The sequence below is a fragment of the Iodobacter sp. CM08 genome (genome assembly GCF_033446605.1).
Classification (GTDB): Bacteria; Pseudomonadota; Gammaproteobacteria; order Burkholderiales; family Chitinibacteraceae; genus Iodobacter.
This window is the reverse complement of the sequence record NZ_JAWQUO010000011.1, coordinates 1-57,671: the sequence shown is the minus strand read 5'-3', so window position 1 is coordinate 57,671 and position 57,671 is coordinate 1. Positions and strand designations below refer to the sequence as shown.

Sequence of the window (57,671 nt, the reverse complement as noted above, 5' to 3'; positions counted from 1 at the left end):
TAGCTGAATATCAAGTTTAATATAATCAGCAAACTCTAAGAATGGTGCTGTTTGTGGGGTAAGCACAAAATCATCTAGTGCAATTGAGAAGCCTTGATCTTTTAGACTTTGCAAGCGCGCCAATAATTGTGGAGTAGCTTCGGTGGTTTCTACCACTTCTAAAATCACACGTTCTGGATGAAGTAATTCCAAGAAATTACTTTCTAACATCGATTCAGCAACGTTAATAAAGGCTAATTTATTACCCACTAGCCAATCTGTACCCATATTACTGAGTGTGTTTACTAGTACATTGGTGCCAGCTTGCATATCACTGGAGAAGTTTGCGGTAACTGCTTCTTTGTTGAGTCGAAATAACAGCTCATAGCCAATAATTTCTTGTTGGCGATTAAGGATAGGCTGGCGGCCGATAAATGCGTGGTCTTGCGTCATATTTTGGAAACACCCTGTACGCGACATCGAGGCGATATTCGCACCGGAAAATTGTAGCAGTTCTGTATGCAGCTAGGGTTATGAATTGTTCCTAGCTGCAAATGCATAAGTTACTCAGTTTTTTCAAGGAAGCGTGAGGTACGGATTGCAGAGTTGTCTGCATCTGCCGCACCCAGCAGGTCTTCCATATCTAAAACAAGCACGACGGAGCCATCACCCGATAGCGTTGCACCTGCAACACCTTTAGGGCGAATATTTTGTAGTGGTTTAATTACCACATCATCACGGCCAATAAAGCTATCTACGGCCAAGATAAAGGAATGCTCAGCAGATTGCATCAATACACCAAACTGCGGAAGTTGTACTTCTTCCCAGCCGAGTAGGCTGGCCAATGAGCGTACCGAGAGTATTTCGTCGCGAACCACAATCGTGGCGCGGCCAGATACTTCTTGGATTTGCTCATGCCGAATTGGGATGATTTCACGCACCATAGCCAGTGGCACTGCAAATGGCTGATCACAAACGCGCACAACCAGTACCGGTAGAATGGCCAAGGTGAGTGGCAGAGAAATGGTGAAGCGTGAGCCTTCGCCAACGACTGATTGAATATCAATACGGCCATTAAGGCGCTGGATATTGGTTTTAACCACATCCATACCCACACCACGGCCAGATACACTGGAAACTTGGTCTTTGGTTGAAAAACCAGGCATAAAGATGAGTTGCAAACTTTGTTTGTCGTCTAGGCTATTGGCCGTTTCGACATCAATCAAACCTTTTTCAACCGCTTTTTTACGGATCACATCGGGGCGCATCCCTCGGCCATCATCCGTAATCGCGATCAGAATATGGTCGCCAACTTGCGTGGCGGATAGCTCAACAATCGCTTTGGCTGGCTTGCCGCTGGTTTTACGGTCTTCCATGGTTTCGATACCATGATCAACCGCATTACGCACCAAGTGAACGAGTGGATCGTTCAAGTCTTCAAGCATGGTTTTATCTAGTTCGGTTTCTTCACCAGAAATGACTAGCTCAACGTCTTTACCAAGTTGGCGTGCTAAATCGCGTGCTAAACGGGGGTATTTTTGAAATAAGCGGCCAATAGGCTGCATACGTGTTTTCATAACCGCATTTTGCAAATCACCCACCAAGAGATCAAGTTGGCTAATAGCCTCATCCATCGCTTTTAAGGTGTTGCTATCCATCTTGCCCGCCATAATATCGGTGCGTAGCGTAGTTAGACGGTTTTTGGTTAGGCCAATTTCACCGGATAAGTTAAGCACTTGATCCAGCCGTACGGTATCAATACGGATCGTGGCTTCTTGCGGAGCCGCCGCAACCTGTTGCTGTTGTTGCTGCTGAGGAGCGGCAACCGCAGCTTTTACCGGTGCTGGCTTTAAGCTATTCATTGGATCAGTAACAACGTGTTCCATGGCTGCAGGTCCATGCTGTGTTTCATTATTAATAGGTGTAGCAACTGCGGCCATGACGGAACTAGGAGCGCTTTGTATGCCAAGTAAGGCATTATATAACGTATCCCAATCAGGGCCGTGAGTCGGTATGGCGGCTGCTGGAGTAGGGCTTGGCGCTGGTGCGGCAATATGGGCAACAACCGTTTCTAAGGGCCGCCCTTCGAGCACGGCATCCAGTGCTGCGATTAACTCTTCTGGCGCATTAGCAGGCAAAGCGCCTTTTGCTAGTGCACCAAACATGTCACGCACAATGCCAGTTGCGGCCATTATGGTATCCATGATCTCTGGAGTAAGAACTAGCTCTAAAGTACGCAGTTTATCAAATAGATTTTCTGTGCGATGACATAGGCGAACCATGGCATCAACATTAAGAAAGCCTGCCCCACCTTTAATGGTGTGAAAACCCCTGAAAATATCGTTCAGTAGATTTTTGTCGTTGGGCCTTTTTTCAAGTTCAACGAGTTTATTGTCTACTTCAGACAGGAGCTCAGACGCTTCTGTTAAAAAATCTTGCAGCAGGTCTTCCATGCCGCCAAAGTCAGTGCTCATCTTCGCTCCCCCAAAGGTTGCGTTCTTTCAATTAAATAGTGGCTTAGAAACCCAAGCTCTCAAGCAAATCGTCAACTTGCCCTTGATTGGTAACCACATCCGTGCGGCCTTCTGGATTGATAACGGGGCCATTGAGTAAGGAGGCATCGTCATCTACTTTTACACCATCGTGCCGAACGACGGTGCCTTGCGGAGAGAACATCAGCAAGAAGTCCATGAGATGAGCTTCCATTTGCTTGGACATATCCAGTACTTTTTTGATCACTTGCCCAGTGAGATCTTGGAAATCTTGAGCCATCATGATTTCTAACATCTTACTGCTCACTTGATCTGAGCCTGTTACGGTATCGCTCAAGTGTGTTCTGGTCTTTTCAACCAAGGCTTTAAATTCATCAACAGATAGCTGGTTAGCTAAAAGCTTATCCCATTGCGTACCGAGTGCTTTTGCATCATCACTGATTTTATCTTGGATGGGTTTAGCAGCATCAAGGGCATTGAGGGTTCGATCTGCCGCTTGCTCGGTTAAGGTCGCAATATAAGATAGCCGGTCACGCGCATCGGGGATGTCGGTTGCAGCTTTTTCTAGTGATTTATCTAAGCCAAGTTCTTTAAGGGTGTCGTGCAATTTTCGTGTTAGCTGCCCAATGTGTGAAAACATAGCGCGAGCAGGATCGTTCATTTCTTCAGCAGTAAGTGCGACCGGATGACTACTTGCTGCCAGTGGGCTAACTTCAGCCGGGGCTGGTGCAGGTGCTGCCGGTTCACTATCCTGAGAGGAATGAACGATACTATCGAATAGCGCTTCTAGGTCTGCGGAATCTCCGCTATTTAGGGCATGATCGTTCACAGTCGCCTCCTGTGCGTCTGTCAGGTTCTTGTTCTACTTGCTCATATTGGCGAAAACTTTTTTCAGTTTTTCATCCAATGTGGCAGCTGTGAATGGTTTTACGATGTAGCCATTTGCGCCAGCGGTAGCCGCTTCAATAATGTTTTCTTTTTTTGCCTCGGCTGTCACCATCATGACGGGCAAGTGCTTGAGCTGAGCATCGGCGCGGATTGCACGTAGCAGCTCAATGCCAGTCATATTAGGCATATTCCAATCGGTAACCACAAATTCGAAAGAGCCATTTTTTAGCTTATGCAAAGCAACTTGGCCATCTTCTGCCTCGTCAACGTTGGAGAAGCCAAGTTCTTTCAAAAGGTTACGAACAATACGGCGCATTGTGGAAAAATCATCCACCACTAAAATACGCAGGTTGCTATCTGCCATATGCTACTCCATGTCGTTTACACTCTTTGTAAACGGCTTGTTTTTATAAAACCGATCTCAACCAACCAGCAGAGGGGTGATTGTGTCGGCTAGAATGACGGGGTCGAATTTTGCCACATAAGCGTCGACACCAACGCTGCTTCCCATCGCCCTGTTCGCATTTGAAGATAAAGATGAATGCATCACAATAGGAATACCTTGGAAGCGAGAGTCAGACTTAATATGCTTAGTTAATACATAGCCGTCCATCTCTGGCATTTCAGCATCTACTAAAATCATTTTGAGTTTGTCGCGCAGTCGTTCACCGTCATGTGTGGCACGATTCGCCAAGTTTTGCAGCTTATCCCATGCTTCACGGCCATTATTAGCTTGGTGATACTTCACGCCAATTTTATCAAGCACGCTAATAATTTCTTTACGGGCAACCATTGAATCATCCACAAAAAACATAAATGTTTCAGGGTTAATCGCCGCTTTTTGTAAATCTGGAATAATAGGTTCGCCAATCACACTGGCTAGGATTTGTTCTACATCTAATATCGATACAAGTTTGCCATCAGGCAATTCGGTCAGGGCCGTAATGAGCTGTTGATTGCCCGCGAGCATGGTTTCTGGCGCACGAACCTTATCCCAATCAACGCGAATAATACGATCCACTTCATGAACAAGGAAGGCTTGGGTATGCTTTGAAAACTCAGTCACAATCATCGTGCTGGTGGCTTCTGCCGAAGGCGTTTCTTGTGTAGCTACAAATTTGGCTAGTGCAATAACGGGGATGATATTACCACGCAAAGAAAGTACGCCTTCAACACCTAAGGGCATATTTGGGGTCTTGGTAATTTTTGGTGTTTGAGATACTTCGCGAACTTTAAAAACATTGATACCAAATATTTCACGCGTTCCTAGGGTAAACAGCAGGATTTCCATTTTATTGGAACCAGCCAGCTTGGTTCGCGCATCAATGCTTTCAAGTAAATTGGTCGAATTACTGGACATAAATCACCTCTGCTGTTGTTCTTGACGCTTTATTCTTTAAGTAGAAAATTGGCAATTGCTTCAGATAGTCGATGTGCCTCAAATTTGGCAACATAACCATCTACACCAACGGATTGTCCCAGTTTTTGATTGGAGGCTCCTGATAATGACGAATGCATTAGCACTGGAATACCCGCAAAGCGTGGGTCACTCTTAATTAATTTGGTGAGCATATAGCCATCCATTTCTGGCATTTCTACGTCGGTGAGCACCAAATGAACCATGTCTCTTACTAATTTGCCTTGCAAATCTGCAGATTGCGCAATGCGCTGCAATTCATCCCAAGCACGTTTGCCATTAATGGTAGAAATATGTTTGATATGCATCGCGTCTAAAGTCATTTCGATTTGACGGCGAGCAACCACTGAATCATCTGCAATAAAAACTGTTTTAGTGGTGAGGCTAATGTCTTGAATTAAGGTTTCTGGATCGATTTTGTCTGAGCCAGGTACCGATTCAGCCAGCACCTTTTCTACATCCATCATCATCACAAGTTTATTATTTTCAAGCTCTGTTACCGCAACAACTAAGCCCCCCATTTGTGACATGAGCATATCGGGTGGAACACGCATTTGAGACCAATCGAGTCGCAAAATAGTATCAACCGCTTCAACTAAAAAGCCTTGCGTGTGGCCATTGTATTCAGAAACAATCATGATCTCTGGGCGCGTTGTGGTTGCAATGCCAGCGTAACGCGCTAAATCAATGACCGGAACCAATGTGCCGCGCAAACTCACCATGCCTTCGATGGATGGGGGCATATCTGGCGCTTTAGTGATTTCCGGCGTTCGCATGACTTCACGCACTTTGAATACGTTGATTGCAAAGTTCTCTCGTCGGCCAGAGCGCTCATCTTGCCCGAGAGTAAATAAAAGAATCTCTAGCTTGTTAGTACCAGCCAGTTTTGTTCGAGCGTCAATATTTTTTAATAAGTCAGACACAGAAATAGCTCCAGGCTGCGTTTAAGTATTCTTAACCGACGGTGTTGGGATGGAACATTTAGGAAGCAGCTGTACAAACACTAAAAGATGCAATTATAGCCGTAAGACCCGAACTATTTTAACTTTCACTAATATTTAAATTATCTTGGCTTCCAAAATAATGTGGATCATTGTTTTGGGCTGCTGTCTAGTCACTTTATAATGTAAAAAAGAAAAAGCAACAAGGAAGGTGTTATATGGACAATCTTGGTATTGACCCCCGTGAGTTGGAAAGTGCTTTTTCGCTTTTTACAGAAGCTTCAAATCAGCTTAGCTTGGCTTACGCAGATTTACAGCAGCAAGTGGTTTCTTTAGCCGATCAATTGGAAATTGCGAATGGAAATTTGCGTCGCGAGTTAGATGAAAAGGCTGCGTTGTCACGGCGGCTCTCTTTACTGTTGGAGCGTTTGCCTGGCGGAGTGGTGGAATTAAATGAGCAAGGGGTAGTGGTTGAGTTTAATCCTGCCGCAGGTTTAATGATGAAAGCGCTAAGGCTAGGTGCCGTTTGGCAGCAGTATATTACTGAGCATTTACAAGCCAGTAATGGCCCTGATCTTTGGCTGTCGCAGGCAGAAAATGGGGAGCGGCGCATCAGCATTATGGTGAACGATATGCCAAATGAGCATGGCAAAATCATGTTGATCCATGATGTGAGTGATATGTGGGAATTGCAGCGTGCATTAACCCAACACAAACGCTTAGCGGTAATGGGGGAGATGGCAGCAGGGCTAGCTCATCAACTACGCACCCCGCTTGCTACCGCATTACTTTATTCGGCGCACTTAGCTAAGCCAGAATTAAACGAGAGTGATCGGCAAAAATTTGGGCAAAAAAACTTAGCTCGCTTAAGGCATTTAGAAGTTTTAATTCAAAATATGTTGAGTTTTGTGCGTGGACAAGACGTGCCAATGGAAGCGGTAGAGCTGTTGGATCTACTCAATGAAGCACAGCAAATGATGCTGCCTCAGCTCAATAGTCATCAAATGAGCTGCATACTCAAGGTGTTACCTGGTGCTGACGCGCTGGTCGTCAGCGCGAACCGCAAGGAACTCTTGGGTTGTGTCACTAATCTGATGGACAACGCCATGCTCGCATCCAAACAGGGAGATATCATTCAATTATCGCTTACAATAAGCGAAGGAATGGCGGAAGTTTGCGTTGAAGATCAAGGTTGCGGAATGTCTTTAGAGGTGCAAGAACGCTTGTTTGAGCCTTTTTTTACCACCAAAAAAGACGGTACAGGCCTTGGTTTGGCGATTGTGAGTAACCTTCTGACTCGCTTAGGAGGGGAGATTGGCGTAAATTCTAACCTTGGAACCGGTAGTTCGTTTACGATACGGTTGCCAGTTCTGTATTGCCCTACTAAGGTATGAAAGCAAGAGGTGGTTTTTTTCTTTCGCCCATCTTGTGTTCTTCATAGTGATTTTAAACTTATAATCTTTCATGAAATTGAGGTTTGTATGACACCAACTGTGCAGATCGAAGGGGACGTGGGTCGAGTGGTTCTCTCCGGGCAGTTCGATTTCAGCGCTCACCGAGAGTTTCGCCAGGTATGTGAAACGCTTATCAGCAATCCAAGCATCAAAGAAGTGCTGGTTGATTTTCAAAATGTAAATTATTTAGACAGCTCCGCATTAGGCATGTTGCTATTGCTGAAAGAAAAAATCGGTGCCGCTAGTAAAAATTTAGCTTTGGTTAATTGCAGAGACTCGGTCAGGCAAGTGTTAGAAATAGCCTGTTTTGGTAAGATTTTCACCATACGCTAAAAGCTTACTATGAAAATTCTAGTCGTTGACGATACTGAATCAGTACTTTTACTTATTTCACGCTTTGTGGAGGCCTTAGGCCATAAGGCTATTCAGGCACACAACGGCTTAGAGGCCTTAGAAACGTGGCGTTTAGAACGACCTGATCTGGTGCTGATGGATATGATGATGCCGGTCATGTCAGGGCTAGATGCTGCGATTGCCATTAAACATGAGGCTAATGAAACGTGGGTGCCCATTGTTTTTGTAACCGGTGTGGGCGAAGAAAACAAATTAGCCGAGGCAATTGAGCAAGGGGCTGATGATTATATTAATAAACCGGTAAATTTCCGTGTTTTAGAAGCCAAATTAAAAGCATTTAGCCGCACTTTGGAATTAAATCGTAAAGTCCGTGAGCAATCGCTTAAATTAGCGGATTACTACGATAGAGCAGAAGAAGAGAAGCGTGTAGTTAGCCATTTAATGGAGCAAATGGTTAATGCAGAATTACTGTATGACCCTCAGTTTGAATATTACCTCTCTCCAGCCGAAAGTCTTTCTGGTGATTTGATTGCCGCTGCGCGTACCCCAGGGCAGGCACTTTATTTAATGCTTGCTGATGGTATTGGTCATGGTTTAACTGCTGCACTCAATGTATTGCCATTAACTCAGCCATTTTACACGATGACTGAAAAGGGCTATACGATCTCAGATATTCTTATCGAGATGAATAATAAGGTAAGGCAGGTTTTACCTATAGGCCGTTTTGTCGCCTTGGTCTTGATTTCAATTGATGAATCGGCGGGTTGTATTGAAGTTTGGAATGGAGGCATGCCATCTGTGCATGTACTCGATCCAAGTGGTGCAGTTAAACATACATGGAAATCATCTCATTTACCGTTGGGTATTGTTCCTACCCATGCCATGGATTTAATGACTGACCGTTATTACTTTGATGAGCCTGCTTGCTTGGCCGCTTACTCGGATGGATTAATTGAAGCGCGGCATTCAGTAAAAGGGGACTATGGCTTAGAGCGTTTATTAAGCGTACTCGCTGAAGTTCCTGCCACAGAAAGACTGGCTCATGCCCAAAAAGATTTAGCCCTCTTCTTAGAGGGCGAGGCACATCATGATGATATCTCCTTGGTATTGGCTTATTTTGGCGACAAGGAAAGAGCTGGTTCTAATTCTGCAGAGCGTATTTTTCATAGCAATGAAGTAGTTAATATATCTACCTTGGCAGCTTTAGGTGAAAGTGCTTGGCGCTACAGCGTTGCCTTGGGTGTGGATGAAATTAGGCATATTAATACCGTGCCTTTTATGATGAATTTTATTGGTGGGGTACGCTCACTTGTATTTAGCCAATCTGATGTTTTTTTGATTTTAACTGAGCTATTTGTTAATGCTTTAGATCATGGTGTACTTGGTTTAAATTCTTCAATGAAACGCGGTATTGATGGCATGGAGCAATATTTGTGCGAGCGCGCCAATCGCCTAGAGCAACTTACCGAAGGTAGAATTGAAATTGATTTAACGGGATTACATTACGAAGGCAAAGACGTTTTAAGAATTCGAGTTAAAGACAGTGGCCATGGTTTTGATTGGGCACAATTAAATGTTAAAACGGATGCACTTGCTCATCAGTTTGCCTTTGGTCGGGGGATTGCATTGGTTAGATCCCTTTGTGCGTCTGCGCAATACCATGGTACGGGCAATGAAGTAGTTGCTTATTATATTCCTCGTACAGAGGCTGCTTAAGCCTCTGCGATTGCCTATTCATTGATATCTGCATCTCCATTTATTTATAGTCATTCTTGATCTAGGATATGTATAGCTTTTTTAAATTAAAAAAAAGCTATACATAACTTATCTGCATTATTTTATCCCTCATCTATTATTCCTGTTTCAATTTTAGCTATATAAGCTATCTTTATGAGTGTGAAGCGGCGAGGAGATTTCTCGTTGATGCTGCGTACTGATTTTGAGGTTTTCTTATGCTAAAAAAGAACCTGTCTATTTTATTTTGTTTTGCATTTTTCGTAAGTTTTCTATTGTTTTTTATCATGTGGCTGAATGCTTCAGCATGGCTCTTACTTATCTGTGGGCTTCTGGCTGCTTGGTGTCCTATTCTTGTTTTACTATTTTTAAATAAAGAGGAGGGTGTTGATCTAGGTGCCTCTCAATTTACTGATTTATTACATATGGGCGGCTCTTTGCAGGCTCAATCGGATATGTCTTTATTTTCAGTAGCACAATTGCAACTGGCGGATGATGAAGTAAAACGCGCCGTTGAAATATTTGCTGATGCGGTCCCTGCCTTACTAAATGGTTTTGTTGAAATTGCTGATCAGTCCCGTTTACAAAAAGAAATGGCGGAATCTTTGTTTTTACATGCAAATAAGGATCAAGGGGGGGGCTTTGAAAATTTTGTTACTGAAACATCGAGTATTTTAAGCACATTTGTAGAAAGTATTGTTTCTAATTCTTACACTGCGATGGGATTGGTTGATCAAATGGAGCAGGTAGGAAAAGTAGTAGAAGAAGTATTAGGCGTATTAAATGAAATTGAATCAATTGCTAAGCAAACTAACTTACTGGCTTTAAATGCGGCTATTGAGGCAGCAAGAGCTGGGGAAGCAGGACGTGGGTTTGCCGTTGTTGCTGATGAAGTAAGAGCACTTTCAATGCGTACCAATCATTTTAGCCGGCAAATTCGGGTAAATATTAAGCAAATTCATGAATCTGTTTCTATTGCAGATGAGGCGATTATGCGCTTGGCTTCGCAAGATATGAGTAAATCAATGCAATCAAAGGTGCAAGTTGAAGCAACCATGTCTAAGATTGGTGAGATGAATAAAAATATTGAATCGGTGGTGAGTGAATTAGCTGTAATAGCCGCACAAGTGGAGCTTGGTGTGGCTAATGCCGTGCGAGGCTTACAATTTCAGGATTTGGTTAATCAACTTTTATTACACGCAAAAGGCCGTGTGGTGGCTCAGGTGGAAATACAAGAAGCATTGGCATTAATTTATGGCTATATTGCAAATCATAAAAACCCAATGCTGGCATGGAAAGAAAAAGTAGTTGAATTTCAAGCTTTGGGTGAGCGCTCAGTGCACGTGGCAGATTCAATGCATAAAAATCCTGTGGCGCAAGGCAGTATGAGTAGTGGCGATATAGATTTATTTTAACTACTTTAGTTTACATACCATCTGACATTTTTTATTACTATCCTTTGAGCATATGCAAAACGTGATTTGGAGCAAATATTAAATGTTTAAAACTTTATATGCTTGGGGGCAATATGGCTAAAAAGATTCTGACCGTCGATGATTCTGCATCCATTCGGCAGATGGTGGTGTTTACGCTTAAAAGCGCGGGCTATGACGTTGTTGAAGCCAGTGATGGTAATTTGGGCGTACAGCAGGCTAAAAAAATACAAGTTGATTTGATTCTTACTGATCAAAACATGCCAGGGATGGATGGGCTCACCTTAATTAAAACCCTTAGAGCCACGCCACAATATAAATCGACTCCGATGCTGATGCTTACTACAGAGTCAAGCGATGCAATGAAAATGCAAGGGAAAACGGCAGGAGCAACAGGTTGGCTCGTTAAACCCTTTGACCCTCAAAAATTACTTGAAGTGGTACGCAAAGTGATTGGCTAGCCATTAGCCAGGCTTTTGGCAGAAGGAGGGGGTATGGCGATTGATATGAGCCAGTTTATTGCAGTGTTCTTTGATGAAGCTGCAGAACATCTGGCAACAATGGAATCCATTTTACTTAAGCTCAGCTTGGATGATCCTGATAGCGAAGATTTAAATGCTATTTTTCGGGCGGCACATTCAATTAAGGGGGGGGCTGCTACCTTTGGGTTTACTGATTTAGCGGCGGTAACCCATATCCTAGAAAACTTGCTAGATCGGATTCGTAAAAACGAACTTGATCTTCGCGCAGATATGATTGACGTGTTTTTGCGAAGTGGCGATGTACTGCAGAATATATTGTCCTCGCATCGTGATGGGGGCAGTGCAGATTTAGAAGCGGCTAAAGAAATCACCACGCTACTAGAGAAATTTGCCAATGAGTCATCGGCCGAGCCTTGTATACAAATTATTATTGCCGCAGGTGCAAGCTTTGATGAAGAGGCCGTTAAAAGGGCCTTAATGGGCTATGGCACACTCTCTGGCTGTGTTCAGGGAGGGGAGCATAGTAATTGGATTTATGAATTGCTTACCGCGGATTCTGCTCAAGAAGTTTTAGATACGCTGGCCTTTGCTGTTGAGCCTACTCGGATCACGATGGGTGGCGGCGCAGCTGAGGTGGTATCGGATAAGTTGAGTGATGGTGATGGCTACGGCTTTTTTACCGAGGATGAGCCTGCAGCCTCTGCGATGGAAGGAGGTGATGGTTATGGTTTCTTCACCGCTGATGCCCCAGCGGTTACGGCTCAAGATGGTGAGGGGTATGGGTTTTTTACAGAAATCACCCCCCAACCTGCAGCCCCGCCCGCCGAGGCCGCTACCGTTACAGATGGTGCTGGTTATGGTTTTTTTGAGCCTAGACCTAAAGTATTAAGTGCTGCTGATGGCACTAAAGTGGCTAAAGCAGAAGTGCCAGAGCTTAGTAAGGTTAAAGCGGCTGCCACTTCTTCAAAGCCAACGGCTGTAGCGGCAGATACGTCTATTCGTGTGAGTGTAGAGAAGGTCGATCAATTATTGAATCTGGTCGGTGAATTAGTCATTACTCAATCGATGTTGGTTCAAACCGCACTTAATCTTGATCCCGTTATTCATGAAAATATGCTTTCTGGTGTTGGGCAGTTAGAGCGCAATACACGGGAATTACAAGAATCGGTGATGTCGATTCGCATGATGCCTATTTCTTTTGTTTTTAGTCGTTTCCCTCGATTGGTTCGTGATTTAGCTGGAAAACTAAATAAAAAAATTGAATTAAAGCTTATTGGTGAAAGTACTGAATTAGATAAAGGGTTTATTGAGAAGCTATCCGATCCTTTAACGCACTTAGTTAGAAACAGTCTTGATCATGGCATTGAATTACCGGATGAGCGGGTGGCCAAAGGAAAATCCCCAACGGGGACTCTCACACTGCGTGCATTTCATCAAGGCGGCAATATTGTGATTGAGGTGGCTGATGATGGTGCGGGGCTTAATCGCGAGCGTATTTTAGCTAAAGCGCGTGAGCGTGATATTGCTGTGCATGATGGGATGACGGATGGAGAAGTCTGGTTACTTATTTTTGAAGCAGGCTTTTCAACTGCAGCGCAAGTGACTGATGTTTCGGGGCGTGGTGTGGGTATGGATGTAGTGCGCCGGAATATTCAATCGATGGGGGGCCGGATTGAAATTAGCTCAATGTATGGTATTGGCTCAACCATGAGTATTCGACTGCCATTAACGTTGGCAATTTTGGATGGAATGTCTATATCGGTAGGGGATGAAATTTACCTTATCCCATTGGCGTTTATTATTGAATCATTACAGCCTAGGCACGATGAAGTAAAAACAATGGCGGGTAAAGGGCGGGTGATAAATGTACGTGGCGAATATCTACCGCTTATTGCTTTGCATGAAATATTTAATGTTCCCCCTAAAGTCACTGAATTTCATGAAGGCTTGGTGATTATATTAGAAGCAGAAGGGGAAAAAGTGGCGATGTTTGTTGATGATTTATTGGGCCAGCATCAAGTCGTCGTAAAAAATCTAGAAACCAATTATCGCAAAGTTCCAGGGGTGGCAGGTGCGACAATTATGGGGGATGGTCATGTTGCATTTATTTTAGATGTGGCGCAGCTGGTCCATATTAGTCAGGGTGTTTCTCGGGCAATTGCTTGAGTCTTGCTATTTTTATTTATTTAAAAAGGACTGGAGATGGATATTGGTCAAGATCAAGATGCCGCTCGTGAGATTCTCGTTTTTGCACTGGGCAGCGAGGAATACGGTATCGATATTTTAAAAGTGCAGGAAATTCGTGGCTACGATGCGGTGACCAGTATCGCTAATGTGCCTGCTTTTATTAAAGGGGTAATTAATCTGCGCGGCAATATTGTTCCTATTGTCGATCTTAGGATTAAATTTGGTCTAGGCAATGTGATGTATGACCATTTTACGGTAGTGATTATTTTGAATGTAGCTAATCGCACTGTGGGCATTGTGGTTGATGGTGTTTCAGATGTTTTAACTTTGGCGGCTAATCACGTTAAGCCAGCCCCTGAATTTGGCGCGGTGCTGGATACCGCCTACATTCAAGGACTGGGTACTTTAGAAGAGCGAATGATTATCCTTGTTGATATTGAAAAGTTAATGACAAGTAATGATATGTCATTAGTTGATCATGTTGCCATTCCCGCTTAATCAATGATTCGAGGATAATATGATGTTCAATCTATTTTCAGATCCTGCTAAAGAAGAAGCTACTAAAAGGCAGATTATTAGCTTACAAGATGAAGTTCAAGAGTTTAAGGCAAGGGCAATGAAGGCCGAATTAGCTTTTGATCCCGCTAAAGAAGAAGCCAATAAAAAGCTGATTTTAAGCCTGCAAGAAGAAATGCAGGAGCTAAAAGGCAAAAATAATGCAATTGATAAATCACAAGCGGTGATTGAGTTTGATCTAACCGGCAGAATACTGACGGCAAATGATAATTTCCTCACCTGTTTGGGTTATCGCCTTAATGAAATTAAAGATCAGCACCATAGTATGTTTGTTGATCCTGTTCAGCGGCAGTCAGGCGAATATATCGCCTTCTGGGATAAGCTTAGACGTGGTGAGTTTGATAGCGGAACTTATAAACGTGTTGGCCAGGGGGGGAAAGAAATCTGGATACAAGCCAGTTATAATCCCATCTTTGATAGCAATGGCAAACCGTATAAAGTGGTTAAATTTGCCACCGATGTAACAGAGGAAATTAATCAGGCCAATGAATTAAAAGCCAAAGATTCTGCAGTAGGCAAAGCGCAAGCCGTTATTGAATTTGATTTAAATGGCAAGATTTTGACTGCCAATGATAATTTCTTGAGTGCGCTAGGTTATCGGCTTAATGAAATTAAAGATCAGCACCATAGTATGTTTGTTGATCCGGTTTATCGCCAGTCGCAAGAGTATTCTGCTTTCTGGGATAAATTAAGAAGGGGAGAGTTTGATGCAGCTATTTATCCACGTATTACTAAAAGTGGTAAAAAAATATGGATACAGGCCAGCTATAACCCTTTATTTGATGTGAATGGTAAACCTTATAAAGTTGTGAAATATGCTTCAGATATGACTGAGGCAGTAGAAAGCGCAAATTTGCAGTCTGCATTGGATGTGGCTTCCACCAATGTGATGATGGCAGATGAAAACTTTAATATTATTTACACCAATGAATCGATGGAAAAAATGCTGATTAATGCAGAATCAGCGATTCGTAAAGATGTGCCGCAGTTTACTGCCTCAAAAGTATTGGGTAGTAATATTGATATCTTTCATAAAAACCCCTCTTTTCAGCGCAATATGCTGGCGGGTTTGCAGGCCCCGCATGAGGCTCAGCTGGTGCTGGGCGGGCGTACTTTCCGGCTGCTGGTGACGCCCGTGTTCTCTAAAACCAAATTAAGGTTGGGTACCGTGGTTGAGTGGCAAGACCGCACAGATGAGCTGGCTGCAAGCAATAAGGCTGGGCAGCTGGCTGCTGAAAATGCCCGCATTAAGGCCGCACTAGATGGGTGCACGACCAATGTCATGATTGCAAATAATGAACGTGAAATTATTTACATGAATAAATCGGTCACTAGCATGCTCAATATTGCACAAAACGAGCTGCGCAAAGCATTGCCACAGTTTGATGTAAATAAGCTTATTGGTCAGAATGTCGATATTTTTCATAAAAACCCAGCGCATCAGCGTGATATGTTGGCTAATTTACGTAGCACTTATTCAACTGAAATTTTAGTGGGTGGGCGTACGTTTAAATTAGTGGCTAATCCGGTTTACGATGATACTGGTATTCGCCAGGGCACGGTGGTTGAGTGGCTTGATCGCACTACTGAAGTGGCTGTAGAAGTTGAAATAGCCGATATTGTAGAAGCGGCAGCCGTGAATGGGGATTTCTCTAAACGGGCTAAATTAGAAGGTAAAGAAGGCTTTACCTTGGGATTATGCCAAGGTATTAATCAATTAATGATTTCAAATGAAAAAGGCCTCGCCGATGTGGTTCGGGTATTGGGTGCTTTGGCGCGGGGCGATTTATCTGAAACAATTAATGATGATTATCGTGGCACGCTTGGGCAGCTTAAGGATGATTGCAATTTAACCGGCGAGCGCTTGTCTGAAATTGTGATGCAGATTAAAGATTCGGTAGGGTTAATTAATACGGCTTCGCAAGAAATTGCTGCTGGTAATAACAATCTATCTAGCCGAACAGAGCAACAAGCGGCCAGCTTAGAAGAAACGGCCTCTAGTATGGAAGAGCTAACCGGCACCGTAAAACAAAATGCTGAAAACGCCAAACAAGCAAATCAATTGGCGATTGGCGCTTCGGATATTGCCGTGAAGGGGGGCGGGGTCGTTGAGCAAGTGGTTTCTACCATGAGCGAGATTAACAATAGTGCTAAGAAAATTGTCGATATTATCTCGGTCATTGACGGCATTGCCTTCCAAACCAATATTTTGGCATTGAATGCTGCCGTAGAAGCGGCAAGGGCGGGTGAGCAGGGTCGAGGCTTTGCTGTGGTGGCAAGCGAGGTGCGTAATTTAGCGCAGCGTTCTGCAGCAGCAGCAAAAGAAATCAAAACCTTGATTGGCGATTCGGTCTTGAAAGTTGAGCTAGGTTCTCGCTTGGTGGATGATGCGGGCCGCACCATGCAAGAAGTGGTTTCTGCGGTGAAACGCGTCACCGATATTATGAGCGAGATTTCTGCCGCCAGCGCAGAGCAAAGCTCAGGTATCGAGCAAGTCAATCAGGCTGTGGTGCAAATGGATGAAAACACCCAGCAAAATGCAGCCTTGGTGGAAGAGGCCGCCGCCGCCGCCGAAAGCTTAGAAGAGCAAGCGGGTAGCCTTGCGGATGCGATTGCGGTCTTCAAACTAGGTGCTTCGTATCAACACGCAGAGGTAGCTGCCAAGCGCTTGCCTGCACCACGCAGTGTGCCAGCAGCAGCTCGGCCTGCAATTGCTGCTCCGCGAGCACCCGCAGCTGCCGCTTCAAAATCGTTAAGCACTGGTAAAAAACTCCCAAGCCCTACCGCTGATGATGGTGATTGGGAAGAGTTTTAAGTAAAAAAACAAGATAAAGGAGTCGCTTTCATATAATAAATGCGGCTCCTTTTTTTGTTTAGCTTATGCGATATTTATAAATAGTCATTCCCTGCATCAATCACTTCATTGGGCGAGCCTATTCGGCAACTAGCCGTAGGGTGGTTTTATATACAGTTGGCTTTTAAGCGCCAATGCAAGTTGGATTTGATGCTGTGGATATCCTTCCCGCGATGATGATAAGTTGGCCAATATGACAAATGCGCGTGAGCAAGATTTTGTTTTTACTGATGCTGATTTTCGCCGTGTTGTCGATCTTATCTATGCACGAGCGGGTATTCGTTTAAATGATAGCAAGCAGTCGATGGTATATAGCCGCTTGGCTCGGCGCCTAAGAGCTTTAGATTTAGAGCGATTTAGTGATTATTTGAATTTTTTAGAAAAAGATCCTAAAAATGAAGAGTGGCAGCACTTTACCAATTCCTTAACCACTAATTTGACTTTCTTTTTTAGAGAAAAACACCACTTTGAAATGCTGACGGAACAATTGCAGCATTTGCATGGCCCCGTCCGTATTTGGTGCTCCGCATCCAGTACTGGCGAGGAGCCCTATTCTTTGGCCATGACCGCTATTGAAGCTTATGGAAGCTTGAAGCCTGATGTAGAAATCATTGCTTCTGATTTAGATACTCAGGTATTAACTAAGGCAAAAAATGGTATTTATTCAATGGATAAGTTGGATAAAGTATCCAGTGAGAGGTGTAAAATATTTTTTTTAAAAGGTCGAGGCGAAAATACAGGGCAGGCCAGAATAAGGCGTGAATTGCGGGAGATGATTGAATTTAAACAAATTAATTTATTGGCTAATTCATGGCCATTAACGCCATATTTTGATGCTATTTTTTGCCGTAATGTAATGATTTATTTTGATCAACCTACTCAACGCGTCATGCTAGAGAAAATGGGCCGATTATTAAAGCCCAATGGATTACTTTATGTTGGCCACTCAGAAAACCTACATCATATGTCCGAATGGTTTCATTCCTGCGGAAAAACAGTGTATCGCTTAACGGATAAGGCCATTCAAGAGTGGGGGGCTCATCGATGAGTAAATCATATGAGGAGGTGCTCGCCCCAACACTTTATTTTGATAAAAGTTTTGATATTGATGCCGCAAAACTACTACCTGGTGAGTACTATGTTACTGGGCAAAATATGCTGTTAGTGACGGTATTGGGCTCCTGTGTGGCTGCCTGTATTCGGGATAGAAAAACTGGTGTGGGGGGCATGAATCACTTTATGCTGCCTGAGGCCGCCGATGAGGCCACCGCCATGGCGGGTTTATCGACTCGTTATGGCACTTATGCAATGGAAATGCTGATTAATCAAATTATGAAAATGGGCGGCTCTCGTGCCTCTTTAGAGGCGAAAGTATTTGGTGGTGGGAATGTATTAAAAGGTTTTACTGTTGTTAATGTTGGGCAAAAAAATGTGGATTTTGTGAGGTCGTTTTTAAATTTAGAAAGAATCCCTATTGTGGGAGAAGATTTACTGGATATTTATCCAAGAAAAGTTTATTTTTTTCCCCAAACAGGGCGTGTTTTAATTAAAAAGCTCAAAGCTGTACATAATAATACCATTATTGATAGGGAAAAGGATTACCGCACTAGGATCAAAGATGTTAAACAAGGCGGTGATATTGAATTGTTCTAGATATAAAAATGAGATCATTTTAATATTCAGCTAAATATATTTTAGTTCAGCCTGTTTAGAGCGGGAAATGAATGATGAAAAAAAATATTAGAGTGATCGTCATTGATGATTCTGCATTAATGAGAAATTTGTTAAAAGAAATTATTGATGAAGCACCTGATTTAGAATGCATCGCTACCGCGCCTGATCCCTTGATTGCTCGGGAAAAAATCCGTGAGCTTAATCCAGATGTGATTACCCTTGATATTGAAATGCCCAAGATGGATGGGCTAGAGTTTCTTGAGCGGCTCATGCGGCTGAAGCCCACGCCAGTGATTATGATATCCTCGTTAACTGAACAAGGTTCAGAAGCGGCCCTCCGTGCCTTAGAGTTGGGTGCGGTGGATATTATTGCCAAGCCAAAGTTGGATATTGTGCGTGGAATTCAAGGATATGCCGATGATATTCGGGAAAAAATCCGCAGTGCTGCGGGGGCAAATGTGAAGCCAATGTTTAGTAGCGTTACTCCCAACCATTCTGCAGACGTAGTGCTTTCTAAAATTTCTAAGCCTATTTTAAAAACAGAAAAATTAATTATTGTAGGGGCCTCAACAGGTGGCACAGAGGCGTTAAAAGAGTTTTTAATGCCCATGCCTCCTGACTCGCCTGCGATTTTAATTGCCCAGCATATGCCAGAAATGTTTACTAAATCTTTTGCTAATCGGCTAGATTCTTTATGCCGTATTACAGTTAAAGAGGCAGAGCAGGGCGAGCGTATTTTACCTGGCCATGCCTATATTGCTCCAGGTCATTCGCATTTAATGCTTGGGGTATCTGGCGCAAATTATGTTTGCCAATTGTCTCAAGGCGAGCCGGTGAATCGCCATCGCCCATCGGTGGATGTGTTGTTTAGATCCGTTGCTAATTTAGCTGGTAAAAATGCGATTGGCGTGATTTTAACGGGCATGGGCAAAGACGGCGCTATTGGCATGCTAGAAATGAAGCAAGCGGGCTCTTATAACTTTGCCCAAGATGAGGCTAGCTGCGTGGTGTTTGGCATGCCTAAAGAGGCGATTGCTTTGGGTGGGGTGCATGAAATTTTGCCATTAAAAGATATTTCTACCCGTGTGCTTGGGTTTTTAACCTTGCATGGTGGGCGTAATGTACGAATTTGAAAGTGAAGCAGGCAATGAGTTTACCGATTTTAATTGTTGAAGATGATGATGATTTAAGAGAAGCACTGGCCGATACGCTTGAGCTGGGCGGCTATACGGTTTTGCTGGCAGAAGAAGGGCTGGATGCCCTCAGCATTTTAGAAAAAAACCGTGTGGGCTTGGTGCTCTCTGATGTGCAAATGCAGCCCATGGATGGCGAGGCGCTGTTGCAAGAAATTAAATTGCTTTACCCCTACCTTCCCGTCATTTTAATGACGGCCTATGGTGTGATTGAAAAAGCCGTAGCTGCCTTACATGCGGGGGCTTGTCATTACCTGCCCAAACCCTTTGAGCCCGATCGCCTACTGCAAGAAGTAGCTAAATATATGCTGGGCGGCGGTGATGAACATGATGTCATTGCCGAAGACCCTGCCATGCTTAGCCTATTAGATATGTCGCGGCGGGTGGCCTTGTCAGATGCATCGGTGATGATTACTGGGGAGTCTGGCACGGGTAAGGAAGTGCTTGCTCAGTTTTTGCACCGCAATAGTGATCGAGCCGCCCGGCCCTTTGTGGCGATTAACTGTGCTGCGATTCCTGAAGCTTTATTAGAATCCACCTTGTTTGGGCATGAAAAAGGCTCATTTACAGGTGCAGCAACGCAGCATCTGGGCAAGTTTGAGCAGGCCAATGGTGGTACTTTATTGCTGGATGAAATCTCTGAAATGCCTTTGGCTCTGCAGGCTAAATTACTGCGGGTGCTGCAAGAGCGAGAGGTAGAGCGGGTAGGCGGCAGCCGGCCGATACAAATTGATATCCGCGTTTTAGCCACCTCAAACCGTGATATGAAACAAGAAGTGGCGGCTGGGCGGTTTAGAGAAGACTTGTTTTATCGTTTAAATGTATTTCCATTGCATTTGCCCGCATTGCGTGAGCGTAGCAACGATATTTTGCCCTTGGCTAAAGCCATGGTGGCTAGACATGCGGCAAGGCAAAAACGCCGTGCACCGGTTTTATCGCAAGGGGCGGTATTGGCGCTGCTGGCTAATGCTTGGGAAGGGAATATTCGAGAGTTAGATAATGTGATGCAGCGTGCTTTGATTTTAGCGCCGGGGGATGAAATCTTAGTAGATCACCTGTATTTGCCGCTGCAAGCCTCAGCGGCAAATGTTGCCGCTTTATCGCCATTGAGCGGCGATAAAGCGTCTGTAGATGCGCCGGTTGTCGTAAGTGATATTAAAGAGTTGGAAAAAAAGCATATATTGGAAACACTTAAATCCTTAGGTGGTGCGCGTAAATCCACTGCAGAAAAGCTTGGGATGAGTGAAAGAACGCTGAGGTATAAATTACAGCAATATCGTGAGCAAAACCCTGATTTACTAATCTGAGTGCGGTGTTACACGGCATTTTTGCAGGCAGGATTGGGGGAATGAATGACGTGGCATAAAGGGCGTTTTTCCTTGTTTGTTAATAGCTTGTTGTAGGTGGCGCGGGAATTGCTTGCGGTAGTTCAGTCTAAACACCTACAATTTAAAGGCGAGTTCTTGTTGGGTGTTTCTGTCAGCCTTGCAACAGTGTGCAAGCTGAGGCCAGTGTTGGTGGCGGGAAACATTGATTAAGGGCTTAAAAGGGGATATAAGTCATGAGTGTGCAAGGAATCGATCAGGTTCTTAGCGAGCTAAAAGCGATGTCCGCGCAAGCGGGTGGACAGGCTACCTCGCAAGTTAAGCCTACTACCGGTTCACCTGATTTTGCAACAATGTTAAAGTCTTCCTTAGATCAAGTGAATCAGGTGCAACAAGACGCGCAAGCTCAACAGCTCGCGTTTCAGTCAGGAGCGCCAGAAGCCAATTTGCAAGATGTAATGGTATCCTTGCAAAAAGCTAGCCTTTCTTTCCAAACCATGGTGCAGGTGCGCAATAAGCTAGTCAGTGCTTATCAGGAAGTCATGAATATGCAGGTCTAAAGCCTAGGCTAGCCTGAGTATTTCATGAAAGCACTGATGAAATATTTAGACTAGAATTTAGACAGGCTGTTTAAAGCCTGCATAGGATTTCGACGTATGGCAGAGGTAAGTGCAGCGGCAGATAATAATCTGATTACAGCAAGAGGATTCGGGGTTGCGCGTGAGCGCTTCGCTGCGCTTTCCTCTGGGCGTAAGATTGGATTAATGGTTGCCGTAGCCGCAGTGATTGCGCTCATCGTGGGTAATTTTCTTTGGTCTAAAGAGCCTGCCTACCGCGTTTTATTTACCAATATCCCTGATAAAGATGGCGGTGCCATCGTTCAATCACTGCAGCAAATGAATGTGCCCTATAAGCTTGATCCTGGTGGCACTATTTCTGTAACTGCCGATAAAATATATGACGTTAGATTAAAGCTTGCGGCGCAAGGATTACCTAAATCAGGTAATGCGGGATTTGAGCTGTTAGATAATCAAAAATTTGGCGTATCCCAATTTGCCGAGCAAGTAAATTACCAGCGCGCAATTGAGGGTGAATTAGCGCGCTCAATAGAAACGGTTGCCTCGGTGAGTAAAGCTCGCGTGCATTTGGCCATGCCTAAGCAAACCGTATTTTTGCGCGATCAGCAAAAGCCCACTGCTTCCGTGATGCTGACTTTACATCCTGGGCGCATATTAGATGGCGGCCAGGTAGCAGGCATTATCCATTTAGTCTCCTCTAGTATTCCTGAATTACCCATTAAAAACGTGACTATTGTGGATCAAGATGGCAATTTATTATCTAAATTGCCGGAAATGAGCCAAAACAATTTAGACCCGCGCCAATTACTTTATGTGCAACACGTAGAGAAAGGTTTTGTTGAGCGGGTAGAAACCATTTTGGCTCCACTGGTAGGTAAAGAAAACGTAAAAGCCGAAGTGACGGCGCAAATTGATTTTGCTGAGGTTGAGCAAACATCAGAATCGTTTAAACCGAATTCGCCACCCAATAGCTCGGCCATGCGCAGCCAGCAAACTTTAGATTTACAAGGTAAGTCTACTAATGAGTCTGCCGGTGGCGTGCCGGGTGCATTATCTAATCAACCGCCAGGCGCAGCTGCTGCACCTATTACGGCTCCTGTGGCATCGGGCGCATCTGAAGCAGCGAGCGGCGGCAGTGCCAATAGCCGTAAGGAAGCCACGATTAATTATGAAGTGGATAAAACCATTCAGCATGTAAAACAGCAGGTAGGTGGTGTGAAGCGCTTATCTGCTGCGGTGGTGCTTAACTATAAGCCGGGTAAAGATAAAGACGGCAAAATGACTTATCTGCCGTTTAGCCCACAAGAAATGACTCAGATTAATAATCTGGTGCGAGAAGCGATAGGGTATAACAAAGAGCGTGGCGATTCGGTGAATGTGGTGAATGCTGCGTTTGCGGATTCTTTGCCTCTTGAAGAGAAGAAAATTCAAGAGAAGGCTTTGGCTTATATTCAAACCAACGCTATGGATGTGGGCAAGTTAGCGTTAATTGCTGTAGTTGTACTGTATTTGTTGCTGTTCGTTTTGCGCCCACTCATGAAGGATATGGCCAAAACTCGCGAAGAAGCGCGTATTCAAGAGTTGGATTTTGGCGAAACCCTTGGGCCAGATGGTGAGAAGCTGACTGACGCTGAGCAGAGCCCAGAAGAGGATGAAAATAGAAACCGACAGGCTGCCTTTGCTGAGCTATTACAAAGGGCTAAAGAGCTGGCAAGAGATGACCCACGGATGGTGGCTATTATCCTGCGTGAATGGATGCTAAATAGCGGTGACAATAAAGGCGGCGAGCCGAATAAAAAGGGATAGGTAACTCTATTTAATAGTAAAGTGGCCACTTTTTAAGCTGCCGTGCATAAGCAAGCTCAACACCATAGTAAGAGCGTTGGGCTCCATATATTTAGAATCAAGCTGTAAATTCACAGACCTCAGCATTGAGATGCGGCAGGAAATTATAAAAAGATGCTGCAATGAGATGTTTAAAGCCTTGAGGAGTAAACCATGGCTGCTGATTTAAAGGACGAGGGGGTGCGCAATAGCGCCCTTTTACTAATGACTTTGGGCGAAGATGTGGCCGTTGAGGTGTTTAAGTTCTTGGGCCCCAAAGAAGTACAAAAGCTAGGCTTTGCGATCGCAGGGATGGATGGGGTAAAGCGCGAAGAGGTGGATCTCGTGGTTGCCGAGTTTGTTGCCTCAACACAGAATCGAGCTAATTTGGGTGCGGCGGATGAATACATTCGCTCGGTATTAACCAAAGCTTTAGGCACGGACAAAGCTGCTAATTTGCTCGATCGTATCTTGCAGGGTAATGATAATAACGGTATTGAATCTTTAAAATGGATGGATTCATCTGCGGTTGCAGAGCTGATTAAAAATGAGCACCCGCAAATTATTGCCACCATCTTGGTGCATTTAGAATCCGATCAGTCTTCTGAAATCTTGAGCTGTTTTGTAGAGCGGCAGCGTAATGATGTATTGCTGCGGATTGCTACCTTAGAAGGCGTGCAGCCGGTGGCCTTAAAAGAGCTGAATGATGTTCTGACGCAATTGATGTCCGGCTCCGATAAAGTGAAAAAGAGCGCTATGGGTGGTGTACAAATGACCGCCGATATCCTCAACTTTATGGGCGGTGTGGTCGAGGCATCGGCAATTGCCAGTGTGCGTGATTACGATCCTGAGCTGGCGCAAAAAATTCAAGACAAGATGTTTACCTTCGATAATATTCTCGATATTGATGATCGAGGTATTCAGTTATTGATGCGAGAAATTCAATCCGATTCCTTGGTTATCTCGCTTAAAGGCACCAGCCAAGCGCTTAAAGAAAAAATCTTTAAAAATATGTCTTCCCGCGCTGCAGAAATGCTGCGTGATGATCTAGAAGCGCGTGGCCCCGTTAAATTGTCTGAAGTGGAAGCGGAACAAAAAGAAATCCTTAAAATTGTTCGACGTTTGGCCGATGAAGGTCAGATTGTCTTGGGTGGTAAGGGTGATGAAGGGCTGGTTGAGTAATGAATGTTTTGAAAAATCCATTTTTTGTCGTTTACCTGAGATTATCGACATTAAGGGATATAAGCCTTAGGGGCGCTGCTTGCAGCGCCCCTACAGCATATTGGCCTACATGCAATATGTGGCTTTGTTTGAGCAAAAGCCATCATCAGGTAAATAGATGCAGCGTCGTGTTTTTTCAATCGTGCCTTTTCTTATTTAGAAATACAGGCTTTTCGAGACACTCTAATGAGTAATCCACGCGTGATTCCACGCGAGCAATTAAGTGCTTGGGAAAAATGGGAATTAGCCTCGCTTAATGAAGCAGAGGCAGAAGTGGCTGCAGAGTTAGCCGAAGTAGTCTTGGAAGATGCTATTTCCCTTGAGGAAGCTGAAGCCAACCTTGAGGCGGAAGCAGAGCAAGCATTAGAGTCGCCCGCTGAGGCGGAGGAGCCTGCCGCCTCTGATATGCCTTATCCAACTGCAGAAGAAATTGAGGCTATTTCACAGCAAGCGCAAAGCGAAGGTTTTGAAGCTGGCTTAGAGGCGGGGCGCTTAGTGGCAGAAGACGAAGCGAATCGACTACGTGCCGTGCTAGCTAGCGTTGAATCCACCTTGCAAAAAGCAGAAGCGGTACTTGCCAATGAAGTGCTGGATTTGGCTGTTGTGATTGCACGGCAAATGGTGCGGGAAGAGTTAAATGATTCACCAGAACGGCTTTTGCCCATTGTGCGTGAAGCCTTAGCCAGTATGCCTGCAGCACGATCCCCATCGCGGGTGTTTTTAAATCCTGAAGACTTAACCGCCATCTCTGCCATGTTGGGCGGTGAAATGCCGAGTGATACTTGGCGATTCCTCGCTGATGTGCATATGCAATCGGGTGGCTGCCGAATTGAAACTCCAGATTCTGCGGTTGATTTATCTTTGCCAGTACGCTGGCAAAATATATTGCGGGTTTTAGGCCGAGACGGACGTCCTGATCTGGTTTGGAATGCGCCTGAAGCCTCTACTGAGATCGCTCCATTGGATAAAGTAGCAGAGCCTACGCCGCTTAATCTGCCAGATGTTGAACCAGAGCTTGATGAAAAAGTAGCGCCGTCGCCGCTTGAATCGCCAGATGTCGAGCCAGAGCTGGATAAAAAGGTGGAGCCGTCGCCGCTTGAATCGCCAGATGTCGAGCCAGAGCTGGATAAAAAGGTGGAGCCGTCGTCGCTTGAGTCGCCTGATATTGAGCTAGAGCTTGATAAAAAGGTGGAGCCTACGTTGCTTGAGTCGCCAGATATTGAGCCAGAGCTTGATAAAAAGCTAGCGCCGTCGCCGCTTGAATCGCCTGATGTTGAGCTAGAGCTTGATAAAAAGGTGGAGCCTACATCGCTTGAATCGCCAGATGTCGAACCAGAGCTTGATGAAGGGGTAACTCCGCCGCTTAATATTGCACAGGCTGAGCCAGCGCTATCTACTGACGCTGAGATCGAGCCTACTCCTGTTCAAGACTTTGAACCCACTGTTGAAGCAGATAAGCATGACTGAGGCATTGCAAGGTTGTAGCCAATATCTGGCTGATTGCAAAGACGCGGTACGCTGGATGCGGCCATGGCTGCCGCGTGGCCGCTTAGTGCGGGTATCGGGTTTGGTTTTAGAAGCCGTGGGTTTACGCCTTGCCATTGGTGCATCTTGCGATGTCATGACACCAAGCGGTGCATCGGTAGAGGCGGTGGTGGTGGGTTTTCATGAAGAGAGGCTGTTTTTGATGCCTATCGCTGAGATTTATGGCATAGAGCCGGGTGCGCAAGTTGTGCCGCATGAAGACATTGAAGCATGGGTGCCAGATTATGGTCACCCAAGGCCACCACAGCGGCGTTTAGAAGATCACGGTCGGCAAATGCCCGTAGGCTGGGGCTTGCTTGGGCGAGTTTTAGACGGCCTAGGCAGGCCGCTGGATGGTAAGGGGCGCATTGAGCACGATGACTATATGCCACTCTTTGCTCGTCCCTATAACCCAATGACACGAGAGCCGGTGCGGCATGTGATGGATGTGGGTGTGCGGGCGATTAATGCCATGCTCACAGTTGGGCGTGGCCAGCGTTTGGGCTTATTTGCTGGCTCGGGTGTGGGTAAATCGGTGCTGCTTGGCATGATGGCGCGCTATACCACCGCCGACGTGGTGGTAGTGGGCTTGATTGGCGAGCGTGGCCGCGAGGTAAAAGATTTTATTGAGAATATTTTGGGGGACGAGGGCTTAAAGCGCTCGGTGGTGGTGGCTGCTCCCGCCGATACGCCGCCCTTGCTGCGTTTATATGGTGCAGCTTACGCCACATCAATTGCCGAATATTTTAGAAACCAAGGCAAACACGTCTTGCTGATTATGGATTCGCTCACGCGTTACGCCATGGCGCAGCGTGAGATTGCCCTAGCGGTGGGCGAGCCACCGGCCACCAAAGGCTATCCGGCTTCGGTATTTGCGCGCTTGCCTCAATTGGTAGAACGGGCAGGCAATGCTGAAGAAGGCGGCGGCTCGATTACCGCCTTCTATACCGTGTTGTCCGAAGGGGATGATCAGCAGGACCCAATCGCCGATAATGCGCGGGCAATTTTAGATGGTCACTTTGTGCTCAGCCGCCAGTTGGCCGAAGCAGGGCATTACCCTGCTATTGATATTGAAGCATCGATTAGCCGCGTGATGAACGACATTATTTCCCCAGAAGAATTTGCCGTAGTGCGGCGCTTTAAGTATCTCTATTCCCGCTATCAGCGCAGCCGTGATTTGATTAGCGTAGGGGCTTATGTGCCAGGCACTGATTCTGTTTTGGATGAAGCTATTCGGCGTAATCCTAGTTTTGAGGCATTTCTACAGCAGGGAATTAGCGAGTGCGAGCGCTATGATGGGGCTAGAATGAAGCTTTCACAGTTATTAATGTGAATTAAGCAGGAGTTGTAAACGTGGCCCAGTTTCGGTTTGCTTTTTTATTAGAGCTGGCAATGGATGCCCGTGAAGATGCGGCACGGCGGATGCAAGCTTCGCAGGCGCTTTGGTTGAGTGCTCAAGGTAAGCTGGATCAAATCGATCAATATCGGGTTGAATACCGAGCAAAATTGTTAAATAACGGCCAAGGCGGTATGGGCATTTCGCAGTGGCGTGATTTTCAATTGTTTTTAGCCAAGCTCGATGATGTGGCATTATCACAGCAGCAAGATATTAATCGTCTATTGGCGATCTATGAAAGCCAGCGGGATGCATGGCTTGAATGTGAAAAAAAAGTAAAAGCCTTTGAGGCTTTAAAAAAGCGCCATTTAAGCGTCGAAATGCAAAAAGAATTACGTAATGAACAGCGCATAAACGATGAGTTTAATACGCGGCCAAGGCCACGTTAATTTAGTCTGTGGTATTTATTTGGCATGCCGCTTATCCACCCATAAGCTGAACCAAACTAAGGATAAGATGTGGATAAGTCAATTAGATGGCTGATTTATATAGATAAAAATAGTCCGCTTAATTTTTAATCAATTCTATTGTTATTTTTATATAATAAAGAAGAGCTCGGCTTATTTTAACGCATTTAAGCCAAGCTCTTTTTTAGTGCTTTGGGCTTCCCGCTGCAATTCTATCCATCACAGCAAACAACACGCCTGATACAACAAAAGTCAGATGTATACCAATCAGCCATGCCAGCTCGGTATGGTCTGTAGATTTGATATTCATAAAGGCCTTGAGCAAATCAATGGCAGAAATCGCCACAATTGAGCCAATTAACTTTAGTTTTAAATCTGCATAACTCACCTTGCCCATCCAAGAGGGTTTGTCGACAGATTGGTGAGCGATATCGAGCTTAGAAATAAAATTTTCATAGCCACTAAAAATCACAATCAACAAAAGATTGGCGACTAAAGTCACATCCACCATACCTAAAATGGCAATAATTAAATTGCCGTCCCCCGTGATTAGCGTGTTGAACATGCCAAAGAGCTCTTTGAGCATTTTGGCAAACAGCGCAACCAGCCCCAAGATCAGTGCCAAATAAAAAGGCACAAGTAGCCACCTGCTCTGAAAAATCACCTTTTCTAATAACTCTTCGATACGGCTTTGCATTTTGTATACCCCCAAATAAGGCGTAATCATGGGGGCTTGCTGCGCCCAAATCAAGAATATCTCTGCTGCTGTCAAGTATGAAACCCGCGCGGCATACCTCGGCCAAGTTAGGTTTGCATTGCTTCAAATCAAAGAATTTATTATAATTTCAGTAATTACTGAAAATTGGAACAATCCATGAATCTCTCACCAATCAACGAGCGTTTTGTGCTGCATTTTGGCGAAATGGGTAGCCGCTGGGGGGTTAATCGCACCGTGGGGCAAATGTACGCGTTGCTGTTTATTTCGCCTAAGGCTTTAAATTCTGATGAAATTGCTGAGCAACTCGGGTTTTCCCGCTCGAATGTCAGTATGGGGATGAAGGAGTTGCTGTCGTGGAAGCTCTGCAAACTAGTGCATAAACCAGGCGATCGGCGTGATTACTTTGAAACGCCAAAAGACGTGTGGGAGATCTTTAGGTCTTTAGTCGAAGAAAAACGTAAACGCGAGATAGAGCCAACACTGACCTTGCTACGTGATGCCCTGATGGATGAGGCTACTTCGGATGAAGATAAGCACGCACAAAAGCGTATGCGTGAAATGCATGAGTTGATTGAGTTGGCCACAGGCTGGTTTGATGAAGTGCAGCATTTATCCCCAGAAACGCTAGAAAATCTAATGCGCTTAGGTTCAAAAGTGCAAAAAGTATTGAGCTTCGCAGGGCATTTTCGCCCTGGCAACCGAGAGGAATAAAAGATGCGAATCAACAAGCGTTTACCTTTGTGGCAGGAGATCACCGTGGTGCTGCTGATAAAGATGGCCTTGTTATTTGCCATCTGGAAATGCTTCTTCTCTGAGCCTGTCGCCAAACATATGTTGGTGCCACAGCCCATGATGAGCGAGCGCTTTTTGGGTACGGCATCCAGCCCATTGCCTAAGTGACGCTGAGCCCTGCTTAGAATTAACCCTTAAAAGGATGTCTTTATGATTCCCGCTGCTGAAGTGGTGGAATTATCGCGTATGCAATTTGGTTTAACCGCGATGTTTCATTTTTTATTTGTTCCGCTCACCATGGGGCTTTCATGGATTTTAGTGATCTGTGAAGCCGCCTATGTCATGACGGGCAAAGTCATTTACAAAGACATGACGCGTTTTTGGGGAAAGTTATTTGGCATTAACTTCGCCATGGGTGTGACCACAGGTTTAACGCTGGAATTTCAATTTGGCACCAATTGGGCCTATTACTCGCATTATGTGGGCGATATCTTTGGTGTGCCGCTTGCTATTGAAGGCATGATGGCCTTCTTTTTAGAATCTACCTTTGTGGGTTTATTCTTTTTTGGTTGGGATCGGCTTTCCAAGGTACAGCACTTAGGCATTACTTTCTTAGTGGCATTGGGCTCTAATTTATCAGCTATGTGGATTCTGATTGCTAATGGCTGGATGCAAAACCCAGTCGGTGCAGAATTTAATTACATTACTATGCGTATGGAATTAGTCAGCCTTGCCGAGGTGTTCTTTAACCCAGTCGCCCAAGTTAAGTTTGTACACACGGTGGCGGCGGGTTATGTAGCGGCATCCATGTTTGTACTGGGGGTTTCGAGCTGGTATTTATTAAAAGCCAGAGATACTGGATTTGCCTTGCGCTCATTCGCTATTGCATCGGCTTTTGGCCTTGCTTCCATTTTATCCGTCATTGTTTTAGGCGATGAATCTGGCTACACCACGGGCGAAGTGCAAAAAGTAAAATTGGCCGCTATGGAAGGGCAATGGGATACCCATCCAGCACCTGCACCGCTGACGCTATTTGGTATTCCTAATCAAAAAGAAGAGCGTACAGATTATGAGGTGAGTATTCCTTATGCGCTGGGCTTAATTGCCACCCGCTCAACCACTGAAAAAGTCACAGGCATTAAAGACTTAAAAATAGAATACGAGCAAAGAATTATCAGTGGTATCCAAGCCTATGGTGCATTAACGCGTTTAAAAGCGGGGGATAAATCGGCGCATGATTTGTTTGAAGCGCATAAGGCAGATTTAGGTTTTGGTTTATTGCTAAAGAAATACACCAGCAATGTGGTTGATGCAACGCCTGCCCAAATTAAAGCAGCGGCTGCGGATACCATTCCTAATGTAGCGCCTATCTTTTGGTCTTTCCGCATTATGGTGGGGCTAGGGATGCTGTTTCTGTTTATTTTTAGTATGTCGTTTTATTTCTTGGCACGCCGTAATTTGGCGCCGCAACGATGGCTATTGCGCCTTGCCGTGCTGTCGATTCCACTGCCTTGGGTTGCGATTGAGGCAGGGTGGCTTGTGGCCGAATATGGCCGTCAGCCTTGGACGATTTCAGGGATTCTGCCTACCTTTATGTCGGCATCGGCGCTGAGTGCAGGGCAATTACATTTCAGCATGATTGGTTTGGGCTTGATGTATTGCAGCTTGTTTGTGATTGAAATGTATTTGATGCTGAAATATATCCGGCTTGGGCCTGCTAGCTTGCATACGGGCCGTTATTTTGGTGAACAAACTGCTGTGCACGCTTAAGGAAAAATCATGCTTGACTATGAAGTTTTAAAGTTGATTTGGTGGGGGCTGATGATTTTTCTTCTGATTGGCTTCACCCTCACCGGTGGCTTTGATCTGGGTGTGGCGATTCTATTGCCCTTTGTGGGCAAGACTGACGATGAACGCCGCTTAGTGATTAATTCAGTAGGGCCCACTTGGGAAGGCAATCAGGTGTGGCTGGTTACGGTGGGGGCGGCTTTATTTGCAGCCTGGCCACTCTTGTATGCGGCGGCGTTTTCCGTGATGTATGTGGCCTTGATGTTTGTGCTGTTTGCTTTGTTTTTACGCCCAGTGGGTTTTGATTACCGCAGCAAATTAGCTGATCCCCGTTGGCGTAATGGCTGGGATTGGGCCTTGTTTGTAGGCAGTATTGTGCCCAGCTTGGTGTTTGGAGTGGCAATAGGCAATTTATTTATTGGTTTGCCTTTCCAATTTGATGACACTTTACGGGTGAGTTATGCAGGGCATTTCTATGATTTGCTCAATCCATTTTCGCTGTATGCGGGTGTGGTCGCGATTGCTATGTTGGTATTGCATGGTGCTACCTTTCTGGCGGTTAAAACCAGAGATCAACTACAGGGACGTGCCATCCGTGCGGCAATCATGGCGGGGTTGATTTTGGCTTTGTTATTTGCGCTTGGCGGTGTGTGGGTGGGGCAACTAGATGCTTGGCATATCGATCACATGGGAGAAGTGGGGGGGATTTTAAATCCATTAGATAAAACGGTAAGCATCGTGAATGGCGCTTGGTTAAGCAATTTTAATCAATATCCGCTTGCTTGGAGCATGCCTATTACTGGGGTGGTTGCTGCATTATTATCGGCATTAGCCAGTTGGCGGCGTTTGCAGCGGATCGCCTTTTTGCTGAGTGGCTTGGCGAGTATTGGTGTGTTATGCACCACCGCGATTGCCTTATTCCCCTTTATTTTGCCTTCTACTTTAGATGCGCGCTCTAGCTTAACCGTTTGGGATGCAGTATCTAGCCAAAAAACTTTGGGTGTGATGCTGGGCGTGGTGGTGATCTTTGTGCCCATTATTACGTTGTACACCGCTTGGGTGTATCGCGTGATGCGCGGGCCAGTCACGGTGGAAAGACTGCAAAATGATACACATAGCTATTAATTTACCAGCCGCTGCATAAATAATTTGCGCAAGAAGGAGTAGGACGATGTGGTACTTTACTTGGATACTTGGCGTAGGCTTGGCTTTGGCATTTGGCCTGATTAATGTGCTGTGGTTTGAAAGTACCCACGCATTTGGTGGAGAAAAAGAAACAGAGGCCCAAGCGCGTTTCGAGCAACATAAAAAAAAGTAGCCGGTTTAATGCATATGGAATGCCATGTTCTGGCTGAAATATAAAATTACATTCACCGTTGCTATTGAGTAAAGACAGCCCATTTATGGGCTGTCTTTTCATATGTAGCAAAGCCTTGGCTTATTTTTTTGATTGTAATAATTTATTGCATGCCAATGAAATAGTCATCTAATGCTGCAGTGTGGTATGTAGTTGGGGTTTTTTTAACTACATTTGTGCATTATTCCTTTTGAGCTAGCTCAATATCTGCTCGCTGAGAAGCCTGTAAATTACCTAGCCAATATGGCTAAAGTTAAAAAATTAATTATTTACAAGCTGTTTTAATTAAAGCATCGGCTATTTGCTAGGTGCTGGTATTGTAATGTTTATTTTTCTTGTTATTTAATTGCAGTGCATTGATCTTTTGATTGCCAATTATCACGGTGCAGTGAATAATCCAACGTGTTTGGTGTTGTAAGGTGTATGGACTAGTTTCATGTACGAGTATTCTTATACTTGTACTTCAAAACTTTGGTTCAACGAGAGTCGTACTTACACTCGTTGTTTAAGCAAGTAAAAAGGGGATGTTATGAATATTCTGGGTTATTTACAGAAAATCGGCCGTGCGCTGATGGTGCCGGTGGCAACCTTGCCAGCTGCCGCCATTTTAATGGGTATTGGTTATTGGATTGATCCTACTGGCTGGGGTAGCAATAGTGCATTAGCCGCTTTTCTGATTAAATCGGGCGCGGCCATTATCGACAATATGTCGATTTTGTTTGCCGTAGGTATTGCTTATGGGATGTCTAAAGATAAAGACGGCGCGGCGGCTTTGTCGGGTCTGGTTGGCTTTTACGTATTGACTACCTTATTGTCACCCGGCGCTGTTTCTCAGATTCAAGGTATTCCACTGGATCAAGTGCCTAAGGCCTTTGCTAAAATCAGCAACCCGTTTGTTGGTATTTTAGTCGGTGTGATTACCTCTGAACTCTATAACCGCTTTAGTGGTGTTGAGCTGCATAAAGCACTGGCTTTCTTTAGTGGTCGCCGCTTAGTGCCTATCGTGACTTCGGTGGCGATGCTCGTATTAGCGTTCCCATTAATGTATATCTGGCCTGTTGTATTTGGTGGTTTGGTGCATTTTGGCGAAAGCATTATGGGTATGGGCCCGCTGGGTGCAGGGATTTATGCCTTCTTTAACCGTCTTTTGATCCCTGTTGGCTTGCATCACGCTCTAAATAGCGTGTTCTGGTTTGACGTAGCGGGTATTAACGATATTCCTAACTTCCTAGGTGGCGCTAAGTCCCTTGCTGAAGGTAAGGCGGTCTTGGGTGTTACCGGTATGTATCAAGCGGGTTTCTTCCCGATCATGATGTTCGGTTTACCTGGCGCTGCTTTAGCGATGTATCACACGGCTAAGCCAGAAAATAAAGTGCGCGTTGCTTCCTTGATGATTGCTGCTGCATTTTCAGCATTCTTCACCGGTGTAACCGAGCCGCTTGAATTTGCCTTTATGTTTGTTGCGCCTGCTCTCTATGTATTGCACGCCGTATTAACCGGTATTTCGGTTTATATCGCAGCAAGCATGCAGTGGATTGCTGGTTTTGGTTTCAGCGCCGGTCTGGTTGACTTGGTGTTGTCGACTAAAAACCCGTTGGCTAAAAATATGGTGATGCTGATTGTGCAAGGCTTTGCCTTCTTTGCGATCTACTACTTTAGCTTCCGCTTTGCGATTAAAGCATTCAACTTCAAGACACCAGGTCGTGAAGATGATGACGAAGAAGGCGTGGAGCAAGATGCCACACCAGTAAGCAGCGATACCGATTCATTGGCGCACGCTTATGTTGATCTGATTGGTGGTGCTGCAAACGTAGTGGGTATTGATTCTTGCATTACGCGTCTGCGTTTAACGCTGAATGATACGGCTGTCGTGAATGAAGCCGCGGCTAAGCGCCTAGGTGCTTCAGGTGTGATCAAGCTGAATAAAAATAATGTGCAAATTATTGTTGGTGCAAAAGCTGAACTGATTGCAACCCGTATGAGTCAGTTATTAGCTGGCAAAGTGATTGAAGTGCCAGTAGCGGTAGCTGCAGTGGCTGCAGTAGCAGCTCCGGCAGCAGCAGTTAAACCCGTGACGGGCGATTTGGTTTTAGTGGCTCCAATCACGGGTGAAGTGGTTTCATTGTTGCAAGTGCCAGATGCTGCGTTTTCGAGCAAGGCCGTGGGTGAAGGCTTGGCGATTCGCCCAACGGGTAAGCTAGTATTAGCCCCTGCAGATGGCGTGATTGCTAAAATCTTTAACACCAATCACGCATTTGCACTGATTGCAGATAACGGCGCTGAGCTGATTGTGCATATTGGTTTAGATACTGTGAAGTTGGGTGGTAAAGGCTTTACTCGCTTGTTAGAGCAAGGCTCACGTGTGAAAGCGGGTGATGCCGTGTTGGAACTCGATTTGGAATATCTTGCTGCAAATGCCGTATCAATTATCAGCCCAGTAGTGGTGAGTAATGTTGAGCAGTTTGATGGCGTGGTTGACTTTGCTGTAGGGCAAGTAGAAGCAGGTAAAACTGCGTTGTATACGATTAAAGCTAAGTAATTAGCTTGTAAGTAGATAGGCAAAAGTTTTCTTGCATCGTTGTCTTGCCTTGTCGTACTAATTGTACTGCCTGCGGCTTCGACGCCTTGCCATAAAACTTTTGCACAAGTACTTAGCTAGCCGCTTGTCGGATTCATTCTGACAGGGGGTTAGATGTAAAAAAGGCGAACCTTTTGGGTTCGCCTTTTTTATTATTTAAGGGTACGTTGCCGTAGCCCTAAACCATTAATTACCGATTAAATGCTTCACCGCATCACGTTCTTCAGACAGCTCTTTTGCGCTAGCGTCCATGCGGGCACGGCTAAAATCGCTGACTTCCAAGCCCTCAACGATGGTGTATTTACCATCTTTGCAAGTCACTGGGTAGCCAAAAATCAAATCGCTATAGCCGTATTCGCCATTAGCTGGAACACCCATGGTGACCCAATTACCATCTTCTGTGCCCAGTACCCAATTACGAATATGGTCAATGGCGGCATTTGCTGCAGAAGCAGCGGACGACAAACCACGCGCCTTAATAATGGCCGCGCCACGTTGCTGAACGGTAGGGATGAATTCTGTTTCTAACCATTTTTGGTCATTGATCAGAGCAGAAGCGCTCTGGCCCTTCACTGTAGCGTGGAATAGATCTGGATACTGGGTGGCAGAGTGATTGCCCCAGATGATCATCTTGTTAACGTCAGTGACCACGCTGCCTGTTTTTTGGGCGATTTGTGTAAGAGCACGGTTGTGATCTAGACGCATCATGGCGGTGAAGTTTGCTGGGTTCAGATCCGGCGCATTCTTCATGGCAATGTAGGCATTGGTGTTAGCTGGGTTACCCACAACCAGTACTTTTACATCGCGTGAAGCAACTTCATTCAGTGCTTTACCTTGGGTTGTAAAGATAGCACCGTTGGCTTCGAGCAAATCTTTGCGCTCCATGCCTGGGCCGCGTGGACGTGCGCCAACCAAAAGAGCGATGTCTACATCTTTAAAGGCTACCTTTGGATCATCGCTCTGCACAATGCCTTGCAACAATGGGAATGCACAGTCATCCAACTCCATAACCACGCCATTTAATGCTGGCAAGGAAGGGGTGATATCGAGCAATTGCAAGATAACTGGCTGATCTGGGCCTAGCATTGCACCAGATGCAATGCGGAATAAAAGGCTATAACCAATTTGGCCGGCAGCGCCGGTAACAGCAACGCGAATAGGTTTCTTCATGAAGGTCACTCCGATTGTGGGTGGGGTTAGCACCTCGGTGAACGATGCTGGGGTTTTCAGCAGTAAAGCGATTAAAAAGCATCACCGATTACTTTTTGCTACAAAAGTTATGAAATCAGTAAACCTGATTATTTTCTTTATTTGTAGAGCAAAACACAGCGCAATCGTGTTTCTTTTTTATGAATTTATCTGCTGACTACATCCCGCATGCTTGTATTTACACGGATGGCAGTGTGTTTTAGCTACAGCAAAAGCTTAGCAGTCAAAGTCTATCATGCACGTGATGGCTTTGCGCGCGTTTTGCTGCTATACGAAATATATTGTTGTGTATCTTTTGTCTTATATAAGACTGTAGTAGACTACGATGCTACAACATGATAAAAAGCAACCTATCTTCAATATGAGCAAACTTGCAGCCATACCCCTCTATCGTCAGGTTATTCGTGCAGTCACAACGGCAGTTGATGCCGGTGAGTGGGGAACCGATGAAAGTTTGCCGAGCGAAAATGACTTGGCGCATCGTTTTGGTGTTAGCCAAGGCACGGTACGCAAAGCTTTAGATGTATTAGTCGTTGAAGGTGTTTTGTATCGCAGGCAAGGCGTAGGTACTTTTGTAAGCGATGCCAGTGACTTTTTGGCACAAGCTTTGTTTGTGCCCTTGTCTGGATACGGCGGTGAAAAGCCAAAAATTGAAATGCTCGGCTGTGTACGCATTCATGCGGGCGAGCAGTTGGCAGAAATTTTAGGGTTAAGACGCGGTGCTGCGCTGTGGCAGGTTCGGCGTTTATTGCGTGTAGCAGGTACCGTGATTGGTTTAGAAGAAACGTTCTTGCCTGAAGCCAATTTCCCGAATTTGGAAATGCGCAGAATTCGTGAGTTACGCGGTAATTTACGTGAACTATGCTGGCGTGATTTTGGGATGCGCTTAAAAGATGGTGAGGTTCGTTACCGAGCGGTGCCGGCGGCCAGTGCCGAAGCAAGATTATTGCAAGTTGAAGTACACGAGCCTTTGCTGCAACTGGTACGTTTAGCTAGAGATTTTGATGGCAAGCCACAGGTTTGGAGTGTGGCTTGGTTTAGGTCTGAGCAACTGGCTTTCCAGGCTCCCCCTGAACAGACATAAAAAATTGCAAATTGAGCTGCGTCTTAGTGTTTGCAGCAGGTTTTGTAGTTGAGTCGTAAATAGCCGGTCAGTGTTGTAAGTGGCAAGGTGGTATTCACTGACAGAAGTAAAACTTAAAGAGGAAGTGCGCATGCAAAAAACACGCCCCAAGCACCTAGATATTGCGAAGATTCGTCTTCCTTTACCTGGGATTATCTCCATTTTGCATCGCGTGAGTGGCGCGCTGATGTTTTTGGCGATTCCCTTTATGCTCTACGCTCTAGAAGGCTCTTTGGCCTCCGCCGAACGTTTTGATGCATTCAGGTCCTGTATTTCACATCCCCTTGTAAAAATTGCGCTGCTGGGTATTTTGTGGGCTTTTTTGCATCACGTTTGCGCAGGTGTTCGTTTCTTATTCCTAGATATTCATAAAGGCCTTGAGCTGAAAACGGCCCGCCTCACAGCAAAAATTGTGCTGGTGGTGAGTTTGGCGCTGACGGTTCTGATTGGAGCGCTGGTATGGTAAATCGTCAATTAACAGGCGCGCATTACGGCCTAAAAGACTGGTTAGTGCAGCGTGTCACTGCCGTCATTATGCTGGTTTACACTGCCGGTATTGTCGCGTTTTTGTTGCTTGCGCATGACGCTTCTTTTGCTGCATGGCAACAGCTGTTCGCCTGTACTTGGGTAAAAGTGTTGACCACCATCAGCCTGTTTGCATTGCTGTGGCATGCATGGGTTGGTATTCGTGATATCTGGATGGATTACCTCCAGCACGTTGGTTTGCGTTTAACGATGCACGTGCTGACGCTGTTATGGCTGGCAGGTAGCTTGGTTTATATGATCAAAGTAGTGTGGGGTGCATAAGCGATGACCGTTCCTATTCGTAAATTTGATGCTGTCATTGTGGGGGCGGGTGGTGCAGGCCTTCGCGCCGCATTGCAGCTCTCTGAAGCCGGTCTGAAAACCGCTGTTTTATCCAAAGTATTCCCAACCCGCTCGCACACCGTTGCGGCGCAGGGTGGTATTTCTGCGTCTCTTGGTAATGTCCAAGAAGACAAGTGGGAATGGCATATGTACGACACCGTAAAAGGGTCGGACTGGTTAGGTGATCAAGACGCCATTGAATTTATGTGCCGCCAAGCACCCGAAGTGGTGGTTGAGCTTGAGCACTTTGGTATGCCGTTTGATCGCTTGGAAAACGGCAAGATTTATCAGCGCCCATTCGGCGGCCATATGGCCGACTTTGGTAAAACGCCAGTGCAACGCGCCTGTGCTGCGGCCGACCGTACTGGCCATGCCATGCTGCATACGCTTTATCAGCGCAATGTTCGCGCCAATACCCAGTTCTTTGTGGAATGGATGGCGTTGGATCTGATTCGTGATGAAGCAGGCGAAGTGGTTGGCGTAACTGCCTTAGAAATGGAAACCGGCGAAGTGTCGATTATCCATGCCAAGGCCGTGTTGTTTGCCACTGGTGGTGCTGGGCGTATTTACTCCGCCTCAACCAATGCCTTTATCAATACTGGCGATGGCCTTGGCATGACCGTGCGCGCAGGTATTCCACTTGAAGACATGGAATTCTGGCAATTCCACCCAACTGGCGTGGCCGGTGCGGGTGTATTGATTACCGAAGGCGTGCGCGGCGAAGGCGGCATCTTGCTGAACTCTGAAGGCGAGCGCTTTATGGAGCGCTACGCTCCCAACGCCAAAGATTTGGCATCCCGTGACGTGGTTTCCCGTGCGATGGCGCTGGAAATTCTGGAAGGCCGTGGCTGTGGTAAAGAAAAAGACCATGTATTGCTAAAACTGGATCACCTAGGTCCAGACATTATCAAGCAACGCTTGCCAGGGATTCGTGAGATTGCCATCAAGTTTGCTGGTGTTGATCCAATTCAAGACCCAATCCCTGTTGTGCCAACTTGCCACTATCAGATGGGCGGTATTCCGACCAACTATAAGGGTGAAGTGATTGCGCCAATCGGCGACGATCCTGAAGTACGCGTAAAAGGTTTCTACGCAGCCGGCGAATGCGCTTGTGCCTCGGTACACGGCGCAAATCGCTTGGGTACTAACTCACTACTGGATCTGGTGGTGTTTGGTAAGGCGGCTGGTAATTCGATTATCGACTTTATTAAAAATGAGCGCCCAGAGCTACGCCCATTGCCAGCCGATGCTGCTGCTTTCTCATTGGCGCGTTTGGCTCGTTTAGAGAATCAAACTGATGGTGAAGAAGTGGCGGATGTACGTAACGCCATGCAAAAAGTGGTGCAGCTGCGTGCCGGTGTATTCCGTAACTCTGAGAACCTAGCCAAGGGCGTGGAAGAAATCAAAGCCGTGGCCGAGCGTGTGAAGCGCACCCAAATCAAGGACAAATCAAAAGTATTTAACACCGCCCGTGTTGAAGCGCTGGAGCTGGATAACTTGATCGAAGTGGCGGTTGCTACCCTGATTTGTGCCGAAGCACGTAAGGAAAGCCGTGGTGCACATGCGCACGATGATTTCCCAGATCGTCATGATGAGTGGATGAAGCACACGATGTTTGATGGTAAAACCCGTCAATTGTCTTACAAGCCTGTTCATACCAAGCCGCTAACGGTCGATTACATCGCACCGCAAAAACGCGTTTACTAAAAGCATCAGGAGAAAACCGATGAAGATGCATTTCAAGCTCTATCGCTACAACCCTGATGTGGACGCTAAGCCGTACATGCAGGATTACCACGTTGAACTGGAGCCATCCGACAAAAAGCTGTTGGATGGTCTGGTTCGCCTGAAAGCGCAAGACGATACACTGAGCTTTCGCCGCTCTTGCCGTGAAGGAATTTGCGGCTCAGACGCAATGAATATTAACGGTAAAAATGGTCTAGCCTGTATTACTGATATTGCCAGCCTGAAGCAACCGGTTGAAATTCGCCCGCTGCCAGGCCTGCCAGTAATTCGTGACTTAATCGTGGATATGACGCAGTTTTTTAAGCAATATCATTCGATCAAGCCTTATGTGCAAAACGATAATCCACCGCCTGATCGCGAGCGTTTGCAATCACCGGAAGATCGTAAAGAACTCGATGGCCTTTACGAATGTATTCTTTGTGCTTGCTGCTCTACATCTTGCCCGTCATTTTGGTGGAATCCAGATAAATTTGTAGGCCCTGCTGGTTTGCTGGCAGCTTACCGTTTTATTGCGGATACCCGTGATGAAAAAACCAACGAGCGTCTGGATAATCTGGAAGATCCATATCGCTTGTTCCGTTGCCATAGCATTATGAATTGCGTTGACGTTTGCCCTAAGGAACTCAACCCAACCAAGGCCATCGGCAAGATCAAAGATTTAATGATTAAGCGCATGAGCTAAAAAAATGTAGGGGCACGGCATGCCCACGCAGCTTTAATGTGCAGCGTGGGCAAGGTAAAACGTTTTGCCCACCCTACAATAGTAAGGAAGTTCTGATGGATGAAATTGAATTAAAACGGATTGTATGGCGCTCCCGCCGGGGCCTTCTGGAAGTCGATCTACAGTTAGAGCGATTTGTAAAAGAAGTGCTCCCCACTTTATCTTCAGCCGATTTGATTATTTTTCAGGACCTTCTTTTGCTGTCTGATAATGATCTGCTTGATTACTTAAACTGTAAAACAGAATGTCCGGATGAGCGGCTAAGACCGATGCTGGAACAAGTACGAAGCGCACAAATCACACGACGACCACTCCCTGGAGCTATTTGATATGGAAAAGAAAGTCACACTGACTTACAACGATGGCAAAGACACGCTTGAGTTTCCGGTTTTACCAAGCACGCTTGGACCTGATGTAGTCGATATCCGCTCATTCTCCAAGACCGGTATGTTTACTTTCGATCCTGGATTTTTAGCAACATCAAGCTGTGAATCTAAGATTACCTTTATCGATGGCGACTTGGGCCAGCTTTACTATCGTGGCTATCCTATCGAGCAGCTCGCAGAGCAAAGTGATTACTTAGAAGTTTGCTATTTGCTGATTAATGGCGAGTTGCCAACTGCAGCACAAAGTGCTGTTTTCAATAAAACCGTGATGAGCCACACCATGGTTCATGAGCAGCTCACCCGCTTCTTTAATGGCTTTCGCCGTGATGCGCATCCTATGGCGATGATGGTGGGTGTGGTTGGTGCGTTGTCCGCTTTCTATCAAGATAGCCTAGATATCAATAATGAAGAGCACCGTAAAGTGGCGATGTTCCGTTTGATCTCCAAGATCCCGACCATTGCTGCAATGTGCTACCGCTATAACCAGGGCATGCCGTTTGTTTATCCGCGTAATGACCTGAGCTATACCGCTAACTTTATGCACATGATGTTCTCTACGCCTTGCGAAGAATATGTGGCTAACCCAGTGCTGGTTCGCGCTCTGGATGTGATTTTCACCCTGCACGCAGATCACGAGCAAAACGCTTCAACTTCAACGGTTCGCCTTGCTGGTTCTTCAGGTGCAAATCCGTTTGCATGTATCGCGGCCGGTATTGCTTGCCTATGGGGCCCATCGCACGGCGGTGCAAACGAAGCCGTATTGCTGATGTTGGATGAAATTGGTGATGTTGAAAACGTGCCTGCATTTATGGAAGGTGTAAAAGCCAAGACCCACAAATTGATGGGCTTTGGTCACCGCGTTTACAAAAATATGGATCCACGTGCCAGTGTAATGCGCCGTATTTGCTATGAAGTATTACAAGAGCTGGGCTTGCAAGATGATCCTAAGTTCAAGTTAGCAATGGCACTGGAAAAAATTGCGCTGGAAGACAGCTACTTTATCGAGCGTAAGCTGTACCCGAACGTTGATTTCTACTCAGGTATTGTTCAGTCTGCCCTAGGCATTCCTGTACCAATGTTTACTGTGATTTTTGCGCTTGCGCGCACTGTGGGCTGGATCAGCCACTGGAATGAGATGATTGCCGATCCAGGTATGAAGATTGGTCGCCCGCGTCAGCAATACACTGGCGCAACTAAGCGTGATTACGTGCCTGTAGATAAGCGCGGTTAATGCTGTAGGGGCACGGCATGCCGTGCCCACGGTAGTACATGTTTTGAGCCGCCTCCTAGAGAGACGGCGGTCTTGCATGGTGTTAAGCCTGCTAAATTACTGGATTTGATTACGGCGATGATGAGAGAGTTGAGGTCTAATTCCCACCTTTTTGGCGGGAATGCTCCTTTCGTTGAGGAGCTTTACGAGCAGTACCTGAGTGACCCACAGTTGGTGGATCAGGAATGGCGCTCCTACTTCGATAAGATGCAGCAAAGCCCTGGTGTGGTTGATCGTGATATTCCACGAGCGCCGATTGAGGAATCCTTCCGCCAGCTGACTCGTCAGCCTCGCTATGTTCAGCAGGGTGGCGCGGTCGACGAAGAGGCCACACGTAAGCAGGTTAATCTGCTGCGTTTGATCTCCGCTTACCGCATTATGGGTTCGCGTCAAGCTAGCCTAGATCCTTTACAGCGTATGGATCAGGCGCGTTTGCCTGAACTAGATGCCAAGCACCATGGCTTTACCGACGCGGATATGGCGACCACATTCGGTACTAATATTGCGGGCATGGAACGTGCCACGCTAGCAGAAGTAGTGGCTTTTTTAAAGCAAACTTACTGCGGCAGTATTGGTCTGGAATACATGCACATCACCAATGCAGAACAGCGCAAGTGGGTGCAGCAGTGGTTTGAATCACGCCGATCCACGCCTTCTTATGGCGTAGAGCAAAAAAAACGCACTTTGCAAAAAGTGACGGCAGCAGAAACTCTCGAACAATACCTACATAAAAAATACGTTGGCCAAAAGCGCTTCTCGCTTGAGGGCGGCGATTCCATGATCCCAGCGCTAGATTTCTTAGTGCAGGGTGCGGGTGCTGTGGGTGTGCAAGAGATGATTATCGGTATGGCTCACCGTGGCCGCTTAAATGTGCTGGTGAATACACTGGGCAAGCAGCCGCGTGATCTGTTTAGCGAATTTGAAGGCCGTTCGGTCAGCGATTTGTCTTCCGGTGACGTCAAATACCATATGGGCTTTTCGGCGGACATCCCAACGCCAGGTGGCCCAATCCACTTAAGCCTTGCGTTTAACCCATCCCACCTTGAGATTGTCAACCCTGTGGTTGAGGGCTCGGTGCGTGCGCGTCAGCAGCGCCGTGGTGATAAGTTAGGCGTGCAAGTTTTGCCCGTACTGATCCACGGTGATTCGGCCTTTATTGGCTTGGGTACCAACCAAGGTACGTTTAACTTGGCCAATACTCGTGGCTATGGCACGGGTGGCACGGTACATTTGGTGGTAAATAATCAGGTTGGTTTTACTACATCTGACACCCGCGATACTCGCTCGACGATTTACTGTACTGATATCGCTAAGATGGTTGAAGCGCCGATTTTCCACGTGAATGGCGATGATCCAGAAGCAGTGATTTTGGTGATGCAAGCGGCACTGGAATTCCGGATGAAATTCCACCGCGATGTGGTGGTAGATTTAGTTTGTTTCCGTAAGTTTGGCCACAATGAAGCGGATGATCCGTTTGTGACTCAGCCTATGATGTACAAAAAAATCGGCCAGCATCCAGGCGCGCGTAAGAAATATGCAGACCGTTTGATTGCCGAAGGCGTGGTCACTAGCAGCGAAGCAGATAATCTGATTCAAGAATATCGCGCAGCGCTAGATCGTGGTGAGCATGTTGAGCAAACTACCCTGACGGATTACAAACGCTCGCACGCGATTGATTTCTCCCGTTATATGGGTGTGCATTGGCGTCATCCAGTGGCCTCCGCTGTACCACAGGCTGATTTGCTGCGCCTCACTGAGAAATTCACCAAGGTGCCAGATAATTTTAAACTGCGTCCAAACGTAGAAAAAATTATCAGAGAGCGTATTGCCATGGCCAATGGCGATCAGCCGGTTGATTTTGGTATGGCTGAGCACTTGGCCTACGCTACCTTGCTGACCGAAGGCTACGCCGTGCGTATCTCTGGTGAGGATTGTGGCCGTGGTACGTTTAATCACCGCCATGCCGTATTACACGATCAAAATCGTGAGAAGTGGGATCAGGGCGTGCATGTGCCGCTGCAACACTTGGCTGAAAAACAAGCTAACTTCACGGTAATCGATTCGATTCTGAATGAAGAAGCGGTGCTGGCGTTTGAGTATGGCTACGCTTGCTCTTCTCCAGATGAGCTCACTATTTGGGAAGCGCAGTTCGGTGACTTTGCCAACGGCGCGCAAGTGGTGATCGATCAGTTTATTACTTCAGGTGAAACCAAGTGGGGCCGTTTATGTGGCCTTACCATGATGTTGCCGCACGGCTACGATGGCCAAGGCCCAGAGCATTCTTCAGCTCGCGTTGAGCGCTATCTGCAGCTTTGTGCAGAGCACAATGTGCAAGTACTGATGATGTCTGAAGCCGCGCAGATGTTCCATGCGCTACGTCGCCAGATGTTACGCCCAAGCCGCAAGCCGCTGATTATCATCATGAGCAAAAAGCTCTTGAAGGCGAAGTTTGCTTCTAGCCCGATTGAAGACTTTACCAGCGGTGAATTCCGTCCGGTGATCGGGGATCAGGGCAATCTGGATGCGAAGAAAGTGAAGCGTGTGGTGATGTGTGCAGGTCAGGTGTATTACGACTTACTGGCTGGCCGTAGTGAGCGTGATATTAAAGATATTGCGATTGTGCGGATTGAGCAGCTTTATCCATTCCCAACGGAAGAGCTAAAAGCTGAAATAGAAAAATACCCGAACGCACGTGAAGTGATGTGGGTACAGGAAGAGCCACGTAACCAAGGCGCATGGCACCAGATTCGCCATCGCTTAGAAGCGTGTATGCATCCTAAGCAAACTCTGCTGTACGCAGGCCGTACCTCATCAGCGTCGCCAGCGGTTGGTTATATGAGCAAGCATACTGCACAGCTTAAAACCTTCGTTGAAGAAGCAATGACACTCTAAATTAGGGCGGGTGAAAACCCGCCTTAATTAATATCGAATGGATAAACAGGGTGGTTTTACCCACCTGACCTACTCGCCAGATCTTTGGAGTTACAAAATGATTATCGAAATTACCGTACCGCAATTACCAGAATCCGTTTCCGAAGCTTCGCTATTACAGTGGAAGAAAAAAGTAGGCGACGCGGTGGCTCGTGATGAGCAATTGATTGATATCGAAACTGATAAAGTGGTGTTAGAAATCGCAGCGCCACAAGCCGGTGTTTTGGTGTCGATTGTTCAAGCTGAGGGTGCAATTGTAGGTAGCCTGCAATTGATTGCAACGATTGATACCGAAGCCACGGTTGCTGCTCCTGCCAGCACTGCTACCGCTGCGGGCGAGCAAGCACGTGTAGAAGCCGTTGCAAAAGAAGCGGGCGTTTCAGCGAGTGCAATTGGTTTTGGTACAGCGGTGATGCCAGCGGCTAAAAAGCTGGCTGCTGATGCAGGCGTAAGTACAGCCGATATCGGCGGCACTGGCCGTGGTGGCCGTGTATTGAAAGAAGATGTACAAAACCATTTGGCAAAACCGGCGGCAGCTGCTGCACCTGCTGCCGCGGCTTCATTGCCGCAGGGTGATCGTTCTGAGCAACGCGTGCCAATGAGCCGCTTGCGTGCCCGCGTGGCCGAGCGTCTTTTAGAATCACAGCAAACTAATGCGATCCTGACTACATTCAACGAAATCAATATGAAGCCGTTGATGGATCTGCGTAATAAGTACAAAGATAAATTCGAAAAAGACCACGGTGTGAAGCTGGGCTTTATGGGTTTCTTTGTTAAAGCTGCGGTTCACGCGCTGAAGAAATTCCCGATTGTGAATGCATCTGTTGATGGTAACGATATCGTTTACCACGGCTACTTTGATATCGGCGTGGCCGTAGGTAGCCCGCGTGGTTTGGTGGTGCCAGTGATTCGTAATGCGGATCAGCTGAGCTTGGCTGAAATCGAAAAAACCATTGCTGATTTTGGTAAGCGTGCGCAAGCCGGTAAGCTCAGCATGGACGAGCTGACTGGTGGTACTTACACTATCTCTAACGGCGGTACTTTCGGCTCAATGATGTCTACGCCGATTATCAATCCACCACAGTCGGCCATTTTAGGTATGCACGCAACGAAAGAGCGTGTAGTGGTAGAAAACGGTGAAATGGTGATTCGCCCGATGATGTATCTGGCTCAGTCTTACGATCACCGCATCATTGATGGCCGCGAAGCCGTATTGTCGCTGGTTGCTATCAAAGAAGTGATCGAAGACCCAGCGCGTTTGCTGCTTGATATTTAATCGCCAGTATCTTTAAACCCAAACCTTGAACCACGGAGGAAAAGGAGAACACGGAGGAGCACGGAGAAAACCAAATCCTATTAAATAGACGATTATTTCTGTTCGATGTTTTTCTCCGTGAAACTCCGTGTTCTCTGTGTACTCCGTGGTTCAAGATGTGGGTTTGGCCTTGGTTTTATTGATTAACTAAAGATGGGTGCTGGTTTTGAAGTGGCACGCTCTTTACTCTTCACAGGTTTTCAAACCATGAGCAAAGAATTTGACGTTGTTGTAATCGGCGGAGGCCCTGGTGGCTATGTGGCGGCGATTCGCGCCTCGCAGCTGGGCTTTAATACCGCGTGTATCGACGCTACTTCAGACAAAGACGGCAAGGCTAGCCTTGGCGGTACGTGCCTGAATGTGGGTTGTATCCCATCTAAAGCACTGTTGCAGTCATCTGAAAATTACTTCAATGCGGCGCATCATTTTGGCGATCATGGTATCTCTACCGGCACGCTAAAAATGGATGTGGCGAAGATGCTTGAGCGTAAGCAAGACATCATCACCAAAAACACCGGCGGTATTGCTTACCTGTTCAAAAAGAACAAAGTGACTTCATTCCACGGTGTGGGCGCATTTAAAGCCAAAGCGGGCGATGCTTACCTGCTAGAAGCCAAGCTGGCTGACGGCACGGTGGAAGAAATTACCGCTAAGCACGTGATTATTGCGACCGGCTCTAGCGTTCGCCAACTGCCAGGCGTGACCATTGATAACCATCTAGTGCTGGATAACGAAGGCGCATTGGCCATCCCAAGTGTGCCAAAACGCCTTGGCGTAATTGGTGCTGGCGTGATTGGCTTAGAAATGGGCTCGGTTTGGAAGCGTCTGGGTAGTGAAGTCACCGTTTTAGAAGCCATGCCTACTTTCCTAGGTGCGGCAGACGAGCAAGTGGCGCGCGAAGCCAAGAAATTCCTGACCAAAGAAACTGGCCTTGTGATCAATACCGGCGTAAAAATCGGTGAGATCAAGGCCGGTAAAAAAGACGTCACCGTAAACTGGACCGATGTAGCCGGTGCGGAGCAAGTCAGCGTATTTGATAAGCTGGTGGTGGCCATTGGCCGTGTGCCAAACACCGCTGGCCTGAATGCCGATGCTGTTGGCCTGAAGCTGACTGAGCGCGGCCAGATTGATGTGAATGATCATTGCCAAAGCAATCTGCCTAATGTGTGGGCGATTGGTGATGTGGTGCGTGGCCCAATGCTGGCGCACAAAGCGTCGGATGAAGGTGTAGCCGTGGCTGAGCGTATCGCAGGCCAGCATCCGCATATCGACTTTAACAATATCCCTTGGGTGATTTACACCAGCCCAGAAATTGCTTGGGTAGGCCAAACCGAAGAGCAGCTTAAAGCCGCAGGCGTTGAATACAAGAAGGGTCAGTTCTTGTTCTCCGCCAATGGCCGTGCTTTAGCACTTGGTGAAGCTAAGGGCTTTGTTAAAATGCTGGCCGATAAGAATACTGACCGTATTTTAGGTGTGCATATCGTTGGGCCATTTGCTTCAGAGTTGATTGCTGAAGCGGTTGTTGCGATGGAATTTAACGCGTCGTCAGAAGATATTGCACGTATTGTTCATGCTCATCCATCCCTGTCTGAAGCCTTGCACGAAGCGGCTCTAGCGTGTGATAAGCGTGGTTTGCACTCTTAACTTGTAAACATGTAGGGTGGGTTAGCCCAGCTGTTTGGGCGTAACCCACCATGGCAGCAACGGTGGGTTACGGCATAAAACCGCCTAACCCACCCTACAACTACAGACGTTTTAAGAAGTTTTAGATTATTTTCATCACTCAATATGTTTCACGGTATGCGGCCGATTTGCATATCCTCTTTCCTTACAAAGGGTCTCAGATGAATCTTCATGAATATCAAGCCAAGGAATTATTGGCTAAATACGGTCTTCCAGTACAACGCGGTATCTTGGCGCACACGCCAGAAGAAGCTGCTGCTGCTTATGACGCACTGGGTGGTAAGTTTGCTGTGGTTAAAGCCCAAGTTCACGCCGGTGGCCGTGGTAAAGCGGGTGGCGTTAAAGTGGTTAAATCCCGTGAAGAAGCCGCTGAAATTGCAAAAGGCTTGATCGGTAAAAATCTAGTCACTTACCAAACAGATGCAGCGGGCCAGCCTGTGCATTCGGTTCTGGTTTGTGAAGATATGTACCCAGTTCAGCGTGAACTGTACTTAGGTGCTGTGGTTGATCGCTCTAGCCAGCGCGTGGTGTTTATGGTTTCCACCGAAGGCGGTGTTGAGATCGAAACTGTAGCGGAAGAATCCCCAGAAAAAATCATCAAAGTAACCGTTGATCCATTGGTTGGCATGCAGCCTTTCCAAGCACGTGATTGCGCGTTTGCTTTGGGTTTAGAAGGTAAGCAAGTTGCTCACTTCACTAAAATGATGTTGGGTGCGGCTGAGGCATTTATCGCTAACGATTTCGCCCTGTTTGAAATCAACCCACTGGCTTTGCGTGAAAACGGCGAATTGTGCTGCGTAGACGCTAAAGTTGGTCTGGATTCTAACGCGCTGTATCGCCTGCCAGAATTATTGGCTCAGCGCGATAAATCGCAAGAAAACGAGCGCGAAGTAAAAGCATCTGAGTTCGAACTGAACTATGTTGCGCTGGAAGGCAATATCGGCTGCATGGTAAACGGCGCTGGCCTTGCTATGGCAACCATGGACATCATCAAACTCAAAGGTGGCCAACCGGCTAACTTCTTGGATGTAGGCGGTGGTGCAACTAAAGATCGCGTGATCGAAGCCTTTAAGTTGATTCTGGCTGATGATTCTGTGAAGGGTGTTTTGATTAACATCTTCGGCGGTATTGTGCGTTGCGACATGATTGCTGAAGCGATCATTGCTGCGGTGAAAGAAGTGAATGTGACTGTGCCAGTTGTGGTGCGTCTGGAAGGTAATAACGCTGAATTGGGCGCTAAGCTTCTGAACGAATCCGGTCTGAAACTGACTTCGGCTCAAGGCCTGAACGATGCAGCCGAGAAGATTGTTGCTGCTGTTGCCGCACTTTAATCAAAGCACATCTTAAAACTCCAGCTTCCGTCACGATACGGCGTTGCTCATAAATAGTTTTCCTCATATATAAAAATATGTTGCGTCAAACTATTTAATCGCGCCTTGTCTCGTTTAGAAATCTGGATTTTAAGAAGCACTTTATGTTGCATAAAGGAAAAAATAATGAGCGTTTTAGTTAATAAAGACACCAAAGTATTGGTGCAAGGTTTCACCGGTAAAAATGGTACATTCCACGCAGAACAAGCACTGAAGTGTGGCACTAAAGTAGTTGGCGGTGTAACGCCAGGTAAGGGCGGCTCACGTCACCTTGATCTGCCGGTGTTCAACACCATGAAAGATGCGATGCGTGAAACCCAAGCGGATGCGACGGTTATTTACGTACCGGCACCGTTCGCTAAAGATTCGATTCTGGAAGCGATTGATTCGGGCATTCAACTGATCGTATGTATCACTGAAGGCGTGCCAACACTGGATATGCTGTACGTGAAAAAAGCGGTTGATGAAGCCGGTATCCGCCTGATTGGCCCTAACTGCCCAGGTATTATCACTCCGGGTGAATGCAAGATCGGTATTATGCCTTGGCATATCCATCAGCCAGGCCGTATTGGTATTGTAAGCCGCTCTGGTACTTTGACTTACGAAGCGGTTGCGCAAACTACAGCATTGGGCCTTGGCCAATCTACATGTATCGGTATCGGTGGCGATCCAATTCCAGGCTTGAGCCATATCGATGCACTGCGTTTATTCCAAGACGATCCTGATACCGATGCCATCATCATGATTGGTGAGATCGGCGGCTCGGCTGAAGAAGAAGCAGCTGAATTTGCTCAGTCCTACGTGACTAAGCCAGTGGTTGGCTATATCGCTGGTGTAACTGCGCCTAAGGGCAAACGCATGGGCCACGCTGGTGCGATTATCTCTGGCGGCAAAGGTACTGCAGAAGAAAAATTTGCAGCGTTTGAGCGTGCAGGCATCGCCTACACACGCAGCCCAGCAGAGCTTGGCTCGACTATGCTTGAGCTGTTGAAGTCTAAAGGCATGATTTAATTCTCTTTTGAATTAAACACCTCAAAAACCCCAGAAGCAATTCTGGGGTTTTTTTATTGGCAGTAAGATAATGCGAGTCGGTTTTTAATGGGCTAATCTATATAAGTTCGGCTTGGATAAGGATGTAGAACATGCGAGTTATGCTTGGGTTGTTTTTATTTTTATGTCTTTGCCCTGCACTTTGGGCGGATGAGATGATTATTTTTGCCAGTGATGATTACCGGCCTATTACTTTTCGTAATGAGCAGGGCCGAGAAGATGGAATTGGCTATACCCTGATTAAGCATTACGAGCAATTAAGTGGCAATAAAGTGATTGTAGATATGGCCTCTTGGAAGCGTTCTTATTTGCTGGCAGAAAAAGGGAAAGGGGGAATTGTTGGCTTATCTAAAACCAAAGCAAGACTTGAGGTGTTTGATTTTTCCGAACCATTTTATGAGTCAATTGTTGGTTTGGTCGTAAAAAAAGGCAAAGAGTTTCCTTTTCACTCGGTGGCAGATCTAAAAGGCAAGCTAATTAGCGTAACCAATGCGGCTAGCTATGGAGAGGAGTTTGATAATGCACTGGCGGCAAAATTGTTTCAGGTCGACGTTAATTATGCATCCGATGTGCGTTTAAAAAAGCTACTTTACGATCGGGTTGATTGTGCCGTAGTCAATAATGCAGAGCATAGCTTGGATGCTATGTTAAAAAAAGATCCTGAGTTGTTAAATAAGCGCGATCAGTTTGTATATTTGAGTAAGCCACTCGTCCGCGATCCGGTTCATTTAGCGTTTCATAAGTCTATGAAGATGCAGGCTTTCTTAGTTGAGTTTAATCATGCTATTAAAGATGCAAAGCAGAAGGGCTTGATTCCTCAATAATTAAGTTAATTTTTAGACCTTCATCGCTAATCTGGATGTCTATATTTTATTTTTTTGACTTGAAAAATAAAAAGCTATCCTTTGATTTTTTTATTAAAAATATATAGCTTAATTTTGTAATGGCATCAATAAGCCTCTGAGTATTGAACCATAGTGTTCTACCCCAGTGCAGTATTTTTACAAAACAATACCTGATTATGTTTCTTGCTCAATGGGCTCTGTGTAGATGGATTTCTTGAGTGCTTGGTTTTAGAGTTTGTAGGGCGGGTGAAACCCGCAAGCAATACCGAATAAACCCGTGGGTTTTACCCGTCCTGCGATATTTATAATGAGATTGAGCAAGAGGCATAGTCAGTAAGCCATATCAAATTGTTGTGTTACAGCCAGCCCGCACGCCATTGTGTCTCATCTTCAAGGGCGCTCCAGTGCAATGTGAAATGCCGTTTGCTGATCACCGCTTCCAGAGTGATTTGCTCTACTTTTTGCACATCATTGGGATCGAATTCGATTTTGACGACAAGAAAGTGTTTTTCACGTTGCTGCGGCACAAGCGCCGTCCACTTGGTATTGGCTAGTTTTTTGGGATGCCAGCTTCTCACTGGATGCTTCATCGGTTGTTCCCCATTTGGGCTCAATTTAGGACTAAATACAAAATAGGACACGTTCAATTTTTATGAATTGAAATAGAAAACGTGGCCTGTAACAGCAATATTTTTTACAGATTGCAGCATGCCTTAGGTTTTTAAGCCATTAAACGCAACTTTCAGCATATGAGCCACGATGTCGTCGTGAGGCATTTTGCTGAATTTTTGCAGAAACTCGGCGGCAGGATCGCAGGTTCTAGAGTAGTAGCTAAACAAGATCACGTCGCTAGGTAGATCTGGATTTAAATCGCCGGTTTTTTGCGCTGCGGCCACCAGTTTTTCTAGCTGGCCATTGAGCTTCATTACCCGCAACACATAACTCATATTGCGCATCAGCATGTCACGCACATGCGGGCTGGTAGAGGGCAAAAAGGGCATTCCGCCTTCCAAGCGTACTCGCAACGCCCATTCTAATAAGGCACTTAGCTTGCCTATGGGGCTGAGCGTGTTATCTAGCTGCGCCAGATAATCAACGGCACCATCAATCAGGCGAATCAGCGCTTCACCGACTAAATCTTCTTTAGATTTAAAGTGCTTGTAGAGGCTAGGTTTGGAAATACCCACGGCACCGGCGATGTCGTCCATCGTCATGAGATCAAAGCCCTTGGTGCTTAGTACCGCCGTGGTGGCATCGAGGATGGCGCTTTCACGCAGTTTAAAGGCCTGATCTTTGAAACTTAGTCGACTAAGTATACTCATTGGTAAATTCCGATACTAATTAGTAGATTTTATTCTGAAGCAGTAGTAATCTTAGCACTGAAGTAGTAGCAAGCACACTCACCGACTGGCTTAATGGCAAAAAAACATGACAAATACTCGGCAACGCATCGCAATTATTGGCTCCGGTATTTCTGGCTTGGCCAGTGCATACTTTTTAAGCCGTGCGCATGATGTGGTGTTGTTTGAAGCGGGCAGCTACTTAGGTGGCCATACCAATACGGTGGAGGTGAGCTTAGAAGGGCAAACTCAAGCGGTAGATACTGGATTTTTGGTATTCAATCAAGCCACCTACCCCAATTTGATTGCGCTATTTGCCGAGCTGGATGTAGCAACGTATGCCACCAATATGTCATTTGGTGTTTCGCTCGATGAGGGAACGCTGGAGTGGGCGGGTACAAATCTGGATACCGTGTTTGCGCAGCGGCAGCGGATTCTATCCCCCAGTTTTATTGGCATGTTGCGCGATATTTTACGTTTTAACGCCGCAGCGCAAGCCAACCTAAGCCAGTCGCTTGCTAATGGGGCCACCTTGGGCGAGCTCATTGCCGCAGGTGGCTATGGGGCGATGTTCCGTGATGCCTATTTACTGCCGATGGCAGCGGCGATCTGGTCTAGCGCGCCCAATGATATTTTACAATTTCCTGCCGCTACTTTTTTACGGTTTTGCCTAAATCACGCACTATTGCAAGTGAATGATCGCCCGCAGTGGCAAACGGTAAAAGGAGGTGCGCGTGAGTATGTGCGCAAAATTGCCGCCAGCTTGAATGCCAACAGCGGTGCTGAGATTAGGCTCAATTGCTCAGTTGCTAAAGTTGAACGTCGGGGCGCTGGCGCAACGGTGTATACCCCTGCTGGTGTGGATTTATTTGATGCGGTGGTGTTTGCTACACATGCGCCACAAACGCTCAATATGCTGAGCGATGCCAGCGAGGCAGAGCAGCAAATTCTCTCTGCCGTGCGCTATCAAGCCAATACTGCGGTGCTACATACCGATCCAGCCCAACTGCCACAGCGGCGCAAGGTTTGGTCGGCATGGAATTACCTTGGCGGGGCCAGCGTGGATGGGCAACGCCCTGTTTGCGTGAGTTATCTACTCAATCAATTGCAAAATTTAGCGTTTAAATCACCGGTGATTGTAACGCTCAATCCTTTCTCGCCGCCCGCGCCAGAGTTAGTACTGGGGCAGTTTGAGTATGAGCATCCCGTGTTTGATCATGGGGCCATTGCTGCTCAGCAGCGCTTGCCGAGTATCCAAGGCCAAAATCACACTTGGTTTGCTGGCGCATGGACGGGCTATGGTTTTCATGAGGATGGCTTGAAATCTGCGCTTAGGGTGGCTCAGGGTTTTGGTTTGGCTCCTGATTGGGCGGCACTAACATGAGCGCTCCGGCCCAAATTATTAGCGGGCAAGTGATGCACCAGCGTGTGCGCCCTGCGAAGAATCGCTTTGTGTATCCGGTGTTTTGCCTGCGACTTAATTTAGCGCGGCTTAATGAAATCAAGGCCGCTTGGTTTGGGATTAACTGCAGACGAGCGGTTTCGGTGCATACCGCTGATTACGGCCCCAAAGATGGCAGTGATCTAGAACATTGGATGCGTGATTTGCTGGCTAAGCATCAGATTGCAGCCGATGGCGAGATTTGGCTGCATACATTTCCGCGCGTATTGGGCTGGGTATTTAATCCGGTGAGCTTTTGGTATTGCTACGCCCAAAGTGGCGAGTTGCGCGCTGTGTTAGCCGAAGTAAACAACACCTTTGGCGAAACCCACCTCTATTTACTTGTTGGCTTTGAAGAAGACGGTATCCAGAGCCACACCCGTATTGAAAGCAAAAAAATGCTGCATGTTTCGCCGTTTTGCGAGGTAGCTGGGCATTATCAATTTAGGTTTCGTGATACCGCCAGCACGGCGTGGGTAGGGATTGATTATTTTGATCACCATGGCCTGCTGCTCAAGACCTCAATAGGTGGCCATATCCAAGATTTAAATAGCGCCACGTTGCGCCGCGCGCTCTTGGCCCAGCCTTTCTTGACGCTGGGTGTATTCGCCCGCATTCATTGGCAAGCCTTCAAGTTATGGCGAAAACGTGTGCCATTTTTTAGCCAACCCGCTCCACCCACCACTTCTTTGACTGTGTCAGAGGATAAATCATCATGAGTCAATCTCAAGCTCTGCAAACGATAAGCCGTAGTGCGCCCACGGCGGCTAAATTGTTTCTGAATCTATTAGCCCGACTGCAGCACGGTCATTTGCAATTGATCACGCCAGAGGGTACCCATCTGATGTTTGGCGATTTGCATCAGCCACCAAGCGCCACTTTGCAGATTCACGATTGGCGCGCCTGCCAGCGAATTTTACGCGCGGGTGATATTGGTTTTGCCGAAAGCTATGAGGCGGGCTGGATTGATTCAGCAGATTTAACGGCCTTACTGCGGCTGGCGATTCGTAATCAAAACGTGCTGGATAAAATGGTGTTTGGCGGTAAATTGGCAACGCTATGGTATCGGCTTAAGCACCTATTTAGACGCAATACCCGTGAGGGTAGCCGCAAAAATATTCATGCCCATTACGATATTGGTAATGCGTTTTATCAGCTTTGGCTTGATCCAACTTGGACCTATTCTAGCGCGATGTTTCATGGTGATTATGCGCAAAGCCTGCAGCAGGCCCAGCTCAATAAATATCAGCGGATTATTGATACGCTAGCACTCAGTGCGGGTAGCCGAGTGCTTGAAATTGGCTGCGGCTGGGGTGGTTTTGCTGCATACGCCGCGCGGCAAGGCATTGATGTGCATGGCGTAACCATTTCTGCGGCGCAACTCGCCATTGCCCAAGAGCGGATTACACGGCAAGGTTTGAATTCGCTGGTGCAGCTGGAGTTATGCGACTACCGCGATCTGACTGGCCAATATGATGCGATTGTGTCAATTGAGATGTTTGAGGCCGTAGGGGAGGCATTCTGGCCAGAATATTTTAAAACTGTGGCGGCGCGCTTAAAGGTGGGCGGTCAAGCCTTGGTGCAAAGTATCACCATTGATGAAAATGCCTTTGAGCGTTATCGCAGCGGCACGGATTTTATCCAGCAGTATATTTTTCCAGGCGGCATGTTGCCCAGCCCAGAGCGCTTTGTTGCCAAGGCGCAATCGGCAGGCCTTAAAACCACCGATCAGTATCATTTTGGCGGTGATTACGCCGAAACGCTGCGCCGCTGGAAGGTCGCTTGCCGTAATGAAGCGGCAGCGATTGCAGACCAAGGCTTTGATGAGCGCTTTATGCGAATCTGGATGCTGTATTTTGCCTATTGTGAAGCAGGCTTTGATGAAGGCAAGACCGATGTCGTGCAATTCTTATTGCATAAGGATCACTAAAATGCGCAAGATTGCTCTCAGCGTATTGATCGCTCTGGCTAGCATCGCTTTACCTGCTAGCGCTGCCACATGGCGCGATGAGCTACCGCAAGCTAAGGCCTTAGGCAGCGGCGATTTGACTTGGTTTAGGCTGCGGATTTATACCGCTAAATTATGGAGTGAAAGCCCGCAATTTAGCCTTAACGCCCCATTTGCTTTGGAGCTGACTTACCACCGTAGCATTAGCCGTACTCAGTTTGTTGAAACCAGCATCGATGAAATCAAGCGCTTATTTGGCAAGCAATACAGCGCTGAGCAGCTCAAACGTTGGGAAGGTGAAATGTATCGCGCCTTTACCAATGTTAATGAAGGCGATCAGTTGATTGGGGTCTTTTTGCCAAATCAAGGCTGTCGTTTTTATAATCGCAATCAGCTACTTGCGGATATTCGTGATCCAGAATTTGCTAAAGCTTTTTTTGCTATCTGGTTTGATGAGCGCACTAAGGATAGCGGCTTGCGTGAGCAATTATTAGGTAGCGCAAAATGAGTCGCGCAACGCATCCACGCTGGCGCATGATGGCCTACGGCTTACTGGGCCTGCCACTGGCAATGGCGGCGTTGCCGGTGTATGTGCAAATCCCCGCGTATTACAGCAGCAATTTGGGCTTGGCTTTGGCCAGCACTGGCTGGGTGCTATTTTTGGCACGGCTAGTGGATACCCTGCAAGATCCATGGCTAGGGCGCTATATTGATCGCCTGCATGGCGGGCTTAATCCTTGGCTTATTGCTGGCGCTGTTTTGCTGGGTTTGGCTTTTTTAGGGCTTTGGCTGCCCCCCGTATCCACAGCATATCTTGGTGCATGGTTGGCGGTGATGCTGGTGGTGGCTTATACCGCCCATAGCATGCTCAGCATTGCGTATTTATCATGGGGCGCTCGGCTTTCGGCTGATGAATCTAACTCAAATGCGGCGCTACTTGGCGCGGCGGCATGGCGTGAAGGTGCTGGATTACTAGGGGTGATTTTAGCCAGCGTGATTCCAAGCTGGATTTTAACCCGGCCTGTAGCCACCATTCCTAGCCATCTTGGCCGTTACGGTTTGAGCTTTGCAGCCATCTTGGCAGTGGCCTTGTTCGCCCTTATCTACTATGCACCGCGCTGGCAGCGCAAAGTGAACCAGCACTCTAGTTGGCAGCAGCTATGGCAAACCATGCAGGCCAATCAGGGCTTTAAATCTTCCTGATTATGTCTCTTGCTCAACCTCCTTGCTCAAACCACCTAAAAGGCCTAAGGTGAACGAACGTTCTTTTGTGGAGTGGTCGTCATGGCAATCAACCCAATCCAGATGCAAAAGGGGCTG

General features: G+C 46.5%; 52 protein-coding genes (1 of these 52 running past the window's edge). 42 read left to right on the top strand and 10 right to left on the bottom strand.

What is annotated here, in order from left to right:
- From R6242_RS07970 to R6242_RS07945, 6 genes are all read right to left on the bottom strand, one after another.
- Window positions 1-432 carry the 5' portion of an EAL and HDOD domain-containing protein gene (locus R6242_RS07970; RefSeq protein WP_293935236.1) on the bottom strand. The gene continues 789 nt to the left of window position 1, outside the view, so the window shows 432 of its 1,221 coding nt (coding positions 1-432); its start codon is at window positions 430-432; its stop codon lies beyond the left edge, outside the window.
- 110 nt (window positions 433-542) lie between these two features.
- The gene (locus tag R6242_RS07965) at window positions 543-2,453 is read right to left on the bottom strand and encodes a chemotaxis protein CheA (RefSeq protein WP_318425831.1); all 1,911 of its coding nucleotides are present in this window, start codon (window positions 2,451-2,453) and stop codon (window positions 543-545) included.
- 43 nt (window positions 2,454-2,496) lie between these two features.
- The gene (cheZ, locus tag R6242_RS07960) at window positions 2,497-3,300 is read right to left on the bottom strand and encodes a protein phosphatase CheZ (protein WP_318425828.1); all 804 of its coding nucleotides are present in this window, start codon (window positions 3,298-3,300) and stop codon (window positions 2,497-2,499) included.
- 33 nt (window positions 3,301-3,333) lie between these two features.
- Window positions 3,334-3,723, bottom strand: coding sequence for a chemotaxis response regulator CheY (gene cheY, locus R6242_RS07955; protein WP_046351200.1), 390 nt, complete (start codon window positions 3,721-3,723; stop codon window positions 3,334-3,336).
- A gap of 57 nt (window positions 3,724-3,780) precedes the next feature.
- The gene (locus R6242_RS07950) at window positions 3,781-4,719 is read right to left on the bottom strand and encodes a chemotaxis protein (RefSeq protein ID WP_293935228.1); all 939 of its coding nucleotides are present in this window, start codon (window positions 4,717-4,719) and stop codon (window positions 3,781-3,783) included.
- 29 nt (window positions 4,720-4,748) lie between these two features.
- Entirely contained in the window at window positions 4,749-5,699 is a 951-nt protein-coding gene (locus tag R6242_RS07945; protein ID WP_293935225.1) for a chemotaxis protein, read from the bottom strand.
- Between the two features lie 236 nt (window positions 5,700-5,935).
- Here R6242_RS07945 and R6242_RS07940 point away from each other — a divergent pair, with 236 nt between their 5' ends.
- From R6242_RS07940 to fliJ, 18 genes are all read left to right on the top strand, one after another.
- A complete protein-coding gene (locus R6242_RS07940) occupies window positions 5,936-7,111 on the top strand; it encodes a HAMP domain-containing sensor histidine kinase (protein ID WP_318425821.1) in 1,176 nt (391 codons plus the stop codon).
- Between the two features lie 87 nt (window positions 7,112-7,198).
- Entirely contained in the window at window positions 7,199-7,504 is a 306-nt protein-coding gene (locus R6242_RS07935) for an STAS domain-containing protein (protein WP_293935221.1), read from the top strand.
- Between the two features lie 9 nt (window positions 7,505-7,513).
- Window positions 7,514-9,241 (top strand): fused response regulator/phosphatase, encoded by a 1,728-nt coding sequence (locus R6242_RS07930; RefSeq protein ID WP_293935219.1) that lies wholly within the window; start codon window positions 7,514-7,516, stop codon window positions 9,239-9,241.
- A 236-nt stretch (window positions 9,242-9,477) separates the two neighbouring features.
- Complete coding sequence (locus R6242_RS07925) at window positions 9,478-10,674, top strand: methyl-accepting chemotaxis protein (protein ID WP_318425818.1); 1,197 nt, start codon at window positions 9,478-9,480, stop codon at window positions 10,672-10,674.
- A gap of 113 nt (window positions 10,675-10,787) precedes the next feature.
- Window positions 10,788-11,153, top strand: a complete 366-nt coding sequence (locus R6242_RS07920; RefSeq protein WP_318425816.1) for a response regulator — start codon at window positions 10,788-10,790, stop codon at window positions 11,151-11,153.
- Between the two features lie 33 nt (window positions 11,154-11,186).
- Window positions 11,187-13,340: a chemotaxis protein CheW gene (locus R6242_RS07915; RefSeq protein WP_318425814.1), complete on the top strand. Its 2,154-nt coding sequence runs from the start codon at window positions 11,187-11,189 to the stop codon at window positions 13,338-13,340.
- A 36-nt stretch (window positions 13,341-13,376) separates the two neighbouring features.
- Window positions 13,377-13,859 carry a chemotaxis protein CheW gene (locus tag R6242_RS07910; protein WP_293935213.1) on the top strand — a complete coding sequence of 161 codons (483 nt, stop codon included), beginning with the start codon at window positions 13,377-13,379 and terminating at the stop codon, window positions 13,857-13,859.
- Between the two features lie 19 nt (window positions 13,860-13,878).
- A complete protein-coding gene (locus R6242_RS07905; protein WP_318425810.1) occupies window positions 13,879-16,752 on the top strand; it encodes a methyl-accepting chemotaxis protein in 2,874 nt (957 codons plus the stop codon).
- 232 nt (window positions 16,753-16,984) lie between these two features.
- On the top strand, window positions 16,985-17,839 hold the full coding sequence (locus R6242_RS07900; RefSeq protein ID WP_318425808.1) for a CheR family methyltransferase: 855 nt from the start codon (window positions 16,985-16,987) through the stop codon (window positions 17,837-17,839).
- Window positions 17,836-18,444 carry a chemoreceptor glutamine deamidase CheD gene (gene cheD / locus R6242_RS07895; RefSeq protein WP_293935205.1) on the top strand — a complete coding sequence of 203 codons (609 nt, stop codon included), beginning with the start codon at window positions 17,836-17,838 and terminating at the stop codon, window positions 18,442-18,444. The genes R6242_RS07900 and cheD overlap by 4 nt, the downstream gene beginning before the upstream one ends.
- 71 nt (window positions 18,445-18,515) lie before the next feature.
- On the top strand, window positions 18,516-19,598 hold the full coding sequence (locus tag R6242_RS07890; RefSeq protein ID WP_293935203.1) for a protein-glutamate methylesterase/protein-glutamine glutaminase: 1,083 nt from the start codon (window positions 18,516-18,518) through the stop codon (window positions 19,596-19,598).
- A gap of 14 nt (window positions 19,599-19,612) precedes the next feature.
- Window positions 19,613-20,965, top strand: coding sequence for a sigma-54 dependent transcriptional regulator (locus R6242_RS07885; RefSeq protein ID WP_318425804.1), 1,353 nt, complete (start codon window positions 19,613-19,615; stop codon window positions 20,963-20,965).
- A gap of 254 nt (window positions 20,966-21,219) precedes the next feature.
- On the top strand, window positions 21,220-21,543 hold the full coding sequence (fliE, locus tag R6242_RS07880) for a flagellar hook-basal body complex protein FliE (protein ID WP_293935197.1): 324 nt from the start codon (window positions 21,220-21,222) through the stop codon (window positions 21,541-21,543).
- Window positions 21,544-21,639: 96 nt separating this feature from the next.
- On the top strand, window positions 21,640-23,367 hold the full coding sequence (gene fliF, locus R6242_RS07875) for a flagellar basal-body MS-ring/collar protein FliF (protein ID WP_293935195.1): 1,728 nt from the start codon (window positions 21,640-21,642) through the stop codon (window positions 23,365-23,367).
- Window positions 23,368-23,559: 192 nt separating this feature from the next.
- Window positions 23,560-24,567: a flagellar motor switch protein FliG gene (fliG, locus tag R6242_RS07870; RefSeq protein WP_293935192.1), complete on the top strand. Its 1,008-nt coding sequence runs from the start codon at window positions 23,560-23,562 to the stop codon at window positions 24,565-24,567.
- A 225-nt stretch (window positions 24,568-24,792) separates the two neighbouring features.
- Window positions 24,793-26,073 (top strand): FliH/SctL family protein, encoded by a 1,281-nt coding sequence (locus R6242_RS07865; protein WP_318425800.1) that lies wholly within the window; start codon window positions 24,793-24,795, stop codon window positions 26,071-26,073.
- A complete protein-coding gene (gene fliI, locus R6242_RS07860) occupies window positions 26,066-27,463 on the top strand; it encodes a flagellar protein export ATPase FliI (protein WP_293935186.1) in 1,398 nt (465 codons plus the stop codon). The genes R6242_RS07865 and fliI overlap by 8 nt, the downstream gene beginning before the upstream one ends.
- Before the next feature lie 20 nt (window positions 27,464-27,483).
- Window positions 27,484-27,915, top strand: a complete 432-nt coding sequence (fliJ, locus tag R6242_RS07855; protein WP_293935183.1) for a flagellar export protein FliJ — start codon at window positions 27,484-27,486, stop codon at window positions 27,913-27,915.
- Window positions 27,916-28,117: 202 nt separating this feature from the next.
- Here fliJ and R6242_RS07850 read toward each other — a convergent pair whose 3' ends face one another.
- Window positions 28,118-28,660, bottom strand: a complete 543-nt coding sequence (locus R6242_RS07850) for a TIGR00645 family protein (RefSeq protein ID WP_318425797.1) — start codon at window positions 28,658-28,660, stop codon at window positions 28,118-28,120.
- Between the two features lie 147 nt (window positions 28,661-28,807).
- Between R6242_RS07850 and R6242_RS07845 the strand changes: the two genes are divergently transcribed.
- The 6 genes from R6242_RS07845 (at window position 28,808) to nagE (ending at window position 35,067) form a co-directional block, all read left to right on the top strand.
- Window positions 28,808-29,362, top strand: coding sequence for a GbsR/MarR family transcriptional regulator (locus R6242_RS07845; RefSeq protein WP_293935179.1), 555 nt, complete (start codon window positions 28,808-28,810; stop codon window positions 29,360-29,362).
- Window positions 29,363-29,365: 3 nt separating this feature from the next.
- Window positions 29,366-29,551, top strand: coding sequence for a cytochrome oxidase putative small subunit CydP (gene cydP, locus R6242_RS07840; protein ID WP_318425794.1), 186 nt, complete (start codon window positions 29,366-29,368; stop codon window positions 29,549-29,551).
- A 42-nt stretch (window positions 29,552-29,593) separates the two neighbouring features.
- Complete coding sequence (locus R6242_RS07835; protein ID WP_318425792.1) at window positions 29,594-31,153, top strand: cytochrome ubiquinol oxidase subunit I; 1,560 nt, start codon at window positions 29,594-29,596, stop codon at window positions 31,151-31,153.
- A 9-nt stretch (window positions 31,154-31,162) separates the two neighbouring features.
- The gene (gene cydB, locus R6242_RS07830; protein WP_293935172.1) at window positions 31,163-32,296 is read left to right on the top strand and encodes a cytochrome d ubiquinol oxidase subunit II; all 1,134 of its coding nucleotides are present in this window, start codon (window positions 31,163-31,165) and stop codon (window positions 32,294-32,296) included.
- Between the two features lie 46 nt (window positions 32,297-32,342).
- Entirely contained in the window at window positions 32,343-32,489 is a 147-nt protein-coding gene (gene cydX / locus R6242_RS07825; protein WP_293935170.1) for a cytochrome bd-I oxidase subunit CydX, read from the top strand.
- 568 nt (window positions 32,490-33,057) lie between these two features.
- Window positions 33,058-35,067, top strand: coding sequence for an N-acetylglucosamine-specific PTS transporter subunit IIBC (gene nagE, locus R6242_RS07820; RefSeq protein WP_318425788.1), 2,010 nt, complete (start codon window positions 33,058-33,060; stop codon window positions 35,065-35,067).
- Window positions 35,068-35,292: 225 nt separating this feature from the next.
- Here the strand turns inward: nagE and R6242_RS07815 are convergent, their stop codons facing one another.
- Window positions 35,293-36,276, bottom strand: coding sequence for a malate dehydrogenase (locus tag R6242_RS07815; RefSeq protein ID WP_318425786.1), 984 nt, complete (start codon window positions 36,274-36,276; stop codon window positions 35,293-35,295).
- Window positions 36,277-36,676: 400 nt separating this feature from the next.
- Between R6242_RS07815 and R6242_RS07810 the strand changes: the two genes are divergently transcribed.
- From R6242_RS07810 to R6242_RS07750, 13 genes are all read left to right on the top strand, one after another.
- Window positions 36,677-37,399 (top strand): GntR family transcriptional regulator, encoded by a 723-nt coding sequence (locus R6242_RS07810; protein WP_318425784.1) that lies wholly within the window; start codon window positions 36,677-36,679, stop codon window positions 37,397-37,399.
- Window positions 37,400-37,529: 130 nt separating this feature from the next.
- Complete coding sequence (gene sdhC / locus R6242_RS07805) at window positions 37,530-37,904, top strand: succinate dehydrogenase, cytochrome b556 subunit (RefSeq protein ID WP_318425782.1); 375 nt, start codon at window positions 37,530-37,532, stop codon at window positions 37,902-37,904.
- Window positions 37,898-38,245, top strand: a complete 348-nt coding sequence (sdhD, locus tag R6242_RS07800) for a succinate dehydrogenase, hydrophobic membrane anchor protein (RefSeq protein ID WP_318425780.1) — start codon at window positions 37,898-37,900, stop codon at window positions 38,243-38,245. The genes sdhC and sdhD overlap by 7 nt, the downstream gene beginning before the upstream one ends.
- A gap of 3 nt (window positions 38,246-38,248) precedes the next feature.
- The gene (gene sdhA, locus R6242_RS07795) at window positions 38,249-40,012 is read left to right on the top strand and encodes a succinate dehydrogenase flavoprotein subunit (RefSeq protein WP_318425778.1); all 1,764 of its coding nucleotides are present in this window, start codon (window positions 38,249-38,251) and stop codon (window positions 40,010-40,012) included.
- A gap of 25 nt (window positions 40,013-40,037) precedes the next feature.
- Window positions 40,038-40,733, top strand: coding sequence for a succinate dehydrogenase iron-sulfur subunit (locus tag R6242_RS07790; protein ID WP_308418415.1), 696 nt, complete (start codon window positions 40,038-40,040; stop codon window positions 40,731-40,733).
- A 95-nt stretch (window positions 40,734-40,828) separates the two neighbouring features.
- Window positions 40,829-41,101, top strand: coding sequence for a succinate dehydrogenase assembly factor 2 (locus R6242_RS07785; RefSeq protein ID WP_318425777.1), 273 nt, complete (start codon window positions 40,829-40,831; stop codon window positions 41,099-41,101).
- Between the two features lies 1 nt (window position 41,102).
- A complete protein-coding gene (gltA, locus tag R6242_RS07780; protein WP_318425776.1) occupies window positions 41,103-42,389 on the top strand; it encodes a citrate synthase in 1,287 nt (428 codons plus the stop codon).
- Between the two features lie 117 nt (window positions 42,390-42,506).
- Window positions 42,507-45,320 carry a 2-oxoglutarate dehydrogenase E1 component gene (locus R6242_RS07775; RefSeq protein WP_318425968.1) on the top strand — a complete coding sequence of 938 codons (2,814 nt, stop codon included), beginning with the start codon at window positions 42,507-42,509 and terminating at the stop codon, window positions 45,318-45,320.
- A 97-nt stretch (window positions 45,321-45,417) separates the two neighbouring features.
- The gene (gene odhB, locus R6242_RS07770; protein ID WP_318425775.1) at window positions 45,418-46,635 is read left to right on the top strand and encodes a 2-oxoglutarate dehydrogenase complex dihydrolipoyllysine-residue succinyltransferase; all 1,218 of its coding nucleotides are present in this window, start codon (window positions 45,418-45,420) and stop codon (window positions 46,633-46,635) included.
- Between the two features lie 246 nt (window positions 46,636-46,881).
- Window positions 46,882-48,318, top strand: coding sequence for a dihydrolipoyl dehydrogenase (gene lpdA / locus R6242_RS07765; RefSeq protein WP_318425774.1), 1,437 nt, complete (start codon window positions 46,882-46,884; stop codon window positions 48,316-48,318).
- A 200-nt stretch (window positions 48,319-48,518) separates the two neighbouring features.
- A complete protein-coding gene (sucC, locus tag R6242_RS07760; RefSeq protein WP_318425773.1) occupies window positions 48,519-49,688 on the top strand; it encodes an ADP-forming succinate--CoA ligase subunit beta in 1,170 nt (389 codons plus the stop codon).
- A 165-nt stretch (window positions 49,689-49,853) separates the two neighbouring features.
- The gene (gene sucD, locus R6242_RS07755; protein WP_318425772.1) at window positions 49,854-50,738 is read left to right on the top strand and encodes a succinate--CoA ligase subunit alpha; all 885 of its coding nucleotides are present in this window, start codon (window positions 49,854-49,856) and stop codon (window positions 50,736-50,738) included.
- Window positions 50,739-50,869: 131 nt separating this feature from the next.
- Window positions 50,870-51,601: a substrate-binding periplasmic protein gene (locus R6242_RS07750; protein ID WP_318425771.1), complete on the top strand. Its 732-nt coding sequence runs from the start codon at window positions 50,870-50,872 to the stop codon at window positions 51,599-51,601.
- Between the two features lie 377 nt (window positions 51,602-51,978).
- Here the strand turns inward: R6242_RS07750 and R6242_RS07745 are convergent, their stop codons facing one another.
- Entirely contained in the window at window positions 51,979-52,212 is a 234-nt protein-coding gene (locus R6242_RS07745) for a TIGR02450 family Trp-rich protein (RefSeq protein ID WP_293933627.1), read from the bottom strand.
- A 123-nt stretch (window positions 52,213-52,335) separates the two neighbouring features.
- Window positions 52,336-52,944: a helix-turn-helix domain-containing protein gene (locus tag R6242_RS07740; protein WP_318425768.1), complete on the bottom strand. Its 609-nt coding sequence runs from the start codon at window positions 52,942-52,944 to the stop codon at window positions 52,336-52,338.
- Window positions 52,945-53,050: 106 nt separating this feature from the next.
- On the opposite strand from R6242_RS07740, the gene R6242_RS07735 reads away from it, so the two are divergent.
- Genes R6242_RS07735 through R6242_RS07715 form a run of 5 tightly spaced genes read left to right on the top strand, consistent with a single transcriptional unit; the run spans window position 53,051 to window position 57,554 of the window.
- Window positions 53,051-54,346 (top strand): NAD(P)/FAD-dependent oxidoreductase, encoded by a 1,296-nt coding sequence (locus tag R6242_RS07735; RefSeq protein WP_318425766.1) that lies wholly within the window; start codon window positions 53,051-53,053, stop codon window positions 54,344-54,346.
- A complete protein-coding gene (locus R6242_RS07730; protein WP_318425764.1) occupies window positions 54,343-55,122 on the top strand; it encodes a DUF1365 domain-containing protein in 780 nt (259 codons plus the stop codon). The genes R6242_RS07735 and R6242_RS07730 overlap by 4 nt, the downstream gene beginning before the upstream one ends.
- Window positions 55,119-56,333: a cyclopropane-fatty-acyl-phospholipid synthase family protein gene (locus R6242_RS07725; RefSeq protein ID WP_318425762.1), complete on the top strand. Its 1,215-nt coding sequence runs from the start codon at window positions 55,119-55,121 to the stop codon at window positions 56,331-56,333. Before R6242_RS07730 ends, R6242_RS07725 begins: the two co-directional genes overlap by 4 nt.
- A 1-nt stretch (window position 56,334) precedes the next feature.
- A complete protein-coding gene (locus R6242_RS07720) occupies window positions 56,335-56,859 on the top strand; it encodes a chalcone isomerase family protein (protein WP_318425760.1) in 525 nt (174 codons plus the stop codon).
- On the top strand, window positions 56,856-57,554 hold the full coding sequence (locus R6242_RS07715) for an MFS transporter (protein WP_318425757.1): 699 nt from the start codon (window positions 56,856-56,858) through the stop codon (window positions 57,552-57,554). The genes R6242_RS07720 and R6242_RS07715 overlap by 4 nt, the downstream gene beginning before the upstream one ends.
- Window positions 57,555-57,671: the final 117 nt, after the last annotated feature.

Coding starts and splice junctions, on each gene's coding strand:
- R6242_RS07965 (WP_318425831.1), bottom strand. CDS start 2,453: ATGAGCACTGACTTTGGCGGCATGGAAGACCTGCTGCAAGATTTTTTA.
- cheY (WP_046351200.1), bottom strand. CDS start 3,723: ATGGCAGATAGCAACCTGCGTATTTTAGTGGTGGATGATTTTTCCACA.
- R6242_RS07950 (WP_293935228.1), bottom strand. CDS start 4,719: ATGTCCAGTAATTCGACCAATTTACTTGAAAGCATTGATGCGCGAACC.
- R6242_RS07940 (WP_318425821.1), top strand. CDS start 5,936: ATGGACAATCTTGGTATTGACCCCCGTGAGTTGGAAAGTGCTTTTTCG.
- R6242_RS07935 (WP_293935221.1), top strand. CDS start 7,199: ATGACACCAACTGTGCAGATCGAAGGGGACGTGGGTCGAGTGGTTCTC.
- R6242_RS07930 (WP_293935219.1), top strand. CDS start 7,514: ATGAAAATTCTAGTCGTTGACGATACTGAATCAGTACTTTTACTTATT.
- R6242_RS07925 (WP_318425818.1), top strand. CDS start 9,478: ATGCTAAAAAAGAACCTGTCTATTTTATTTTGTTTTGCATTTTTCGTA.
- R6242_RS07920 (WP_318425816.1), top strand. CDS start 10,788: ATGGCTAAAAAGATTCTGACCGTCGATGATTCTGCATCCATTCGGCAG.
- R6242_RS07915 (WP_318425814.1), top strand. CDS start 11,187: ATGGCGATTGATATGAGCCAGTTTATTGCAGTGTTCTTTGATGAAGCT.
- R6242_RS07910 (WP_293935213.1), top strand. CDS start 13,377: ATGGATATTGGTCAAGATCAAGATGCCGCTCGTGAGATTCTCGTTTTT.
- R6242_RS07905 (WP_318425810.1), top strand. CDS start 13,879: ATGATGTTCAATCTATTTTCAGATCCTGCTAAAGAAGAAGCTACTAAA.
- R6242_RS07900 (WP_318425808.1), top strand. CDS start 16,985: ATGACAAATGCGCGTGAGCAAGATTTTGTTTTTACTGATGCTGATTTT.
- cheD (WP_293935205.1), top strand. CDS start 17,836: ATGAGTAAATCATATGAGGAGGTGCTCGCCCCAACACTTTATTTTGAT.
- R6242_RS07890 (WP_293935203.1), top strand. CDS start 18,516: ATGATGAAAAAAAATATTAGAGTGATCGTCATTGATGATTCTGCATTA.
- R6242_RS07885 (WP_318425804.1), top strand. CDS start 19,613: ATGAGTTTACCGATTTTAATTGTTGAAGATGATGATGATTTAAGAGAA.
- fliE (WP_293935197.1), top strand. CDS start 21,220: ATGAGTGTGCAAGGAATCGATCAGGTTCTTAGCGAGCTAAAAGCGATG.
- fliF (WP_293935195.1), top strand. CDS start 21,640: ATGGCAGAGGTAAGTGCAGCGGCAGATAATAATCTGATTACAGCAAGA.
- fliG (WP_293935192.1), top strand. CDS start 23,560: ATGGCTGCTGATTTAAAGGACGAGGGGGTGCGCAATAGCGCCCTTTTA.
- R6242_RS07865 (WP_318425800.1), top strand. CDS start 24,793: ATGAGTAATCCACGCGTGATTCCACGCGAGCAATTAAGTGCTTGGGAA.
- fliI (WP_293935186.1), top strand. CDS start 26,066: ATGACTGAGGCATTGCAAGGTTGTAGCCAATATCTGGCTGATTGCAAA.
- R6242_RS07850 (WP_318425797.1), bottom strand. CDS start 28,660: ATGATTACGCCTTATTTGGGGGTATACAAAATGCAAAGCCGTATCGAA.
- R6242_RS07845 (WP_293935179.1), top strand. CDS start 28,808: ATGAATCTCTCACCAATCAACGAGCGTTTTGTGCTGCATTTTGGCGAA.
- cydP (WP_318425794.1), top strand. CDS start 29,366: ATGCGAATCAACAAGCGTTTACCTTTGTGGCAGGAGATCACCGTGGTG.
- R6242_RS07835 (WP_318425792.1), top strand. CDS start 29,594: ATGATTCCCGCTGCTGAAGTGGTGGAATTATCGCGTATGCAATTTGGT.
- cydB (WP_293935172.1), top strand. CDS start 31,163: ATGCTTGACTATGAAGTTTTAAAGTTGATTTGGTGGGGGCTGATGATT.
- cydX (WP_293935170.1), top strand. CDS start 32,343: ATGTGGTACTTTACTTGGATACTTGGCGTAGGCTTGGCTTTGGCATTT.
- nagE (WP_318425788.1), top strand. CDS start 33,058: ATGAATATTCTGGGTTATTTACAGAAAATCGGCCGTGCGCTGATGGTG.
- R6242_RS07815 (WP_318425786.1), bottom strand. CDS start 36,276: ATGAAGAAACCTATTCGCGTTGCTGTTACCGGCGCTGCCGGCCAAATT.
- R6242_RS07810 (WP_318425784.1), top strand. CDS start 36,677: ATGAGCAAACTTGCAGCCATACCCCTCTATCGTCAGGTTATTCGTGCA.
- sdhC (WP_318425782.1), top strand. CDS start 37,530: ATGCAAAAAACACGCCCCAAGCACCTAGATATTGCGAAGATTCGTCTT.
- sdhD (WP_318425780.1), top strand. CDS start 37,898: ATGGTAAATCGTCAATTAACAGGCGCGCATTACGGCCTAAAAGACTGG.
- sdhA (WP_318425778.1), top strand. CDS start 38,249: ATGACCGTTCCTATTCGTAAATTTGATGCTGTCATTGTGGGGGCGGGT.
- R6242_RS07790 (WP_308418415.1), top strand. CDS start 40,038: ATGCATTTCAAGCTCTATCGCTACAACCCTGATGTGGACGCTAAGCCG.
- R6242_RS07785 (WP_318425777.1), top strand. CDS start 40,829: ATGGATGAAATTGAATTAAAACGGATTGTATGGCGCTCCCGCCGGGGC.
- gltA (WP_318425776.1), top strand. CDS start 41,103: ATGGAAAAGAAAGTCACACTGACTTACAACGATGGCAAAGACACGCTT.
- R6242_RS07775 (WP_318425968.1), top strand. CDS start 42,507: ATGATGAGAGAGTTGAGGTCTAATTCCCACCTTTTTGGCGGGAATGCT.
- odhB (WP_318425775.1), top strand. CDS start 45,418: ATGATTATCGAAATTACCGTACCGCAATTACCAGAATCCGTTTCCGAA.
- lpdA (WP_318425774.1), top strand. CDS start 46,882: ATGAGCAAAGAATTTGACGTTGTTGTAATCGGCGGAGGCCCTGGTGGC.
- sucC (WP_318425773.1), top strand. CDS start 48,519: ATGAATCTTCATGAATATCAAGCCAAGGAATTATTGGCTAAATACGGT.
- sucD (WP_318425772.1), top strand. CDS start 49,854: ATGAGCGTTTTAGTTAATAAAGACACCAAAGTATTGGTGCAAGGTTTC.
- R6242_RS07750 (WP_318425771.1), top strand. CDS start 50,870: ATGCGAGTTATGCTTGGGTTGTTTTTATTTTTATGTCTTTGCCCTGCA.
- R6242_RS07745 (WP_293933627.1), bottom strand. CDS start 52,212: ATGAAGCATCCAGTGAGAAGCTGGCATCCCAAAAAACTAGCCAATACC.
- R6242_RS07740 (WP_318425768.1), bottom strand. CDS start 52,944: ATGAGTATACTTAGTCGACTAAGTTTCAAAGATCAGGCCTTTAAACTG.
- R6242_RS07735 (WP_318425766.1), top strand. CDS start 53,051: ATGACAAATACTCGGCAACGCATCGCAATTATTGGCTCCGGTATTTCT.
- R6242_RS07730 (WP_318425764.1), top strand. CDS start 54,343: ATGAGCGCTCCGGCCCAAATTATTAGCGGGCAAGTGATGCACCAGCGT.
- R6242_RS07725 (WP_318425762.1), top strand. CDS start 55,119: ATGAGTCAATCTCAAGCTCTGCAAACGATAAGCCGTAGTGCGCCCACG.
- R6242_RS07720 (WP_318425760.1), top strand. CDS start 56,335: ATGCGCAAGATTGCTCTCAGCGTATTGATCGCTCTGGCTAGCATCGCT.
- R6242_RS07715 (WP_318425757.1), top strand. CDS start 56,856: ATGAGTCGCGCAACGCATCCACGCTGGCGCATGATGGCCTACGGCTTA.